Here is a 57,671-nt window from a genome sequence, read left to right on the forward strand (position 1 = left end):
CGGGACGGATGCAGCAGGTGGAGCAGACCTTCGGGGTGGGCAGGGTGAAGGCCAGGCAGCAGGTGCGGCGCTTGATGTCCAGGCCGCCCCCCTCCCGTTACCCAGACGCCGCGGAAATGATGTTTCGCAGACCCCTAGGGACGGATGCAGCAGGTGGAGCAGACCTTCGGGGTGGGCAGGGTGAAGGCCAGGCAGCAGGTGCGGCGCTTGATGTCCAGGCCGCCCCCCTCCCGCTCGCTGAGGTCGACGAGGTCGTCGGCGCCGAGCGCGGACAGCACGCGGTGCGCGGTGGACAGGACCGTGGGGGCAGGCGCGACATAGCCGCGGGAGATCGCGTAGGCGACGCCGGAGGCGACCGAGCCCCAGAGCGTCCGCCTGCCGAGCCGCGCCTGCTTGCGCACCTCGTCGAGCATCGGGTCCAGGTGCGCGTCGACGAGCGAGCGCCGCATGACGCCCAGCAGCTCGTCCTCGTCCTCGACGATGAGCAGCCCGTGGGTCTCGGTGGCGACGATCGGGTCGGTCGCGAGGACGGCGGTGACCGGGCGGCGCAGTGCGAGGGTCAGGAAGGGCTGCCGGTCGGAGAACCGGACCAGCACGTGGTCCGGGGTCATCAGCGGCACCCGCCGGGAGCCGGTGAAGCCGATCACCGCGGGCAGCGCGAGCCAGTACGAGTAGCACTTCCAGGCCAGGGCGGCGGCCGCGTGCGGCTGGGCGTCCCAGCGCGTGGCGGCGGCGGCGAGCCACTCGCGGACCCCGCCGGGGGTCAGCATCTCCCCGGCGCTACGCCAGCCGGGGGTGTGGGTGAGCAGCCCGGTCGACAGCCCCTGGAGTGATTCTTTTCCGTGCCTGAGCCCCATCTGGGCCAGGGTGGCCACGACCGGCGCGAGGGGATCGACAGCGGTCGGGCTGATCAAGGCGGTCACGTTGGGTCGCCGATCGAGCAGGGGAACACGCTGCGGTGACGCCGCGGAGCGGCGCTCGCCGACTGCGTGTGTGCGGTGCTCACCACCGGTGTGTACCCCCAGACGTGCATGCCAAGCGCTCACGATACAGCGATTAGGTAAGCCTAACCACTCTCTGATTGTCCGACATTCGATGTCACTTTGTGTGACTTCACGGAAGCGTGTTGCTGATCTGAGAACGTTGATCAACGCCGATGAGGTGGTGTTGTCAACCCTTTTGTCGGCAAATTGTCCGCTTGACCTGTTCGGCCGGTGACCCACGGGACACTGATCGGGCAGGGGCCGTCTCCCTGCGGGCTGGGCCGGACATGACAACGAGCGACTCTCCCGTGCAGCGGGCGTCAGAGGCGTTCGTCGCGGAGTTCGCGCGGTGGCGCCTCGACCGTGGCATGTCGAAGAAGCAGCTGGCCGCGGCGATGGGGTTCGACGCCTCCTACGTGAGCCACGTCGAGGCCCGCCGTCACCGTCCCACCGAGGACTTCGCCCGGCGCGCCGAGTCGATCCTGCAGAGCGGTGGGGTCATCTGGCAGCGGTACAAGGAATACGACGAGCTGCGCGCGACCGCCCGGAGCCGGGTCGGGCCGCCCGGGCGTGACCCGCCGGTGCCCGATCAGTGGCTGCCGCCGGGCACGGGGCTGGTCGTGGAGCGGGAGACCGCCCGGCTGTCCTATGTCGACGGCAAATACCGGTGCACGGTCCGCCGTGCGCTCTACAACGCCGGCACCGAGCCGGTCACGCGCTACCTGGTGCGGATCTCCGTGGACCGCTATCCGGACGATCCCGCGCGCTCCAACCGCCATCACCATGACCATCCTTTGTCATTGGACGAATTGCGGCTGGTCGCGTCGTGCGCCGGGGAGCCGATGGAATGGCGGGCGAAGACCGACCGCGACACCTTCAAGGAGTTGTGGCTGCTCTTCGAGAACTCCCAGGGGCGCTTCCCGTTGTATCCGGGTCAGCGGACCACCATCGCCTATTCCTGGCACATCGGCATCGACAAGTGGGGGCACTGGTTCGAAAGGGCCATCAGGCTGCCCACCCGCCAGCTGACCGTGGAGGTGGACTTCCCGGCGCACATGCGTCCGGTCGTCTGGGGTGTCCAGACGTCGCTCACCGCGGAAGAGGTCCCGTTGCGGACCCCGATCACGCAGGAGCTCGGGCCGGGCGACCGGGCGACGTTCTCGTGGCACACCGAGTCGGCGACCCTGCACGACTTCTACCGTCTGGAATGGCGCTTCAGAGGGATCAGGCCGGAAGGGGCGGTCGAGGAGCCGGACGGCTGGGACGACGCCGCCGACAGAATGAGGACGGGACCGGCCGACCATTCGTGAAACCTGCGGGTGACGTGATGTTCAGAATCGCGACGTTAGGATGACCCCCGTCCCGGTTCTCGAAGAGGAGTCGCCTTGGCGCTCGCGATCAGGTCGGATCCCGTCGTGCTTTTCGACCTCGACGGCACATTGATCGACAGTGAGCCGATCTGGGGTGCGGCGAATCGCGGACTCGCGCGTTCCCGGCGGATGGATGTCACCGAGGAGCTGCTGATCAGCCTCAGCGGGCTGGATTCGACGCTGGCGATGCGGCACATCCACGAGCAGCTGGGCTGGGTCGACCATGACATCGAGCGGGATGTGGCGTTCGTCCAGAGAGAGGTCCGCAAGGCCTACACCCTGGGCGTGCACTGGCTGCCGGGGGCCCGGCGGCTGCTCGCCGAGGTGCGCCGCGAAGGGTTCCGGGTCGGGCTGGTCACGTCGACCTATCGCGAGCTCGTCCAGATCGTGATCGACGAGGTCGGTGCGGACGCCTTCGACGTCGTCGTGTGCGGCGACGACGGGCATGCGCCGAAGCCGGATCCCGCGCCGTACCGCAGCGCGATCCGCCAGTTGGGGGTCACCCCGTCGGCCTGCGTCGCGGTCGAGGACTCGCCGCGCGGCGTCGCCAGCGCCGAGGCGGCGGGCTGCCGGGTGCTGAGGGTCTGCGGGGTGGTGCACGGCGACCTGGGGCGGACCCGCACCCAGGTGCGCTCGCTCACCGAGGTCGGCGCCGAAGACCTCCGCCTCCTGCTGCCGGTCGCCGCCCAGGTCGCGGTGGGCTAGCCAGCACTGGCGGCACCACCGCGGACCCGGGCCCTCGGAGCAACGCCCCCCGCTACGCCACGAAGATCGCCGGGCTGCCTGCCTCGACATGGTCCAGGCAGAGCACGCCGTTGAGGTGGTCGATCTCGTGCAGCACGTCGCGGGCCAGCCGGCCCTGGTCGAACGTCGCGACGGCCGGCTCGCCGGTGATCGTCCGGTAGCGGACGACCGCGGTGCGGGGGCGGCGCAGCACGCAGCGGAAGTCGAAGAAACTCAGGCAGCCCTCGCTGGTCTCCTCCCAGTCCTGCCGGTCGGCCGGCTCGACCGTGACCACCTGAGGGTTCACCAGCACCAGCTGCGGTGTCCCGGCGGCGCGGAAGACCGCCATCGAGCGCGGCTCGCCGACCTGCGGCGCCGCCAGGCCCATCGCGCCGGTGGTGAACTCGTGCTCCCGCTCCACCGCGTCGGCCACGCTCGTCAGCCGGTCGAGGATCCGCAGCGCCTCATCGCGATCGCCGGGAAAGCTGAAGGGCCTGGTGCCGGACGTGAGGATCGGGCTGCCGAGCTGGACGATGCCCAGTGCCGCCATCACCTCGCTGGCTCTGCGCCGGCCGGGGCGCAGGCTGTCCGTCGTGTCACGGCCGGAGGCCACGTCGCTGGTCATTTGCTCGCTCCTATGGTTGCCGAGAGGGCGGGTTGCCGAATCGCCACTCAAAGCGGGACCGGTCACCGAACCCCGGAATCCGCGGTTGACCATGATCAAATGGATCGGCCGTCATCCGGTCGTTCATCGATCTGCGAACCCATCGGCCCGAGGAGCCCTCCGGCGGCCGTGGTCTTGCCCCAGACGCGCGGCGGCAGGCGTTGCGGGAAGTCCGCGGCGGCTGGTCGGCAGGCGCGTCCGGCACCGGACCGGCGGATGGGACCGCTCGGCGTCGTGCGGGAAGGTGCCGACGTGGATCCGGAGCCCGGCAGGAGCGGCGGGCGACGCCCGAAGGGCCGGCGGATCAACCCCGCCGGCCCTGGGCCGTGCCTTCTGTGCCTTCTGTGCTTTCCGAGGGTCCTCGAGGTCCCCGCCGCCGGGCAGCACGTCGCCGACGAGCCCGCTCGGGGGAGAGACCTGACCCGTTTCCATCTTCGAGACGAACGTGTGGCTTCGGCCGATGCGCTGCCCCGGCGACTTCCGGGGGAACCCGCCCGGCCGGCGAGGCTTGCGCAGCTCAGCGTCGAAGGCCACGTGTGCGGCCGTGACGTCGGTGTCCACGCGGTCCGCACCGCGGGGAGCCCGGCTCGCACCCATCTACCTAGTGTGAATGACAGTGAACCGGGTGTGAACCCTTGCAGAGCCGGGCGGGAATATGCGACAGCGCGACGCTCCGGCCGGACGATCGAGAAAAAGGCTAGAGCTCGCCCGCGGCGGAGATGTAGGCCGACTCGACGTAGACGGTGATCCAGCGCGCCGGGCGGCGGTCGGCGACCAGGTCCAGCGCCGGGTCGAGGTTGAGGGCGCGGTAGGCGCGGCGCATCGCGTCGTCGTCGAGCACCTTCGCCTTGCCGTTGACGTGCAGGCCGATCGCGCCGCGGGCGAAGTCGACGAAGAGGAGACCGACCCGCGGGTCGCGCTCGATGTCGGTGATCGCCTCGGACAGGCTCGCGTCGTCGAACTCCGGCCACGCGAGCCTGTCCGCGGACAGGATGCGCACGAACCCGGCGCCGCCGGTGACGAAGGTGCAGTCGTGCCCGTCGTCCGGCTCGCCCGTCGCGACGAACAGCATCTCCTGGCGCCGGATGAAGTGCTGCATCCGGTCGTCGAGCTCGGTGGAGACTTCGCGGTTCAGATCGTGATCGGACAGGGTCGGCACGATGCACCTCCATGGGACGGTCGCCTGTGCCCCAGCCAAACACCGGCCGTGTGCGACGGCCGGACAGTCAGTGCGACACAGCCGGACGACCCGCCTGTCCAGTGCCCCCTCGCGGCGCGTCGAGTGGAAACAAGCGGCGAACACGAGACGTCGCACATTCAGTGCGATGCGTGGTCGGCCCTGGTAGCGACGCTGGCTCTCCTACGGCACCTACGTTTGACCGCGAAGGGCACCGATGAGCAATCTGTCGCGATTACTGAAGGAGAGTTGGACCCTCGTCGAGGAGCAGCAGGACAAGCTCGCCAGCTACTTCTACGCGCGCATGTTCCTCAACAACCCGCAGCTGAGGGACCTCTTCCCGGTCCAGATGGACGTGCAGCGCTCCCGGCTTCTCGGCGCGATCGTCACCGCCGTGCAGACCGTCGACGACCCCGACACGTTCGCGGAATACCTGCTGTCGCTCGGCCGGGACCACCGCAAGTTCCACGTCCAGCCCGAACACTACGACGACGTCGGCGAAGCGCTGATGGAGGCCCTGCGCACGTTCGCCGGCGACGAGTGGACCATCGAGTTCGACCAGGCCTGGCGCGACGCTTACGCGGTGATCGCCGCCAAGATGATCGCCGGCGCCGAGGCCGACTCCACGAACCCGCCCTACTGGCACGCCGAGGTGCTCTATCACGAGCGCCGCAACCAGGACATCGCCGTCATCACGTGCCGGCCGCTGCAGCCGCTGGAGTACCGCGCGGGGCAGTACATCAGCGTCGAATGCAAATACCAGCCGCGGCTGTGGCGCGTGTACTCCGCGGCCAACGCCCCCCGCAAGGACGGCTCCATCGACTTCCACGTCCGGGCCGTCGGCGCCGGCTGGGTGTCCTCGGCGCTGGTCAGGAGGGTCCAGCCGGGCGACATGATCCGGCTCGGCGCGCCGATGGGGTCGATGGTGCTGGACCGCCGCTCGACCCGTGACATCGTGTGCGTCGCCGGCGGCACCGGCCTCGCCCCGATCAAGGCGCTGATCGAGGAGATGACCCGGGCCAACCGGACCCGCTGGGTGCACGTCTTCTTCGGCGCCAGGAACCGCGACGACCTGTACGACCTGGCCTGCCTCAACCGGCTCGCGGCCCGCTACCCGTGGCTCTCGGTGGTGGCCGCCACCGCCGACGACCCCGAGTTCCCAGGGGAGCGCGGGAAGATCTCCGACGTGGTCGCCCGCTATGGCCCGTGGAACGACCACGACTTCTTCGTCTCCGGCTCGCCGCAGATGGTGCGTTCGACCCTGCGCACCCTCGCGGAGATGCAGGTCCCCGCAATTCGCATCAAATACGACGCCTTCGGGGACTCGTGATATCGGCGGGGGCGCCGTTCGTGCGGGCGGCGCCCCCGCCGCACTAGAGTTCTGCCCGTGATCGACAGGCGGCTCGTGCGCGTCGAGGTCCTGCTGCTGCTCGGCGTGTCGCTCGGCAGGTCCGCGATCCTGTCCGTCCTGGCGATCATCGACCGGCTCACCTACGTGAAGCCGCTCTCGGAGCAGACCGCCACCCTCAACCCGTCGATCACCCCCGACCGGCCCTGGCTCGATCTGGCGTATCAGCTGGTCTACACCGGTCTGGGCTTCGTCGCTCCATTGCTCGCGGTGTACCTGCTGCGCCGCGACCACCCGACCTGGCGCCTCGACGTGCGGCCGCCTTCCGACCTGGGCTATGGCGCCGGTCTGGCCGCGCTGATCGGCCTGCCGGGGCTCGCACTCGTCTGGGCCGCCAAAGAACTGGGCATCAGCGCGCAGATCGTGCCCGAGGCGCTCGGCACCCACTGGTGGTCGGTGCCGGTGCTGCTCCTTGCCGCACTGCAGAACGGCGTCCTCGAAGAGATCATCATGATCGCCTACCTCCTGACCCGCCTGCGGGACCTGGGGTGGAGCCCGTGGGTGGCGATCGTGACCAGCGCGGCGATCCGCGGGTCGTACCACCTCTACCAGGGCTTCGGCGGGTTCATCGGCAACTTCGTGATGGGCCTGGTCTTCGGCTGGTTCTATCAGCGGACGAAGCGGGTCATGCCGCTCATCGTCGCCCACACGATCCTGGACATCGTCTCCTTCGTGGGGTACGCGCTGCTCAAGGATCATTTGGCGTTCCTGAGATAGGGCAAATCGCCACAATTAGTCTGGCTGTGTGGGCCGAATCCTTCTCGCCGTCACCCTCGTCGCCTCATCCGTCTTCGCGGTGCCGGTCGCGGCCCACGCGAAATCGGACACGTCGCTCTACATCGTGCAGCTGGACGGCGACCCCGCCGGCCGGCAGGAGAGCGCCCGGGCGCCGATCCGGGACCGCCGCGCGGCCGTCCTGCGGCAGGCCGGCATCGGCAGGACCGCCGCCGAATACGAGTCGGCCTTCAACGGCTTCGCCGCCGCCCTGACCCCCGAGCAGAAGGCCCGCGTCGAGCGGACCCCCGGCGTGCGGCACGTCTGGGCGAACGAGAAGCGCACCGTCGACACGATCTCCACACCCGAATTCCTGGGCCTGGCCGGCCCGGCGGGCGCCTGGGCGAGCCGGTTCGGCGACCCGTCCCACGCCGGCGAAGGCATCATCATCGGCGTCATCGACACCGGCTTCTGGCCGGAGAACCCGAGCCTCGCCCCGCTCCCCGAGCCCCGCCCCGACCAGGCGGTCATCGACAAGAAGTGGGCCGCCGGCGGCGCCGACAAGTGCGACGAGGGCACCGGCACCGCCCAGCAGAAGATCACCTGCAACAACAAGGTCATCGGCGCCCGGTTCTACGACGGCAGCGGCTTCGGCGGCTGGGAGTCGGAGTTCCGCTCGCCGCGCGACTACGACGGACACGGCACCCACACCGCGACCACCGCCGCCGGCCTGCACGACATCCCCGCCACCATCAACGGCGACGCCGTCGGCAACGTCTCCGGCATGGCGCCCGCCGCCCGCATCGCCGTCTACAAGGCGCTGTGGCGGCAGGCCGACGGCGAGGGCTCCGGCGGCACCGCCGACCTGCTCGACGCCGTCGACGACGCGGTCAGCGACGGCGTCGACGTCATCAACTACTCCGTCTCCGGCTCCGAGTCGCTGATCGTCGACCCGATCGAGCTCGCCTTCTACAACGCGGCCGCGGCCGGCGTATTCATCGCCACCTCCGCAGGCAACAGCGGCCCCGACCCGTCGACCGTCGCGCACAACGCGCCCTGGGTGACCACCGTCGCCGCCAGCTCCCACGACCGCGGCGCCGACAAGTCGGTGACCCTCGGCAACGGCAGGACCTACCCGGGCGCCGGCCAGGGGCCCGCGGTGCCGTCCGCGCCCCTCGTCGACTCCGTCACCGCCGGCCTCAAGACCGCCGAGGCGGACAAGGTCGAGCTCTGCTACCCAGGTGCGCTCGACCCCGCGCTGGTCAAGGGCAAGATCGTGCTCTGCAAACGCGGCGTCAACCCGCGGACCGACAAGAGCATCGCCGTCCGCGACGCCGGTGGGGTCGGCATGATCCTCTACAACGCCGACGAGAACTCCCTCAACGCCGACTACCACGTCGTGCCCACCGTCCACGTCGACCACGTCGCCGGGGCCGCGATCAAGGCGTACGTGCTCACTTCGAAGCCGACGGCCGCGCTGTCCGCGGTGTCGAAAGTGGTGCCGCGCGCCCCCGCGATGGCCGCGTTCTCCTCCGCCGGGCCCGCCGTCGCCGGCGGCGGCGACCTCATCAAGCCCGACATCACCGCACCCGGCGTCGACATCGTCGCCGGCGTCTCCCCGGCCGGGCACCACGGCAACCTCTTCGACGGCGAATCCGGCACCTCGATGTCCAGCCCGCACATCGCCGGCATCGCCGCCCTGGTCCGCGCCGCCCATCCCACCTGGTCGCCGTCCGCGGTCCAGTCGGCGCTCATGACGACCGCGAGCGTCTTCGACAACAGCGACGGCATGATCCAGCGCGCCGGGAAGATCGCCAGTCCGCTCGACTACGGCGCCGGGCACGTCACCCCGGCCCGCGCCTTCGACCCCGGCCTCGTCTACGAGTCGGGCCCGCAGGACTGGGCCCGCTACGCGTGCGGCCTCGGCCAGCTCCAGCTGGTCAGCGACTGGTGCGCCACCGTCGGCGAGGCCGACCCCAGCGACCTCAACTACCCGTCGATCGCCGTCGCCGCGCTGCCGGGGACGCAGACGGTCACCCGTACCGTCACCAACGTCTCCGACCAGCCCAGCGTCTACGTCGCCTCGGTCACCCAGCCGCAGGGCCTCGCCGTCACCGTCAGCCCCAGCACCATGACCGTCGGCGCCGGCGAGACCGCCACGTTCAAGGTCACCATCAGGCGCACCGACGGCGCCTTCCGCACCTGGACCTTCGGCTCACTGACCTGGACCGACCTGCGCGGGCACGCCGTGCGCAGCCCCATCGGCGCCCGTCCCGTCGCGCTCGCCGGCCCCGGCGAGGTCACCGGCTCCGGTGCGGCCGGCAGCGCCACGATCGACCTCACCGGTGGGTACACCGGCAGCGTCACGACGAAGCTGTTCGGCCTCGCCGCCTCGACGGTCAACCAGCAGAACCTCGTCGGCAGCACGGCCGCCTTCGTGCCCTCCGCGCCCACCACCGGCCCCGCCGTCTTCAAGTTCACCACCACCGTCCCGCCGGGCACCGAGTTCGGCCGCCTGGCGACGTACGCGGCGGACCACGCCCCGGGCACCGACGTCGACCTCTACGTCTACCAGGACGGCGAGCTCGTGGGCCGCAGCGACGGCACCACTGCCGACGAGGAGGTCGCGCTCACGTCACTCGGGGTTTTCGAGGTGTACGTGGTGCGCTTCAACGCACCGGCCGCCGCCGACGGGCAACCGGTGAAGGCGCACACGTTCCTCGTCGGTTCCGCTCCGGCCGGGAACCTCACCGTGACGCCGCCGGTCGCTCCCGTGAAGCCCGACCAGAAGGTCACCTTCACCGCCGCCTGGAAGGGCCTCGACCCCGCGAAGCGCTACCTCGGCATGGTCGAGTTCGGCGACGGCACCACGGCCCGCGCCTGGACCACGATCGCCATCGGCAAGCAGCCCGCCGTGCCTCCGGCTCCTTCGGCTCCGGCCTCTGCCGCCTCGGCTTGGACGGCCCCGGCTCCCGCAGGCTCGGGCGTCGGGGCTCAGTCCTCCACGGCTCGGGTCAGCAGGCCTGACCTGCGGCGGTAGTAGCGGGTGGCACGCATCGCGATCGCCTCGGTCGACCTGGCCGCGGCGACCGCGCCGAGCACCGGCCCGATCCCGGGCACCGCCTTGCGCGCGACCTTGACACCCGCGGCCTGCAGCAGCCCGCCGCCGATCGTCCGCCCCAGCGGACCCGCGAGCCTGGCCACCCCGACCCCTGGCCCGGCCCGCCGCGACCGCTGCGCCTGCTCCGCCGTCATGATGGCGGCTTCTGCGGTGGCGACCTCGGCGTACACCCGCTGCAGCACCAGCAGTTCGGCCGCCCGCTGCCGGTCCAGCGGATCGTGCCCATGCGCCGCGGCGAGGTGCAGCACCAGCTTCGCGTGCAACCAGTTGACCCCGGCCGCCTCGATCAGCAACCCCAGCGACCCGGCCGCCCCCGCCGCGAACCCCTGCCTCCTGGCCCGCCGCACGAACTCCCGCGTGATCGCCCTGGACACCGCATCCCCGCCAGCCCCCGGATAGTTCACCGCATACCATTCGACCCGCTGCCGGGCCCCTTCCCCGAGCCGCGCGACAGCGGCCAGGGCGAGCAGCTCCGGCAGGTACGCGGGATTGATCCCCCGTCCCTGCGCCGCGGCCACCTCGACTTCCCCGAGGTCGGTCGGGTCGGCCTCGACCACCGCAACCGTCCCCTCGACAAGCGGCGCCTCCTGCACCACCTCGACGCGCGTCGCTGTGGTGGGTGCCGGCTCGGGCGTCACGACGTCGGGCTCCGGCTGAGCGATGAGGTTCGCCTGAGGTGTGGGGTTCGTCTGAGCGGGGGGCGTCGGGAAAAGGACCTCTTGGGTCGAGGTTGCCTTGACGGCCGCCTTCTTCGCGGCGGCAGCCTTCGTCGCCTGGGCCTTCTTCACCGGGGCGCTCTTCACGGGAGCAGCCTTCGCCGCCGGTTCGACCTCCACCGAGGGCTCGACGACCGGCGCGGCCGCCTTCTTCGCGGGTGCCTTCTTCGCTACCGCTTTCTTGGCTGCCTTCTTCGCGGGTGCGATCACCTCTGCGCGAGTCACCGCCTCCGCGGGAGTCACCGCCTCCGCGGGTGCGACCGCCTTCGGCGGCGCCACCGGCTCAACGGCGGCCGGTGGTGCGGGCTGCCGAGCCGCTGGAACCTTTTTCGCGGCCGCCTTCTTCGCCGGCGGGGGTGCCTCCACCGGCACGGCCTGCACTGGAGCCACCTTTTTCGCGGGCGGTGGCCCGGCGGGCGCTGCCTTCTTGGCGGGCGCGGGAGCGGGAGCCGGTGGCGGCGGCGGGGTGAAGGGGGTCACCGGCTTCGCCGCCGGGCGCGGGGAGCGGGGTTGCGGAGCCACCTGGCGGGGAGTCTCCAGGACCGGTGGCGGCGGCGGGGCGCCGAACGGGGTGGTCGCCGGGCGTGGTGAAGCCGCCGCCGGGGGTGGCGTGTCCGCGGCGGTCTCCTGCGGCGGAGGTTCGAAGCGCAGGGAGGTGTCACCGAGGACCCGAGGGCGGGAAGGGGTCTCGTCGGAAGCCGGAGGCTCGGTGGACTTGGGATCCTCTTCCATTCGCAAGAGCGTAATGCGCCTGCGGGTTTGGCACCTGTCGTGCGACCGGGCGACCGCCGGACGGGGGCGACGCGCCGGGGGTGTACCCACTTTGCCCGGCCCTTCGCTGTCCCTGTATCCTCGGACGGCGGCTCCTGGTGACGGGGGCTGTTGGAGGCTTCGCCTAGTTCGGTCTATGGCGCCGCACTGCTAATGCGGTTTGGGTCTTAAAGCCCATCCCGGGTTCGAATCCCGGAGCCTCCGCGCAAGACCCGCAAAACCTGGTGTGTACACTAGGCGAGCACCGAGCGCCCGTAGCTCAACGGATAGAGCATCTGACTACGGATCAGAAGGTTAGGGGTTCGAGTCCCTTCGGGCGCACTTGATCGACTGGCGTCTGGCCTGCGGAAACGCGGGCTGGGCGCCATCGTCGTTTGTCCGGTGTGGACGGTGGGTGTCACGTGGATGCGCCGTGGGTGCCGGCGGTTGCCCGGCCTGTTCGGCACGATTCGCTTCCTGACCTGGGCTTCGCCTTCAACTCGGGTGTGGCGGGTGCGGGGGCACCCGTTTTCGGTCCTCGGTCGGGTCGGTTCTTGCGGGCATTTGTCTTGATCTTCTTGCGGTTGCGGCGGGCCGCGGCGAGGACGAGCCGGGCGGTGTCGTCGGCGCATCGGCGTTGGTGCGGGTTTCTTTGGACCTGGGGGTGAGTGGGTCAGGCGGTGATGCGTGCGCTGTCGCCTGCGGTCGCGGCGAAGGAAGTTCCTGACACCATGCAAGCTTGGTCAGAGGCGAGGAAGACGACCAGCGGTGCGACGTCCTCGGGCTCGATCCAGGGCACACGGAGCGGGGACTTGGCGGCGAGGGCGTTCTTGGCGGCCTGCTCGTCGCGGGTGACATCGCCGCTGGGCTGCGCGCCGCCGTCGGACAGGGCTTGAGCGTAGCGGTCCTCGTGCCGGGTGAGTGCGGTGTTGACCAGGCCCGGAATGACGGCGTTGACAGTGATCCCGTGCGGGCCGAGTTCGAGCGCGGCCGACTTCATCAGACCGATGATGCCCCACTTGGAAGCAGAATACGCGGCCCCGTACTGGGTCCCGTGCTGTCCCTGGGTGGAGGACGTGACAATGATGCGCCCGCCGCCGCGCCGTACGAGACGCGGAGCGAAGACGCGCAGGGTGTTCGCGGTGCCGGTGAGGTTGACGTCGATCTGGTCGTGCCAGTCGGCGTCAGCCATCTCCAGGAGCGGCTTGAACGCCTGGATGCCGGCGTTGGCAAACACGATGTCGACCCCGCCCCACAGCTCCTCGATGGAGTCGGCTGCATCGCGGAGCGCGCCGATGTCACGCTGATCGACGACGTACGCCAGCCATCGCGCACCTCGCGAGGACACCAGACGCCCGGTCTCGGCGAGGTCCTCACGGCTGGCGGGTGCGAAGTCGAGGATGGGGCTGACGTGGGCGGCGATGTCGATGCCCGCGATGTCGGCGCCAGCGTTGGCCAAGGCGACTGCGGCAGCCCGTCCGATGCCGCGGGCGCTGCCAGTGACCACGGCGACACGCCCGGCCAGCGGCGCCGGATGGGTCGATGGAGGTGGCATGGGAGTAGTCGGGGTCCTCTCACTGCTGATGGTTCATGACATGGCGACTGGGCGGTGGACGACGCCGTCGTGCATGACGAAGTCGATGGTGCTGGTGGCGTTGATGTCGTCGAACGGGTTGCCGGGCAGGGCGATCAGGTCTGCGGTGGCGCCTGGCTGGATTCGGCCGAGGTCGGGCCGTTGCAGGAGGTCGGCGGCGGTGCTGGTGGCGGCACGCAGCGCCCGTAGCGGGGTGATGCCGGTGTGCACCATGGCGGGGAACTCTTTCCAGTTCTGGTGATGGGGGAACATGCCGGCGTCGGTACCGAAGGCGATCTGCACGTCGCTGGCGGCGACGTTGCGGGCGCTGTCACGCAGCTGGTCCGCATAGCGTCGGAACTTCTCCCGCTCGTCGGGGTCTTTGCCCTGCCAGTAGTCATCGTCGTCGAGGTGGTCCAGCGCGTCGGCGACCATGAACTGGGTGGGAACGAGAAACACCCCGCGCCGCTGCATCAACGACAGGGTCTCGGCAGAGGCGAGGTTGCCGTGCTCGACGGAGCGCACTCCGGCCCGCACCGCGCGGGCGACGCCTTCGTCGCCGTAGGCGTGCGGGGTGCACGGCACGCCCAGGTCGGTGGCGGCGGCCACCAGGGCGTCCATCTCGCGCTGGGTATAGGTGGCTTGCCCGGGGTCGTCGGTGGGTGTGCCGAACCCGCCGGTGGCACCGAACTTGATCCAGTCCGCGCCGGCGCGGATCTCCTCGCGCACGGCGCGGGTGACGGCGTCCGGCCCGTCGGCGACTACGCCGGTCTCGCGGCCGTACTCGGGTGCGAGCAGGGTGGAGATGTCACCGTGGGCGCCGCGGGCTGAGATCAGGTGCGGGGCCACGAGCATCCGCGGCCCGGCGATCAGGCCGTTGGCCAGGGCGTTGCGGAGGTAGATCGTGATCGGTTCAGCGGCGAAGGTGGCCAGGTCACGCACGGTGGTGAACCCGCGGTCGAGCAGATCCCGCAGCACCGGCAGGGCCCGCAGGGCGATGACCGTGGCCGGGTCGGCCACGAACGCGGTGAGCAGCGCCGACGGATCCACCGTGGTGTGGATGTGGCAGTCGATGAAGCCCGGCAGCAGCATGCGGTCGCCCAGGTCGACCACCTGCCCGACGCCACGCCCGGCCCGGTTGCTGACCTCGACGATGCGCCCGCCGCGAACCAGGATCTCGGTGTGGCCGGACGGTGTTTCAGCCAGCCCGTCCCAGCACCGCTCAGCTACCACCAGGGTGTCGGTCGAGGTGTTTGCGGTCATGGCCTCTCCATGGTTCGCGCGCTGGTGCGGTACTTCCCGCCCGCTCGCTGGGTATGCGGGCCGGTGTGACTTTTGAACTGCCGGTGTTGCTCGCCCTGGATCTGACCGGCACCTTCGCCTTCGGGCTCAACGGAGCGCTGACCGCGGTACGCGCCGCACGGCTCGACATGGTCGGCGTCGTCGCCCTCGGCATGATCACCGCACTGGGTGGCGGCATCATCCGCGATGTCCTCATCGGCTCCATACCACCTGCCGCCTTCCGCGACTGGCGCTACTTCATCCTTGCCGCCTCCGGCGGGCTGATCGCGTTCGCCCTCAGCAGGTGGCTGCATCGGCTGGAAACGCCGATCTTGGTGCTCGACGCGATCGGGTTGAGCACGTTCGCGGTCATCGGCACGACCAAGGCACTGGCATTCGGACTCGGGGCTGTACCCGCCGTCCTGCTGGGGGTGGTCACCGGGGTCGGCGGGGGCACGATCCGCGACACTCTGGTGCGGCGGATCCCGTCGGTGCTGCACAGCGACCTGTACGCCATTCCCGCCCTCGTCGGCGCCGCAATCACTGCCGCCACCGTCCGGGCAGGCGTCTACGGCCTGCCGGCCGCGCTGGGAGCCGTGGTGGTGTGTTTCCTGATCCGCATGATCGGCGTGCGCTACGACCTCAACGCACCCCAACCACCCGGGGGCTCCGGCCGTCGGGGCTCGCCCCGCGACGATGCCTAGTGTGCTTTTGCTTCCGGACATGAGCCAATGCCCAGACCGAGCCGTGGGCACTGACCTGCGGATATGCGCCGCACGGTTCCAGTACGGGGCCTTGCGAAACGGCACAGGTGCGGCACTACCCGGTGGATTACTGGTCGCGGGTGAACAGCAGTCCACCGGGTAGTGCCCGCGGTCGGGCTCGGCGCGCGGCCGACGTGATCGCCGGGGGGTGATGAGCGCGTAGGGGGCTTGCGAAAACGACTCGCCGGTCGGAATAGAATTCAGGGGGTCAGGGGTTCGAATCCCTTCGGGCTTACGGCAGAAGAGGCCCCCCACCGCAGGTGGGGGGCCTCTGCCATTGAGTTGGGTGACGGAAGAGTGGGCGATCGTGGCGAGTGAGACAGACAACGACTGGGTCGACCGGTTCGCGGACGAGGTCATCGCGGCATCGGAGCGCCGGGCGCCGGGTAAGCCCGTGGTCTGCGCGTCGGGGCTGAGCCCGTCGGGTCCGGTCCACCTCGGCAACCTTCGCGAGGTGATGACGCCGCACCTGGTCGCGGACGAGATCCGGCGGCGCGGGCACGACGTGGTGCACATCATCTCGTGGGACGACTTCGACCGGTTCCGGAAGGTGCCGGCTGACATCGACCCGTCGTGGGCGCAGCACATCGGCAAGCCGCTCAGTGCCGTGCCCGCGCCGGAGGGCAGCTCGCACGCCAACTGGGCCGAGCACTTCAAGGCCGCGATGATCGCGTCGCTGGCGGAGCTCGGTGTGGAATACCGCGGCATCAGCCAGACCGAGATGTACACCTCCGGCGCCTACCGTGAGCAGATCCTGCTCGCCATGCGCGAGCGCGCCAAGATCGATGCCGTCCTCGACCGGTACCGGACGAAGAAGAAGGCAGCCAAGGAGGTCAGCGCGGAAGAGGCCGAGGCCGCGGAGGGCTCCGGCGCCGCGAGCGAGGACGACGGCACCGCCGCGACCGGCTACTACCCGTACAAGCCCTACTGCGGCGGCTGCGGCACCGACCTCACCACCGTCGTGGCCTACGACGACGACACGACCGAGCTGACCTACACCTGCGTCTGCGGCTTCACCGAGACCGTGCTGCTGTCGGAGTTCAACCGCGGCAAGCTGGTGTGGAAGGTCGACTGGCCGATGCGCTGGGCGTTCGAGGGAGTGATCTTCGAGCCGTCCGGCGTCGACCACTCGTCGCCCGGGTCGTCGTTCCAGGTCGGCGGGCAGATCGTGACCGAGGTGTTCGACGGCGAGCAGCCGATCGGCCCGATGTATGCGTTCGTCGGCATCAGCGGCATGGCGAAGATGAGCAGCTCGCGCGGCGCCGTGCCGACCCCGGCCGACGCGCTGGAGATCATGGAGGCGCCGCTGCTGCGGTGGCTGTACGCCCGGCGCCGGCCCAACCAGTCGTTCCAGGTCGCGTTCGACCAGGAGATCCAGCGCATCTACGACGAGTGGGACACCCTGGAGAAGCGGTTCGCCGCCGGCACCGCCGTGCCCGCCGACCGTTCGGCCTACCTGCGGGCGTCGCGGACGGCGACCGTCGAGCTGCCCCGCACGCCGCGGACGGTGCCGTTCCGGACACTCGCCTCGATCGTCGACATCACCACCGGTCAGGCGGAGCAGACCCTGCGCATCCTGCGGGACCTCGACGCCGAGCAGCCGATCACCTCACTGGACGAGGTCCGGCCGCGGCTCGACCGGGCGCAGCACTGGGTGAACACGCAGGTGCCCGCCGAGTCGCGGACGAAGGTGCGCGACGAGCCGGACAAGACCCTGCTCGACTCGCTGACCGACGACCAGCGCGAGTCGCTGCGCCTGCTGCTCGCCGGCCTGGATGACCACTGGTCGCTCGATCGCCTGACGACGCTGCTGTACGGCGTGCCGAAGGTCATGGCGGGCCTGCCGCTGGACACCAAGCCGACGGCGGAGCTGAAGGTCGCCCAGCGCAACTTCTTCGCCCTGCTGTATCACCTGCTCGTCGGCCGCGACACCGGCCCGCGCCTGCCCACCCTGCTCCTCGCAGTCGGCGCCGACCGCGTCCGGGCCCTGCTCTCCTGAGGCGAAGGCTCCTGCAACGAAGCTGCTGTTGGCGCGCCGGTCCCCGCGCGTCACAGCAGCGCCGGGATCGCGGAGAAGGCGCGGCCGTCGCGCCGCCCTGCACCTGGACGGTGCGGGCACCCGGGTGGGCGGTGGCCCTTGGCGCCGTCACGAACACGGCACGCGAACATTGGGCCGCGACCGCCGGCTCAGGGAAGCCTGCGGTCAGTTGCCGTTCATCGAGGCGCCCATGCCGTTGCCGGTGGTGAGGAACGTCGTGGCGGGCAGGGTGCCGGAAGCGGGGCGGGGGCCCTGGGCGGCCGCCGGGTCGGTCGAGCGGAACATCGACCTGGTCCAGGTGCCTTCGTCCCAGGTGTTGCGGCTGGTCTGCAGGGCGGTGTTGGCGCTGACCGCGGTGGGGTTGTCGATCGCCACGGAGCTGCGGAGGGTGGCGGGGGCGGTGGCGACGGCGAAGCCCGTGGCGCCGTTGCGGTAGGCGGTGTTGTTGGTGAACTGGAGGGCGGCGTTGTTGCCGCTGTCGGCGAAGCCGTGGTGGATGTTGTCCCAGGCGGCGTTGTGGCGCAGCTTGTGCGCGGCCGCGGCGGGTGGGCTGCCGCCGCCGAGGGTGAAGCCGTTGCCGTTGCTCTGCCAGTCGCGGACGCTCCATCGGTTGACGCCGTTGCCGTAGGCCCAGTTGTATTCGAGGGTCACGGGGCTGTGGAAGTCGCCGAGGTCGAAGCCGTCGTCGGCGTTGTCGAAGGCGCGGCAGCCGCGCACGACGTTGCCGTCGCCGGTGCCGAACTTGATGCCCAGGCCGATGCCGGTCTGACCCCGGTCGGCGGGGTTGCGGTTGCGGTAGAAGTCGCTGTCGAGGACCTGGTTGTCGACGGTGCCGTCGTCGCGCAGGGTGAGCCCCGACTCGACGTTGTCGTGCACCGACAGGCGCCGGAAGACATTGTGTTTGCAGGCGAGGCAGACGTACGCGTGACTGCGCGAACCCTTGATCTCCAGCCCCTGCACGGTCCAGTGGTCCGCCTGCTGGGTGACGGCCCACTTGTCGGCGGGGATGCGGGACGCGTCGATGACGGGCAGCTCGTCGCGGTAGTTGGTGAGCGTGATCCGCTGCTCGGCGGTGCCGCTGGTGGTGATGGTGACCGGATCCACCGGACGGTAGGTCCCGCCCCGCAGGGCGATGGTCTGCCCTGGTCGTACCACCGCCGCCGCCTTGGAGAGGGTCGCGAACGGTCGATCGACGGAGCCGTCGCCGGTGTCGGCGCCGGAGGGGGACACGACGATGGTGCCGGCGACGGCGCTCTGGACCGGCGGCGTGGTGGTCGACGTCACGGGTGCCGCGGGAGAGGCCGGCGCGAAGGGTGCCGCCGGCGCCGCCTGTCCCGGCGACGAGGGCGGATCCGGGGTCTCGTGGACCGCGAACGCGAAACCCCCACCCGCCACCACGGCGACGGTCGCGACCGCGGCGGTCTTGTGCTGGAACGCCTGCAGCAGCGACGTGGACGGGGCGAGCAGCGGCGACTTCAGCGCGACCCGGGCCGCCGCCGCGAGCGCCGCCGCGGGCAGGGCGACCAGGCCGATGCCGAGCAGCAGCCGCTCCGGCGCGATGAGCCCGCTGCGATGGCCGCCGCAGGCCGCGCAGTCGCGCACGTGCCGGGCCAGCCGCTTGCGCCACAGCGGCCGGGCGACGCCGTCCCAGCCGTGGGCGACCGTTTCGAGGCCGGCGCACCGCGGCGTTTCCCGCAGCGATCGTACGATCGTGCGAGCCACCTCGAGCTGCGCCTTCATGCGCTGGAGCCGGACGGCGGCGTGCGGCTGGCCGATGCCGAGCGCGGTCGCCAGCTCCGTGCGGGTCAGGTCGCCGGCGGCCTCGTGCCACCACAGGGCGAGCAGGTGCCGGTCGCCGTCGTCGAGCCAGCGGGTCGCCTCGACCAGCTCGCGGCGCTGGCCGGTGAGGACCAGCTCGGTGACGGTGCGCTCGGCGAAGTCCGCGGCCGGGTCCGGCACGTCGGGCAGCGCACTGCGCGGCGGCGCGCCACGGGCGGCCTTCCTCAGGTGGAGCTGGATCTCGCGGTACGCGATGGCGACGACCCACGAGCGGAAGCGCTCCGGCTCACGCAGCCCACGGATGCCGCGCACGACCCGCTCCATCGTCTCCTGCACGAGGTCGTCCACGTCGGCGTGGCCGTTCAGGGCGCGCCCGATCACGTTGTACAGCAGCGGCAGATGCGAGGCGGTCAGCTCGTGCAGCGCGTCCCGGTCGCCGGACTTCGCGGCCACGACGAGTGCGGCCGTGCGGCTGGTGAGATTGACAGTTGTCTCCGTCACCGCGGGTCTCCCGTGCCTCGTGTGAGCGCTCTCATCGGCGTGCCGCATGGTGCCACGCCGTCTGATACGTGTAAAGGGAGCACCCTCGTACACCCGCCGCCGCCTCGAACGGCGAGCGCAAGTTTCATCGGGGGAAACGGCGATGGGCCGGAGCTCGAGAGCTCCGGCCCACCGTGGTGGTGCTGTGCGGGTGTTACGCGACCGGGTAGTCCGCCAGGTAGATCGGCGAGCCGATCATGCTGGTGTCGGCCGGGTTGCCCACGCCGTTGACGACGTGGTCGATGACGCCGGCGCTCAGGTTGACCGTCATGATGTGGTGCAGCTTGACGCCGGGGGTGTTCGGGACCTCGAAGCCGTTCTCGGTGTGGATCGTCGGGTTGTTCTGGTTGAACACGTAGACGCCCGCGCCGTAGAGGTTGTGCTGCTTGACCTTGTTGTTGACCTTGTAACCGGCGTAGCCCTCGACGGTGCCGTTCATCCAGTCGGCCTGCGTCGGCGGGTCGTAGGGCAGCTCGTTCTGGTACAGGACCGTCGTGCCGCGCTCGCCGTTCCAGACGGTGTTGTACTTCTGGAAGTGCTCGACGAAGAGGCCGGTCGCGGTCACGTTGTCGCCGTTGATGACGGCGCCGTAGCGGCCGGTGTTGGTGACCCAGCGCTGGTTGTCGCCGTTGACGCCGCCGGTGAAGCCCTCGACGCCGTGGTCGCCGCGCCACACCCAGGTGTGGTCGATGAGCACGTTGTCGCTGTTGACCTCGAGCGCGGTGTCGGTCTTGCCGATGTGCGGGCCGCCGACGCGGAAGTACACGTCGGACAGCGTGGTCGGGTTCTTCGGGTCGCTGATGCGCAGCCAGTTGTGCTCGCGGCCGACGCGCAGCAGGACGTCGGACTCCTTGAGGCCGGCGTCGATGGTGACACCGGCGACGACGATGCCGGGGACGTCGGCGATCTCCAGCGGGGTCGCGCCGTTGACCGCGGTCAGGGTGGCGTGGCCGATGCCGAGGACCACCTGGTTGGGCCAGCGGACCTGGATGCTGTTGGCGATGTCGTACACGCCGGGGGTCAGCAGCAGGTGCTTGCCGGCGAGCAGGGCCAGGTTGATCTTCGCGACCGAGTCACCGGGCTTGGCGACGTAGAAGTCCGACAGCGGGATGTTGCGGCCCGCGGTCTGCGCGTTCGCCCAGGTGACGCCGCTGGTGTTCTTCGCGGCGGACGGCACGCGGACCTGGTACTTGCCCTTGCTGTCCACGAAGAGGTACGGCTTCTCGCGGCTGACCGGGGTCTGCGCGAGGGTGGTGTAGGGCGGGTTCGGGAACGCCGAGTCGTCCGGGGCGCCGACGACGCCCGAGAAGACCTGGTTCCATACGCCGTTGGACCAGTTGTCGACCTGGCTGTTGCGGGTCAGCCACTGCTGCTGCGAGCCGTTGACGATCGTCCCGGCCTTCGAGTCGGCGATGAAGCCGCCGCTGGCGTACTGCGGGCCGGCGGTGCAGTAGTCCATCAGCGACAGGTTGCCGCCGGTGACGTTGAGGCGCCGCAGCGAGACGGCCTGCGACACGGCCCAGAAGTTGGCCGAGCCGCGGCAGCCGTCCTGGCCCTTGCCGTTGACGTTGATCGACAGGTTGGACAGCGTGCGCCAGAAGTTGACCAGCGCGAGGCAGTTGCTGGTGCCGCCGTTCTCGAGGCAGCGGTTGTACACCTCGACCTTGCCGTTGATGACGACGTCGTTGGGGGACGCGCCCAGACCGGCGATCTCGGTGTAGTACCCGACCTTGAACTGCAGCGGCTGGTCGGCCGTGCCGTACGTGCCGGGCTTGAAGTAGTAGGCGTAGCGGGCGGTGCCCATCTCGTTGTCGACCTGCTTGGCGTAGGTCGCGTCGAGCTTCGCCTGGATCTCGCTGACCGGCGTGCTCGGGTCGAACACGGTGACGTTGGGGCCCAGGTCCTGCGAGCCGCCCTGCGACGGGTGAGCGCCGGCCGCCGTCCCCATCGTGGCGGTGGCGGTCGTCAGCGCAACGCCGAGCACGAATGCCCTGCCGATGTTGCGACGGCTGTACCACCGCCTCACGGAATGCTCGGACTGGATCGTCATAGGGGTGCGTCCTCTCGATCGTGCGGGCGGGTGAGGTACACGGTGATGGGGTGTAGGAGGAGCTCGCGGTCCTCGCCGGGCGCCGCGTGAGAGCGCTCTCTCCAGCGTGTTGTTTCTACCGTGTAAATCGGCCGTGCGCTACGTTCTCGCGCCCCCGATTTCGCCGAAACGGCGCTCCGGACCCGCGAAATACGGACGTTTCCGTGCGATCCATCCGGCGGTACTTCGGCGGCCGCGGCTGTGAAAGCGCTCCAACGCACCGGGTGAGGCGGAGGGTGATTCTTCAGTTCACCCTGGTAGGACGGGATCGGTCGGCGCTGATGGCCGTTACGTTCGCTGCATGTCTCCGGTCCTGGTCCGCCCTTATGTGCGCGTCATCGCGCACCACCAGATACCGCCACCCACGCACCTGAACAACACGCCCGTCGTGGCGCGGCCCGAGCCGCCGGAATACCACCCGCGGCATTCCTGGATGACCTTCGTGAATCCGGCATCACCGCCTGGGCCACGGTCGCGCCGCGGCGTGTCGCCGTCGCGGCGGAGCGCGTCGGCCCTGCGTCGCGGGGTGTCCCCGTCCCGGCGTGGGGCCGCGCTGTCGCGTCGCGAGGCCGCGCTGTCGCGTCGCGAGGCCGCGCTGTCGCGTCGCGGGGTGTCCCCGTCGCGGCGCCGGGTGCAGTTCCGGCGGGGGGCCCGGTCGCGGCACTATCCGGCATTCGCCTGGACGGTGCTGGTCCTGACGCTGTCCATGACGGGTGCCGCGCTGGTCGCCGGCGACCGGGCCGCCACGTCCGCGCCGTCCGGCGACCCGGTCGTCGCCGCTGAGGCGGGTCGCCTGCAGACCGCCCTGGTGCCGGCGCCGGGCGAGGCCGGTCTCGCGCCGGGCTCGGCGCCGGCCGCCGCCGCGTCCGTGGTGGTCTCCGGTCCGCTGGTCGGCCCTTCCGGTCTCTGCCTGGACGCCCGCGCCGGGGTGCAGCTGCGCCGCTGCACCGGCGGGGAGAGCCAGGCCTGGACCGCTCCGGCCGACGGCACCCTGCGCACCGCCGGCCGCTGCCTGCAGCCGGTCGCCGGCCGGCTCAGCCTGGTCCGCTGCACCGGCGCCGCCGCGCAGCAGTGGGACACGGCCGGCGGCACGCTGGTCGCCCGCGCGTCGAAGCAGTGCCTGACCGGCCGCGGCGACTGGCTGGTCCTGACCCGCTGCGGGGGCGGCACCAGCCAGCGCTGGCAGCTGCCCTAGGCCTCTCCCTCGGCGGGCGGCGCCCCTCAGGGCACGGTGTAGCCGTCCACCGGCGCGGGATCGCTCGCCGGTCGCTGCTCCCCGGGCGTCCACGAGTCCCAGGTCTGGTGGAGCGGTCGCTGCGGCGCGAGGAAGCGTGCGGTGCGCGGGTCGGCCAGCCCGGCGAACCCGCCGAGCGTCGCCACCATGCCGATCACGACGGCCGCGATCAGCAGCCCGCCGGTCCAGAAGGCGTCGGTCACGCCCTACCCACGGCCAGCAGCCCGCCGATGGTGCCGATCCACTCCGGCGGGCCGATCCACACGTCGAAGTCCCGGTTGCGCAGCAGCGACATGTGCGCGAGGTACAGCAGCAGCGCCACCACCGTGCCGGTGCCACAGAGCCAGACCAGCGCGCTGCGCCCCGCGTCCCTGCGCGCGAGGACCAGCACCGAGCCGGTCAGCAGCCCGGCCATCAGCAGGATCGCGGGCACCATGAAGACGAGCGCGTCGGCGGTGAGCGTCGTATAGAGATGCCGGACGACGTGCGCGTCACGGATCCCGACGTACGAGGCGTAGAGCAGGATCGACAGGCCGATGACGGCCAGCCCGACCAGGGTCGGTCCGACGACGACCGCGGTGCGCGGCGAACGTGGCATCCGCGCACGGTACAAGCAGCGAAGAAGATCGTCACGCCGTCGGACCTGGTTGCCCGGCGAAACGCTGCTGAGCTGGGAAGACGCGGACGGCAACGCGGTGGATCGGCCGGATCGCGGCGCCTGGGGCGAACGTCCTCACTAGCACGTCCAGGGCCGTCGCCACCTGTCAAAAGGCCTTATTACCCAATTTGCTCCGAAAAGTACAGGACCGCCATACATTGCTAGGAGATGGCGCGTCGGCACCGTAGCTGGCGCCTCGCAACGGGGGGTTGGACGCAATGATTCAAGTGAGCAAACCGCGCGACCGCCGGGCAGGGCCCAGACGCGGCCTGCTCGGCACGGCGGCGGTTTTGACAATGACCGCGGGCTCCCTGTTGGTCGCCCAGCAGCCCGCCTCGGCGGCGGTCCTGGGCAGTCTTACCGCGGTTTCCGCGGCGGGCGCGGAGTCGCTGACCGTGACCGTGACCCCGGACGTCCCCGCGGCGACCGACGTCACCCCGGCCCCGGCGTACATCGTCAGCGCCGACGGTCCGGACGCCGGCTCGACGGCCGACCAGACCTGCAACGTCGCCGCGGTCGCCGGTGGCTCGTGCGTGCTCACAGGCCTGGTCGCCGGCACGACGTACACCGTCACCGTCGACCCGCAGGGCGCCACGGCCGTCGCCGACGCGACCGCGACCGGTGTCACCGTGCCGGTGCTGAGCCCGCCCACCATCGGCACCCCGCTCGCCACCGGCGTGAGCGGCGAGGTCAACGTGGTGTGGACGGGTGTGGCGAACACGCTCGCCACCATCGCCAACTACACCGCGACGGCCTACCTCGGTGGCGCCCCGACGGGCAAGACCTGCACGAGCACGACCAACGCGCTCAGCAACAGCTGCAAGATCAGCGGCCTGACCAACGGCACGCAGTACACGTTCAAGGTCGTCGCCAACGGCGCGAACTCGATCCCCAACTCGGCCGCCAGCAGCGCCTCGGCCGCCGTGGCGCCCGCCGTGACGCCGGGTGCGCCGACCGCCGTGACCGCGCGTGCGACCGGCACCACGACCGCGACGGTGTCGTGGACCGCGCCGACCGCTGCCGACGGTCAGGCGTTCACCTACACGGTGGACGACAAGAACCCTGACGGCACCGCCGCCAGCGCCACGTGCACCCCGGTGGGTTCGACCACCACCGCCACGTGCACCGGCCTGACGCTCAACGCCGGCATCTACTTCACGGTCACGGCCACGAGCAGCGGCCTCACCTCGGACCCCGCGCAGTCATCGCTGATCATCCCGACCACGCCGCCGAACGCGGTGACCGGTGTGACCGGCGCTGTGGGCGACAAGCAGATCGAGGTCAGCTGGACCGCTCCGGTCGGTGGCCCGACGGTCGCCAGCTACAAGGTGACGGCGCTGCAGGGTGGCGTCGCGACCGAGCAGACCTGCACCTCGCCCAGCACCGCGACGAAGTGCACGGTCACCGGCCTGACGAACGGCACCGCGTACACCTTCTCCGTGGTGGCCATCGGTCTGGCCGGCTACGGCCCGGACTCGACCCCGGCCGTGTCCAGCGCCGTGACCCCGATCGAGGCGCCGAAGCCGACCGCCCCGGTCGTCACGCCGCCGGCCGACGAGGACGTCACCGCGACCTCGGCGACCATCTCCTGGACGCCCGCGGCCAACCCGACCACGCCGGTCCTGTACTTCGTCGCGACGGCAGTCGCGAAGACCCCGGCCGCCGCCGCTGCGGACGACGAGCTCAGCTGCACCACCACCGGTAACAGCTGCAAGATCACGGGGCTGAAGGCCAACACCGAGTACGACGTCACGGTCATGGCCCACGCCGCCAACTCGGTCAGCGTCGCCGCGACCACGTCCATCACCACCGACGCCGGCGCTCCCGGCACCGACGGTGCGATGAAGGGCCCGATCGTCAACAACCACGACGGTCTGGCGCAGATCTTCGCCCGTGGCGGCGACAACAACCTCTACACCAGCGTCCAGGCCGCCAACGGCACCTGGGGTGCCTGGACCAACCTGAGCGGCCTCATCTACAGCGAGCCGGTCGCGGTGAAGAACGCCAACGGCTGGCTCACGGTCTACGCCATCGGTGGCGACCACTCGATCTGGTACCGGCTGCAGAAGGCCGACGGATCGTTCAACTGGTGGACCCGCCTCGGCAGCGAGCGCTACGCCTCGAAGATCGAGACCGCGGTGAACGCCAACGGCACCGTCGCGGTGTTCGTCAAGGGCACGGACGGCAACCTGTACTCGAACTGGCAGACCGACGCCGCCGACCCGAGCCAGTGGAGCGGCTGGACCAACCTCAGCGGCCTGATCTACAGCGAACCCACCGCATTCACCCGGGCGGACGGGATCATGGAGGTCTTCGCCGTCGGCGGCGACGGCCAGGTCTGGCACCGCGTCCAGTCCGCGCCGAACTCCGGCACCTGGAACTGGTGGTCGCACGTCTCCTGAACCACCGTAACCACGAGTAGCGGCGAACGCCCCGGGGCCCTCCCCCGGGGCGTTCGTCTGTCCGCAACCCGGCATGATCGGACCATGCGCGTCACGACCCTCGGGGAGCTGGCCGTCGACGGCCGGCCCGTGAAGGGCGCGCGGCTGGCCGCGGTGGTGCGCTCCCTCGTCGACGCGCGCGGCAGGGCGGTCTCCGTCGGCGCGCTGGTCGACGCCGTCTGGGACGCGGACCCGCCGGACGACGCGCCCGGCGCGGTGCAGGCACTGGTGTCCCGCGCCCGGCGGCTGGGGCTGCCCGTGGCCGCGGCTCCCGGCGGATACCTGCTGCCCGCCGACGCGGTCGAGGTCGACGCCGTCGTCGCGAGGACACTGCTGGACCGCGGGCGCCGGGCGCTCGACGGCGGCGACCACGAGCAGGCGCGCGAAGCGGCCCGGCAGGCCCGGGCGCTCTTCCCCGAGGTGCCCGACGCCGCCACGAACCTGCTCGCGGACGTCGCCGCGCTCGCCGCGGAGGCCGCGCTCGGCGCCGGCCGGACCGCCGACGAGACCGACCTGCGCCGCCTGGTCGCGCACCGGCCGCCGCACGAGCCGTCGGCGGTCCTGCTGGTGCGGGTCCTCGCCGCGCAGGGCCGCGACGCCGAGGCCCTCGACGTGGTCGAGCGGCTGCGCGCCGCGCTCGCCGACGACTACGGCGCCGACCTGTCCGCGCCGGTCGCGGCCGTCCACGTCGCGCTGCTGCGAGGCGAGCTCACCCCGCGGCCCGAGCCGAGGACCACGCTGCCGGCGGGCTGGCGACGGGCGATGACCGCCCTGGTCGGCCGGGAGGGGGACGTGACGGCCGTCCGTGCCGCCCTCGGCGCCGCACCCCTCGTCACCGTCGTCGCCACGGGCGGGGCCGGCAAGACGCGGCTCGCCGCCGAGGTCGCCCGCCGGGCCGTGGCCGACGGGCGGGCCGTCCACGTCGTCGAGCTCGCCGGCCTGCGCACCTCCGCGGAGGTGGTCCCCGCGGTGCTGGCCGCGGTCGGTGCCGCGGACCCCGGTGCGGCCCGGGCGGAGTGGCGGGGGCTCGGCGCCGACGAGCGGCTCCGGCTGGCCGTGCCGGACCTGCACGGGCTCGTCGTGCTCGACAACTGCGAACACGTCCTGGAGGGCGCGGCCGACGCGGTCGCGGAGCTGTTCGCGGCGCCGGACCTCGCCGTGCTCGCCACCAGCCGGGCGCCGCTGAGCCTGCCCGGCGAGGTCGTGCACCGGCTCGGGACGCTGCCCGACGCCGCCGCGCTCGGCCTCCTCGACGCCCGGATCCGGGCCGGCGGGGCGACCCCGGGCGACCCGGCGCGCGCCCTGGAGCTGTGCCACCGGCTCGACAACCTGCCGCTCGCGCTGGAGCTCGCCGCGGCCCGGCTGCGGCACATGCCGATCGACGACGTCCTGGCCGGCCTCGCCGACCGGTTCGGGCTGCTCGACGACGCGCTGCGCGGCCTGCCGGACCGGCACGCGAGCCTGTGGGCGATGGTCGACTGGAGCCGCGAGCTGCTCGGCGACCCCGACCGGGAGCTGCTGGAGCGGCTGGCGGTGATCCCGGCGCCGTTCACCGCCGCGCTCGCCGGGGCCGTCGCCGGCGGCCGGGACGTCCGCCGCGGGCTGGCGACGCTGGTCGAGCAGTCGCTGCTGTCCCTGGCCGCCGGTGAGGACGGCGCACCGCGGTACCGCATGCTGGAGACGGTCCGCGAATACGGCGAGGTCCGGCTCGACGGCGCGGGCACCCGCGACGCGGCGATGGCCGGCCTGGTGCGCTGGGCGGCGGAGCTGTCCGCGCGGCTCGGCGCGGACTTCCGCGGCCCGGGCCAGCTGCCCGCCTTCCGCCAGGCCGCCGCCGAACAGGACAACCTGGTCGCGGCCCTGCGGTGGGCGCTGCAGCGCGAGGACGACGGCGCGACCGTCGACGTCATGACGGCGCTCGCGCACCTGTGGACGGTCCGCGGCCTGCACCAGGAGGTCGTCGTCTGGGCGCTGCGGGTGTTCCGGGCCGCGGACCCGGCGGCCCGGCGGCGCTCGGCGCTGCGGCGCGCGGGCCCGGCCGTCGACGCCGAACGCGCCACCTGGCTGTGCCTGTTCACCGGGCTCAACGCGTTCGTCGACGACTCGTCCCGCATTTTCGCGCTGGTACTGCACACGCTGCGATCCCTCACGGCCCGGCGTGCCGAGGTGTCCGCACGGGCGTGGACGCTCGCTTCGGCGCTGCGGGCGCTCGGCTCACCGGACCTCGCCGCTGCCGTGGACGCCGCGGGAAGGCTGGTCGCCGACTCCGACCCGTACGTGCAGGGCTTCGGGCTCTTCTTCCGGGCCATCATCAACGAGAACCGCGGCGCGCTCGCCGAGTCCGTCGCCGACGCGACGCGCGCCTACCGGCGGTTCGAGGAGGTCGGCGACCACTGGGGGATGGGGGCGGCCGCGCAGAGCATCGGCACCCGCGGCGGCCCCGGCGCGCACGAGTGGCTGCGGCACAGCGAGCGGCACATGGACCTGCTCGGCGCCGAGCTCGACCTGGGCGCGATCCGGGTGATGCTGGACGCGCGGGCGGCGTTCGAGGGCGACGACACCGCGGTCGGCCGGCTCCGGGCGGTGACCCGCTCGCCGGACGCGCAGGACGCGGACATCGGCCTGGCGCACCTCGTGCTCGGCCAGCTCGCGCTGTCCCGCGGCGACCAGGACGTGGCGGCGGCGCACGCGGCGCGGGTCCTGGCCGTCGTCGAAGGAACCACCGTCGGGGTGGCGCAGGCGCGGGTGCTGTACCGCAGCGCCGTCGCCGTCATGTTCCTGCGGATCGGGGCCGTGGACCGGGCCGCCCAGCTGCTGCTGCAGGCGCGCGACGAGGCGCTGACCGCCTACGACATCCCGGTCATCGGTGCCTGGGCCCTGGCCGGCGGAGCGCTCGCCGCGCACCGTGGCGACCCGGCGGCCGGCGAGCTGTGGACGATCGGGCTGCGCATCGGCGGCAACGCCGAGCACCTGTTCCCCGACGGCAGCGGGGCCCTCGCGCCGGTCGCGGACAGCTGGAAATGGCACGAGCGGCCGGTGACCGAAGCCACCGACCGCGTTCGCGCGCTCATGTCAGACCTTCTTGCGGTAGGCGGCGAGCGCTAGTGGCATGAACACCACCACGAAGCCGGCACACCAGGCGAGGGTCCACCACACGTGGTTGCCGACGGGCGTGCCGAGGAACAGCCCGCGCATCGACTCGACCAGGTGCGTCAGCGGGTTGACCTTCACGAACCCCTGCATCCAGCCCGGCAGCGTCATCGTGCCGACGAACACGTTGGAGGCGAACGTCAGCGGCATCATCACCAGGAAGCCGATGCCCTGCACCGCGCCGGACGTGCGCACGAGCATGCCGACGAAGACCAGCGCCCAGCTCAGGCACAGCCCGAACAGCACCGCGAGCAGCGCGCCGGCCACCGCGTGCAGCGGGTTCGCGTGGATGCGGAAGCCCATCAGGTACGCGAAGCCGAACGTCGAGATGGTGACGATGACGTACCGGACGACATCGCCGAGCACCGCGCCGATGAGCGGTGCCGAGCGGGCGATCGGCAGCGACCGGAACCGGTCGAAGATGCCCTTCTCCAGGTCGCTGTTGAGGTTGACGCCGATCGAGATGGCCCCCATCGCGACCGTCTGGGCGAGGATGCCCGGCATCAGGAACTGCAGGTACTGGTGCGTGCCGCCGGCGACCGCGCCACCGAAGATGTAGACGAAGATGAGCAGGAACAGCGCCGGCTGCACCGTGACGTCGATCAACGCCTCCGGGGTCCGCCACGTCTTGATCAGGCTGCGTTTCGTGAGCTCCAGCGAGTGGCGTACGAGCCGCAGCGGCTTGAACTGGCTCTTGAGCTGTGGCTGGACGGCGATGGTGGTCACACCGTCACCTCCTGTTCTTTGCGGCCCGTCAGGGTGAAGAAGACCTCGTCGAGGCTCGGCAGGTGCATGGAGAGCTCGGTGACGGCGATCCCCGCCGTGGCGAGCCGGGCGACGGCCTCGGTGAGCGCCTCGTCGCCGCTGACCGGCACCGACAGGACGCCCTTGCGGGTCTCCTCGGCGGCCTTCTGGTTCGTCGCGACGGAGGCGAGGATCAGCCCGGTCTTCTCCAGGTCGGCCGGGTCGGCCGGGCGGACCTCGAGGGTCTGCCCGCCGACGATCCGCTTGAGCCGGTCCGGGGTGTCGTTCGCGATGACCCGGCCGTGGTCGATGACGGTGATCTCGTCGGCGAGCGCCTCGGCCTCCTCCAGGTACTGCGTGGTCAGCAGCACCGTCGAGCCGTCCCGCACGAGGGTCCGCACGACGCCCCACATGTCATCGCGCTTCGACGGGTCCAGCCCGGTCGTCGGCTCGTCCAGGAAGATCACGTCCGGCCGCCCCACCAGGCTCGCGGCCAGGTCGAGCCGCCGGCGCATGCCACCGGAGTAGGTCTTCGCGGGCCGGTCCGCGGCCTCGGTCAGGTCGAACCAGTCGAGCAGCTCCCTGGCGCGCTCCTTCGCGTCCCGCTTGCGCAGGTCGAGCAGCGTGCCGAAGAGCACCAGGTTCTGCCGGCCGGTCAGGTCCTCGTCGACACTGGCGTACTGACCGGTCAGCCCGATCCGGGACCGGACCTTCTCGGCGTCGCGGACCACGTCGAAGCCCGCGATACGGGCCTGCCCGGCGTCCGGCCGCAGCAGCGTCGACAGGATGCGCACGGCGGTCGTCTTGCCGGCGCCGTTGGGGCCGAGCACGCCGTGCACGGTGCCCCTGGGGACCTTGAGGTCGACGCCCTGCAGCGCCCTCGTCTCCCCGAATCGTTTGACGAGGCCCTCGGCCTCGACCATCAGATCTGTCATGCGACCACCGTGCGCGCCCCCGCTGACACGGCACCGACACGGCGCCGACACGGCGCCGCTCACTACGCTTGCCCGCATGTATGTGCCCGCGCATTTCGCCGCCCCGTCCGACGCCGCCGTCCACGAGCTGCTGTCCAACGCCGGCGCGAGCGATCTGGTCACATGGGACGGCCAGGGCATGGTGGCCACCACGCTGCCGCTGCTGTTCTCCGCGCCCGGCTCCCTGCTCGGGCACGTGGCGCGCAACAACACCCAGTGGCGGCACACCGCCGGCGAGGCGCTCGTCATCGTCCGCGGCCCCGACGCGTACGTGTCGCCGTCGTCCTACGCCACGAAACGCGAACACGGCCGGGTCGTGCCGACCTGGAACTACATCACCGCCCACGTCTACGGCACGCTCGTCGCCCACGACGACCCCGCGTGGACCGAGGACCTCGTGCGCCGCCTCACCGACCGCCACGAGTCGGCCCGCCCGGCCCCATGGTCCGTCGACGACGCGCCCCGCCCCTTCATCGAGGGCCAGCTCCGCGCCATCGTCGGCATCGAGCTCGCGATCACCCGCATCGAGGCGAAGTGGAAACTCAGCCAGAACCGCAGCGCCGAAGACATCTCCGGCGTCAGCGCCTCCCTGCGCACCGGCACCGCCGCCGAACGCGCCGTCGCCGCCGCGATGGACCCCTTCCTGACGGTCCCCCCGGAACACCCGTGACGCCGAGCTGACCTCGGTCGAGGCCGGGCCAAGCGGCAGAGTCCGGATCGGACGAGTGCACATGCTCTTTTGCGCGGCACGCACGCGGAACCGAGTCCGCCGCGCGAGATCGAATGCAGGACCGGCTCTGGACCGGATACCGCCCGCGACCCCGACCGGATACAGCCCACGACGATCCGTCGGCCGCGACCGGATGCCACCGCGACCGAGTGCCGACCCCGGTCGAACGCTGGCCCCCACTTGATGATCCGGAAGAGTTTGTGCTGCTCTGGAGCCTGTTGCGAAATGGCCGTCTCACGTTCCGTGCTGAGAAAAACACGGCTGTGCGAGCCGGTCGCGGCCGATCGGTAGCCGTCGAGGGTCGCGACGACCGTCGACGAGACAGTTTTCCGCCAAAACGCAACAGGCTCTCTGGCGACATAAAGTCTTCACAGATCATGAGAAAGTGGCCAGTGTCGACGGCGCGAATGCGCGGAGCCGAGCCGCATGCAGGCTAAGAGGCGGGCAGGTGGCAGACGGCCTCGATGTTGTTGCCGTCCGGGTCGCGGAGGAAGGCGCCGAAATAGTCGGGGTGGTATTCAGGGAAGACGCGCGGGGCGTGCAGCACCTCGGCGCCGAGTGCGACGCCCGCATCGTGGAACGCGACCACCGTCGCACGGTCCGGGGCGGAGAACGCGACATGCACCTCGCGCTGGACGACGTCGGCGGTCATCGGGCCGAGCCAGAAGTCGGGCTTGGCGGCGCCGTAGCCGCAGACGCCGGGGAACTCCATCATGCGCTTCGCGCCGAGCGGAGCGAGGACGGCGTCATAGAAGGCCTTGCTGGCGGTCAGGTCGGCGACCTGGATCCCAAGATGGTCGAGCATGCCTCCATTTTATGAACCCGACCGACATTTTCCGCCGGGGCTCAGCCGATGCGCTCGACCACGTTGCCGTCGCTGTCGCGGATGAGGGACTGGCGGACGTCCACGATCAGGCCGGGGGCCTCCGGCACGGGGGACACGCCGGACAGGGGGACCAGGACGCCGGTCAGGTGGTCCAGCGCCTCGTCGGTGAGGACGATGCGAAGGATGTGGGAGTCGTTGCCGGCGCCGAGGCCGTAACTGCCCGACGAGAACTCGACGCTGCTGTCGGGTCCGTCGACGACGAAGGTGCGGCCGAAGCGGAGACGGCCGCGCAGGATCGCGGCGATGCGCTCGACCGCGTGGGCGCCGACGATCAGGCGATACCCGTCGCCGTCAGGAAGCCAGGCGAACTCGGCGACCGCCAGGCTGCCGGTCGAGGAGCCGTCGCGGCGGCGGCCGGCGGCGACCTTGTCGGCGAAGTCGCGGATCCCGGTGAACGACTTGCGGCGCAGGTCGGTGACGAACAGCGGCGCGTATGCCGCGGCGAGCTTGAGCACCGCTTCCACGCTCCACGTCTGGGTCGCCGCGTGCTCGTCCAGCGTCAGGCCGAACACCTGCAGGAACCGCACCCTGCCGAAGGGCGTGTCGATGGTGCCGAGCTCAGGGTCCTCGACGAACGCGACGGCGCGGATCAGCGTCTGGTACCCCAGCGCGATCGGCCCGTTGAGGTCCACCTGAAGGTTGGCCGCGAAACCGTTGCCGCTGCTGAAGTTGTACCTGGCAAGGTTCTGCAGGAAGTTGGCGGCCCAGACGGGCGGCTCGGTCTCACCCGGTGAACGCCGCACCCGGAACGTGAACTCGTAACCCCAGCCGGACCACTCCGCGTCAGGATTGGGCGCCGAATAGAGCTCGCTCATGCCGTAGCTGACGATGTGCCAGTGCGGGACAGGCGTCTCACGGGCGTAGAAGCTGATCCCGTCGAGCGGATCCGCGCCGCCGAGTGACCATTTCCGCAGCGTGGCGTAGTGCTTGGGCTCGACGCCGGGGTAGAGGCGTTCGAGCGCGGCGTCGATGGCGTCCCAGCCAGGTGCGTCGGAGGTCACCAGCCGACCTAACCACAGTTCGGAAATCCTTCAACCCTTGCTGGGACTAGGGTTGGGGCATGGGTCGTACCATCGCGACGAACACAGACGTGGATCGCTCCGCACTGATCGAGTTCCTTTCCAGCAGGCACCGGGCGCTGGTCATCACCACCCGGGCCGACGGCCGGCCGCAGGCCTCACCGGTCACCAGCGGTGTCGACGCCGAGGGGCGGATCGTCATCTCGACGTATCCGGAGCGCGCGAAGATCCGCAACGCCCGCCGCGACAGCCGGGTCTCGGTCGTCGTGCTCTCCGACGAGTGGAACGGGCCCTGGGTCCAGGTCGACGGGGTTGCCGAGGTGCTGGATCTGCCCGAGGCGTTGGAGCCGCTGGTGGAGTACTTCCGCTGCATCTCCGGCGAGCACTCCGACTGGGACGAATACCGTGAAGCGATGCGCCAGCAGGGCAAGTCCCTGCTGCGCGTCACCATCGAGTCGTGGGGCCCGATCGCAACGGGCGGCTTCCCCGCGCGGCTGGCCTAGTCAGACGGCGTGCGTGTCGACGGCGGTGAGGCCGTCGGCGAGGACGGTGAGCGCCTCTTCGGGGCGGCGCATCGCGGTCAGCAGGTCGGCCAGGTCGAGCGAGAGCTGGGCAAGCTCCCGCCGCGGCCCGGTCCTGCGATGGATGGCGATCGCTGCGCGCAGATGCCCCTCAGCCGCACCGAGATCGCCGGCGTCCTGACTCAGCAGCGCATGTACGCGATGCGCACGCCCCCGCCGGACCTCAACCGCCGTCGCCCCACCGCCACCGAGCCCGCCGGCAGCGTCGCCCGTCGAAAAGCCGGCGTGAGCGTCGCCCGTCGAAGAGCCGGCGGGGCCGCCAGCCCGGACGTCAAAGCCGGCCTGGACGTCGAAACCGGCCTGGACGTCAAAGTCGGCCTGGACGTCAAAACCGGCGGGACCGCCGGCCCGGATGTCGGAGTCGGCGGGAGCGTCGGACCGGCCGTCGATCAGCTGGAGCAGGGCGCGCGCCGTCGACGGGTCGCCCAGCGCACGGTGTACCTCCGCCAGGTCCACCAACGCGTCCAGCGCGGCGGGCCCCGCTGACCGCCCCCGCGCCGCCGTCAGATCCGTCAACGCCCCCGCGAGGTCACCGCCCGAAAGCCGCGCCCGCGCCCGGATCCGGTACGCCCCCGCGATCTCGTCCGCCAGCCACGCCTCCAGCCGAGCCGAGGAAGCCGCCGCCAGCGCCGCCCGCGCCTCCGGCAGATGGCTCGACGCGGCCAGTACGCGAGCCGTCGCCACCTGCGCGGCGACCACCCCGCCGGCAGCCCCGGCCAGCGCCAGCGCCGTCTCCGCGGCCGGCGTCGCGTCCTCGCCCAGGTCGTGCTGACACAGCGCCAGCAGCGCGTGGACCGCCAGCATCGCAGCGGGATCCGGCAGCCCGGCCCGCTGCAGCTCGTCGCGGAACCCGGTCAGCAGATACGCCGCATACCCCGGGTCCCCCTGCAGCCGGGCGCACAGGGCGAGCCCGGCGACGGCCGGCGCCCGCAGGTGGGCAAGCGTCGACGGAATGAGCCGGCGGGCACGGTCGAAGCAGACAACGGCGTCGTCGGGCGCGCCGGCCGCCAGCCGCAGGCGGCCCAGCACGACCTCCGCCGTCGCGCGCCGGACGCTGTGCTCGGCGGGGTCGGCGGCGCGTTGCTCGAACCAGAGCGGGGGCCGCACCTCCTCCAGCAGGTCGATCTCGATGGACAGGGCGTCGCCGGGATGGCGGCCGGTGGTGAGCTGCGTGACGTCGACGGACAGTCGGGCGGCGAAGTGGGCGAGGGCGTCGCTGGAGGGGACGCGGTGACCGTTTTCGACGGACGAGACATAGGCGGCGGTGTAGTTGGGCTCGGCGAGGTCGCGCTGCGTCAGCCCTTTGCCGGTGCGCAGGGCCAGGATCCTGCCCCCGACGTCAGCAGCCGTCATGGGGAGCCCGCCTCGGGCAGCCGCGCGGCGGCGAGAAGGCCTCGCCGGAAGCTCTCCGCCGCGCCCTCGACGTTACCCCCGGCCCGCCGCTGCTCGCCCAACAAGCGGCTCGTCGTCACGAGTTCGGCAACGAGCCCTGACTCCGCGTAACGATCGGCTGCCCTGCTGAGCAGCTGATCGGCGTCTGATGAACCGGGAGTCCGGGCCCCGGCGATCCTGCCGAGGATGCGGTCCGCCTCAGCCATGCATTCCTGATGGCGGGTGCGGTGACAGATGCCGGCGGCCTCCGTCGCGAGCCGCTCCGCCTCGTCCAGCTCGCCGTCGAGCCGCAGGGCCTCGGCGAGTTCGAGGGTCGCCCCGGCGAGGTCCTGCACCGCGCCGACCTCGAGCAGGATCGTCCGGGCCTGCTCGAAGCGGTCGGCGGCCTCGCGGACCCGCCCGACGCGCCGTAGCACGTACCCGTGCGCCCACTGGCAGATGCCGATCTCCCGGGTGAGCCCGAGCGAGGTGTAGATGGCGAGGGCCTCGCCGAGGAGCCGCTCGGTGTCGGCGAGATCGTGGTCGCGCCGCAGCTGGGCGACGGTGACGCTGAACTGTGCGAGCCACTCGCGGTTGCGCACCCGGGGCAGGAGCGGCAGGGCCTCCCGTTCGAGACGGCGGGCGCGCTCCCGCCAGTCGAGCTCCAGGAACGTGTACACCAGCGCGCTCGTCAACCGGACCAGCGCGTCGGGATCGGGGTCCGGCGCGGCGCGGACGGCGCGCAACTCGGTCTCCAGCAGCGCGATGGCGTCGCCGGTGGCGCCGGCGATCTGCAGGCAGTAGGCCTCCCGCGCGACCACGGCGGCCCGCAGGGTGACCTCGTCGTCCCCGAGCAGGGTTTTCGCCGTCCTGTACTGCTCGATCGCCGCACCCACGTCGCCGGTGTGCAGGGCGACGTCCCCGGCCAGGTGGACGGCCCGGCACTGCAGCTCGGGCAGCGCGTACCGCCGGGCCCGCAGCGCCACGGAGGACGCCTTCTCCGCCGCCTCGGCCGTCCGGCCGCGGGACAGCTCGCGGCGCGCCTCGGCGAGCACGTCGGACAGTGTGCCGGCGGCGTCCGCGGGCCGGCCGTGCCGCAGGTCGCCGGGGTCGACGCCGAGCGCGCCCGCGATGTGGGCGAGCGTCTCATCCGCCGGGACGCGGACGCCCGCCTCGATCGCGGCCAGGAAGGCGCGGGTGTACCGCGGCTCCGCCAGGTCCCGCTGCGTCAGCCCGCGGTCGAGGCGCAGCCGCTTGATCCGCGCGCCGAGCGGCTCGTCGTCCGTCACCGCGTCACCTTCCCACATCAACACGACGACCCCGCCGCAGGGCGGAACGTGGGCGCCGAACACCGTCTACGCGACCGGCGCGACCGTCACCTACGGCGGCCGGTCCTACCGCTGCCTGCAAGGACACACCTCGCAGGTCGGCTGGGAGCCGCCGAACGTCCCGGCGCTGTGGTCATGACAACGGCCTAGTTCGCGGGTATGGGGAGGAGCGGGCCCGACAGCGTTGTCGGGCCCGCTCCGCGGTCCTGCAGTTTCGTGCGCACCTCACCCGCCTTCGGATGCGCGAGCACGTCCAACGTCCGTAACGACCGCGTCCACGCGGCCCGCGCCTTGTCCCACCGTCCCGTGGCGGCCCAGGTGTCACCGAGCCGGATCGACGCGTCGGCCTCGTTGAAGCGGTCGCCCTGCTCGGCGTACCGCAGCAGCGCGTCCTGATAGCGCTCGATCGCCTGGTCGTGCTCGCCGAGCCGGTGGTGGATGTAGCCCAGGCTGTCCAGCGTCGCCGCGACCCCGGGCGCGTCGCCGAGCGCCCGCTGCAGCTCAAGGGCCTCCTCGCAGCACTCCAGGGCCAGATCGTGATGCCCGAGCCGGGCGTGGTGCCAGCCCACCGAGTTGAGCGCCCTGGCCTGGCCGACCGGGTCGTCCGCCAGCCGGAAGAGCTCCAGCGCCAGCTCGTCGTGCGTGACCGCCTCCGCGAATCTGTCCTGCGTCTCCAGCAGCCACGCCAGCGCATGCACACAGCGCGCCGCCCCGGCGTGGTCGGCCAGCTCGACGAACAGTTCGAACGCCACCCGCAGATGCCGCCGCGCCTCCTCGTGCCGTCCGCTGCGGATGCACCCGCCGGACAGGCTGCGGTGCGCCAGCGCCAGCGCCGCCCGGTCCCCGAGCCGCTCGGCCGCACCGACGGCGGCCCGCTGCGTGGAGATCCAGTCACCCCAGTGCCCACCCCGGTCGAGATGGTCGGCCATCGCCCACGCCAGCCGCCAAGCCTCCCGGTCGAGCCCGCCGGCCACCGCGAGCTGCACGGTCGCGATCAGCGCCGGCCGCTGCTCCTCGAACCACGCCACCGCCCACGCCCAGTGCTCCGGTGTCGGCTGCGGCTTGGTGAGCCGCTGCCCGGCGGTGTTCCGCGACGGGTTGAGGGCCGTCGCCGCGCCCGTCGCCGCCTCGACGTAATACGCGACGAGGCGCCCCCGCGCGGCGACCCGCTCCGCCGCGGGCTCCACGGCACGGGCGAGGTCCGACGCATACGCACACAGCAGGTCGTGCATCCCGAACCTCCCCGGCCGCGCCTCGATCACCAGCTGCGCCCGCACGAGCTCTGCCATCAACGGCCGCACCTCGTCCGGCGGCAGGTCCGCGAGCGCCGCCGCGGCCGCGATCCCCAGCTGCGGGCTGGGATGCAGCCCGATCAGCCTGAAGAGGCGTTGCGTCTGTTCATCGAGGCGTTGGTACGACCAGGAGAACACCGTCTCGACGTCGGCCCTCGGATCGTCGGACCGCAACGCGTCGAGCCGGCTGTGCGCCCCGGTGAGATCCGCGGCGATCGCGGCGAGACTGAAGTCCGGATGCAGCGCCGCCCGCGCCGCGACGACGGACAATGCCAGCGGCAACCGCGCGCAGGCCGCGACGATCGCCCCGACCGCCTCCGGCTCCCGGTCCGTCCGCTCGGTGCCGATCCGCCCGGCGAGCAGCGTCCTCGCGTCGTCGGCGTCGAGCAGGTCGAGCGTCACCGGGTGCGCCCCGTCGGCACTCACCAGATCCGTGAGCTCCGCCCTGCTCGTGACCAGCGCCAGTGCCGCCCCGGTCCCCGGCAGCAACGGCCTGACCTGCGCCGCCGTCGAGGCGTTGTCCAGCACGATCAGCATCCTCTTGTCGCGCACGAGTTGCCGGTACCGCCGGGCCCGCGCCCCCGCTTCGGCCGGCACCTGCGCGGGAGGTACACCCAGCAACCCCAACGCGACGCCGAGCGCGTCGAACGGACTGACCGGATCGCGGCTGCTCGACCCGCGCAGATCCAGGAACAGCTGCCCGTCGGGGAACTGCCCGGCGACCCGATGTGCCCAGTGCACGGCGAGCGCCGTCTTGCCCACCCCCGCGGTCCCCGACACCACGATCGGCCGCCGGCGCCGGGCGAGCAGCTCGTCGAGGTGGTCGAGCTGCCCCTTCCGCCCGGCGAACATCCCCAGATCCGCCGGCAACTGCCGCGGCGGGTCCCCACCCTGCTCCGTCTCCGCCGGCTCCTTGTCCCGTGCGCTGTCCCGCGTGCTGTCCCCGCGCAGGTCCTTGTCGCGGCGTGGCTCTTCTCCCCGCGCCGCCGCCCGCAGCTCCTCGACCCGATCGCGCGCCGCGGCGAGGGCCCGCTGCTCGCCAGGGTCCGCCCCGAGCAGCCGCACGAAGTCGTCGAACCGGTCCGTCGGCGGCAACACCCGCCCGGCGAGGTATTCCCCGACGATCCCGTGCGACCACCCGGTCCGCGCCGCGATCCGCCTGTACGTCAGCCGCGGATGCCCCTCCCGCCCGGACTGCCGCAGCCGCAGATCCCGCAAGAGCCGAGCAAGCTGCTCCATGGTGCCGACCGCCACCGCGTCCTCGCGCATGTCGTCCACTACTGCGATTCCTAACGTCCCGCCCGTGCCGCGAATGCCAGTGTCCCCCGCGCCCGCAACCACCCACCCCTGCAATCACCCGGAAGTGCCACACTCGCGCACGTCGATCTCGGCGAACCGGACGAAGCCACCACACAACCCGGACGTTCACCCCCGTCGGTCTCGAGGCGGGCGGAGTTTTCCATGATCCGGAAGAGTTTGTGCTGCTCTGGAGCCTGTTGCGAAATGGCCGTCTCACGTTCCGTGCTGAGAAAAACACGGCTGTGCGAGCCGGTCGCGGCCGATCGGTAGCCGTCGAGGGTCGCGACGACCGTCGACGAGACAGTTTTCCGCCAAAACGCAACAGGCTCTCTGGCGACACAAAGTCTTCCGGATCATGGAAAACAGGTCAGCGGCGGGGCGGGGTCACTGGAGGCGGCGGATCTCCCGGGGCAGGCCGCGCATCCAGGCTCGCAGCAGCGGAGTGACCGTGCGGGCCAGCGGGCTGGGCGGGGCGTCGTCGATGGGGGAGGTGAGGTGGTCGCCGGCGAAGACGAACGGGTCGATGAGCGGGGTCGGGCGGTGGCGGTCGTGGGAGTCGCTGCGCTCCAGGGCGTCCTCGACCAGGGTGCGGAAGTCGGCGGGTGCGACATCTTCACGGATGGCGCGGATGGCCTCGTGGAGGTGGCGGCGGACGCCGGACTGCTGCTCGTGGGCGGGGGAGCCGACGCCGACGAGGAACGTCAGGTAGGTGCGGGTGAGGCGGCCGTCGGAGCGGTCGAGATAGCACTCGACGGAGCGGGTCCAGCCAGCGCGGGAGACGGAGAAGCCGAGGCCGACCGTGGTGCCGTCGGCGGCGAGGAGGCGGTGGCAGCCGCTGGCACGCTGGGGGCCGGCGAGCTCGGGGGACCACACCGGGCGGCGGGCCCCGGCGGCGACCATGCGCTCGACGGCGGCGGCCGCGGCGGCGCCGACCCGGCCGCCGGCGATGCTGCCCAGGCCGAGGACCACGGCGGGGGCCATCGGGGTGGTGGCGCGCTCGAAGCTGGGCAGGACGTCGGAGAGCAGGACGGCCTCGAGGGTGCCGCCGGCGGTGACGTGGGCCATGGGGTCGCCGATGGTGAGGGCGGCCATGGACACGAAGGCGGCGCCGGCGAACTCGGCGTCGGTGGGGTCGTCGTCGGGGACGAGCGCCGCCGGGCCGCCGAGGATGCGCCGCAGGAGGGGGTCGACGTCGCCGACGACCGCGGCGAACAGGCCCGGTGGGCCGGCCGCGGTCGAAGGCGAGCGCCGGTGCGGCGTGCGGCGGTGGACAGACTGCTGGCGGTGCCTGCGCTTGTGGCTACGACCACGACTCCCCGGACCCATGCCTGCAGTCTGCACCCACCCCCCGACAAAAAATCGGCGTACACACCGTCAATACGTGCCCGGACCAGCGGAAAGAAGAATCATGAAAGGCGGATCAGCAGCTCCGCCAGGTCGGCCGGGCGGCTGAACATGGCCCAGTGCCCGGTGGGGAGTTCGTGGACGCGGTAGTCACTGCGGTCCAGGCCGGCGAAGAAGGGATGGTCGCTGTCGATCATCTGGCGGACGAGCTCCAACGGAAAGGTCGTGCAGATCAGCTCGGTCGGCGGCTGCGAGGCGGACGAGAGCCGCAGCGGCGACAACGCGCTGGCCAGGGGATGCGGCACCGCGCGCCGGAGCAGGGCGGGGATCAGGCCGGCGAACTGCACCGGGTCGTCGGCCGGGTCGAACGACGGCGGCGGGATGAAGACGCCGTCGGTGTCGCCGGGCGGTGACACGTCGGCCTGCGCGACGCCGTCGGGCAGGGGACCACTGTCCACATAGATCACGCGCGCGACCTTGACCCGATCGGCCGCACCGCGGACCGGCAGCCCGCCGTAGCTGTGCCCGACCAGTACCACATCCGCGGCGTCACCAACGGCGGCCGTCACCTGCGAGATGTGCGTGTCGAGGGTGGCGCCGGCGGAGAGGTCGAGGTCCAGGGCGGTCACGTCGTGGCCGGCGGCCCGCAGCGGCGCGGCGACCGCGTCCCAGGCCCAACCGCCGAGCCACATACCGGGAACCAGGATGAAGTGCGTCATGCCACGACCGTAGAACCAAAACAGGGCGGATCCCGCCCTGATAAAAAGAGCACATGTCGACGGGCAAAGTCCTCGCGCTGCTGGAGCTGCTCCAGGCGCAGCCCGGCCTGACCGGCCCGGAGCTCGCCCGCAGGCTGGAGGTCGACGGCCGCACCGTCCGCAGGTACGCCACCACGCTCGTCGACCTCGGCGTGCCCGTACAGGCGGACCGCGGCCGATACGGCGGCTACCGGCTGATGCCCGGCTACAAGCTGCCGCCCCTGATGCTGACCGACGACGAGGCCGTGTCGGTGGTGTTCGGCCTGCTCACCGCCGCTCGGCAAGGCATGCCGGCGCCGGCGGCGCTCGCGAAGGTCGAGCGGGTCCTGCCGGCCAGACTGCGCGAGCGGGTCCGGGCGGTCCGCGAGACGCTCGGCTTCACCAGCCTGGAGAAGACAGCGGTGATGCCGCCGGCCGGGCACCTGCTCACGCTCGGCGAGGCCACCCGCGCGCATCGGCGGGTCCGGGTCACCTACCGGTCGTGGAAGGCCGAGGACACGGAGCGGGAGTTCGACCCGTACGGCGTCGTCGTCCACAACGGACGGTGGTACACCGCCGGCCACGACCACCGCAGTGGCGAGCTCCGCACGCTGCGGATCGACCGGATCCAGAGCATCACGGGCCTGGACGCGCACTTCGAGCCGCCAGAGGATTTCGACCCCGTCGAACACATCCTCCGCGGCCTCGCGGCGACACCCTTCCAGCATGAGGTCGAGGTCGTGTTCCGGGCCGAGCTCGCCGAGGTCGCCCGACGCGTCCCGCCGGCGGTCGGCACCCTCGCCGTGCACCCCGGCGGGGTCCTGCTCACGTGCCGCGCCGAGCGGCTCGACGGGATGGCGCGGATGCTGGCCGGGCTCGGCTGGGACTTCACGATCGAGCGCCCCGACGCGCTGCGGGAGGAGGTGACGGCGCTGGCGCGAAGGCTGGAACGCAACGTCAGTCGTGGTTGAGGGTCGTGCTCAGCACCACGGTCGCGACCAACGAGCCGATCGTGAGCCAGACCAGCCGCCACGTGTACCGGTGGCCGAAGTTGAGCGTCCACCCCGAGCCCTGCCGCTTCGGCACGAACATCGCCGGGTCGTCCGGGTTGACGTAGAAGCCGCCGCGCCACGCGCGTGGATCGGCGCTCATCCCGCGTCCGTCGCCGCCGTCGCGACGCTTCGGAGCCGGGACCGCGACGATCGCTAGAGCGAGGACGGCGACCATGAAGGCGATCGCGAGGAGCTCGGCCAGGGCTGCGTGGTTCACCATTCGAGCGTGCCACCGCTTGTCACGGTTCTTCAAGTGGAACGTGTCAGAAGGTGCGCCCGCTGCACGTCGTTGCCGGAGAGATCGGCCGCCCGGCGGAACGCCTCCCGCGCCTCCTGCTCCCGGCCGAGCCGCCGCAGCAGCTCGCCGCGGACGACGTGGAACACGTGGTAGCCGGGCAGATCGAGGGCGTCGACGAGGTCCAGCGCGGCGGCCGGACCGGACACCTCGGCCACGGCCACCGCCCGGTTGAGCGCCACGACGGGTGACGGAGCAAGGTGCAGGAGCTGGTCGTACAGGCGGAGCACCTGCGGCCAGTCGGTGCTGGGTCCATCGGTGTGGACGGCGTTGATCGCGGCCTGCAGCTGATAGACGCCGGGCCGGTCGAGGGTGAGGCACTGCCTGACGAGCAGATGGCCCTCGGCGACAAGGCCGGCGTCCCACCGGCTACGGTCCTGGTCGCGCAGCAGGACGAGCTCGCCGCCGGGACCGGTCCGGGCCGGCCGCCGCGCCTCGATGAGCAGCATCAGTGCGAGCAGGCCGTTGACCTCGGGCTCGGCGGGCATCAGGCCGTGCAGCAGGCGGCCGAGCCGGATCGCCTCCGCGCACAGGTCGGCGCGGATCAGCTGTTCTCCGGAGCTCGCGGTGTACCCCTCGTTGAAGATCAGATAGATGACCGCGAGGACGGGCCGCAGTCGTTCGTGGAGCCGTTCGTCCGGTGGCACCCGGTAGGGGATCCCGGCGTCGCGGATCTTCTGTTTGGCCCGCACGACCCTTTGCGCGATGGTCTTCTCCGGTACGAGCAACGCGTGCGCGATCTCCGCGGTGCTGAGCCCGCCGAGCAGCCGGAGTGTCAGCGGCACCTGAGCGTTGATCGACAGTGCCGGATGGCAGCAGGTGAAGATCAGCCGGAGGAGGTCTGGCCCGTCCTCACCGGGAGCGTGCAGCAGCGCCGCCTCCCGGTGCCGGTCCTCGCGCTTGGCCTCGCGGCGCAGCCGGTCGACGGCGCGGTTGCGGGCGGTGGTGATGATCCAGCCGGCAGGGCTCGGCGGCGGACCCTGCGCGGCCCAGTGGGTGACCGCCGCGGCGAACGCCTCCTGCACCGCCTCCTCGGCGAGGTCGATGTCGCCGAGCATCCTGACCAGGACGGCGACCGCGCGCCCGTACTCCTGCCGGAACGCCGACTCCACGGGTGTCATCGAAACGGCCGTACCTCGATCGGCAGCCGCGTGGCGCGCATCGCCCTGCCCGCCCATTCGAGGGCCTGGTCGAGGTCCTCGACCGCGATGACGCAGATGCCGCCGAGGTGCTCCTTGCCCTCGGCGAACGGGCCGTCACTGACGAGCCCGGGCCGCATCGTGGTCGCGGTCGAGGGCGGCAGCAGCCCGCCGGAGAACACCCAGACGCCCGCGTCACGCATCGCCTGGTCGAAGGCGGCGACGTCCGCGGCGATGACGGCCATCTCGTCCGGCGACGGCGGCTCGCCCTCGCTCGGTTCGATCACGCTGAGCAGGTACCGCGTCATGGTCACCTTTCTACCCGAGGGTCCACGTATCCTTTTCTGCGGCATCTTCACGGAAGGGGTTTCACGTGAGCAGCGAAACGCTGGAGTTTCAGGCCGAGACGCGGCAGCTTCTGCAATTGATGGTCCACTCGATCTACTCGAACAAGGACATCTTCCTGCGGGAACTGATCTCCAATGCATCCGATGCTCTGGACAAGCTTCGCATCGAGTCGCTGATCGACAAGGATCTGGAGGCCGACACCTCCGACCTGCACATCACGCTCGCTGTCTCGGCCGAGGACCGGACGCTGACCGTCCGGGACAACGGGATCGGGATGTCCCGCGACGACGTCGTCCAGCTCATCGGCACGATCGCGAAGTCGGGCACGGCCGAGATGCTGCGCAAGATGCGCGAGTCGAAGGACGCCGCCGCGAAGCAGGAGCTGATCGGGCAGTTCGGCGTCGGGTTCTACTCGACGTTCATGGTCGCCGACAAGGTCACGCTGGTGACCCGGCGGGCCGGCGAGACCGGCGGCACCCGCTGGGAGTCCACCGGCGAGGGCACGTATGAGATCGAGGCCGTGCAGGACGTGCCGCAGGGCACCTCCGTGACGCTGCACCTCAAGCCCGAGGACACCGACGACCAGCTGCACGACTACGCCGCGGACCACAAGATCCGCGAGATCGTCAAGCGCTACTCCGACTTCATCGCGTGGCCCATCCGCGTGGAGGGCAAGGACGAGCCGCTCAACTCGATGAAGGCGCTCTGGGCACGGCCCCGCAACGAAGTCAGCGACGAGGAGTACCACGAGTTCTACAAGCACGTCTCGCACGACTGGACCGACCCGCTCGAGACGATCCACATGAAGGCCGAGGGCGCGTTCGAATACGAGGCCCTGCTCTTCATCCCGTCGCGGGCACCGTTCGACCTGTTCAGCCGCGACGGCAAGCACGGCGTGCAGCTGTACGTGAAGCGCGTCTTCATCATGGACGACTGTGCGGCGCTGACCCCGCAGTACCTGCGATTCGTCAAAGGCGTCGTCGACGCGCACGACCTGTCGCTCAACATCTCCCGCGAGATCCTGCAGCAGGACCGGCAGATCCAGGTGGTACGGCGGCGGCTCGTCAAGAAGGTGCTGTCGACGCTGACGGAGCTGCGGGAGTCCGAGAAGTACAGCACCTTCTGGGCCGAGTTCGGCCGGGCGCTCAAGGAAGGCCTGATCGACGACACCGACAACCGTGACACCCTGCTCGACCTGCTCCTCCTGCCGTCGACGGCGTCCGGCGAGCTGACCTCGCTGCGCGACTACGTGTCGCGGATGAAGGAGGACCAGAAGGACATCTACTTCATGACCGGCGAGTCGCGCGCGATGGTCGAGCACTCGCCGCACATGGAGGCCTTCCTCGCCAAGGGCTACGAGGTGCTGATCCTCACCGACCCCGTCGACGAGGTGTGGGTCGAGCGGATCACCGAGTTCGACGGCCACCCGCTGCAGTCGATCGCCAAGGGCCAGGTCGACCTCGGCGTCTCGGAGACGCCCGCCGAGCAGCGGGAGGAGTTCGCGCCGCTGCTCACCTGGCTCGGCGAGCAGCTCGAGAGCGACGTGAAGGAGGTCCGGCTCTCCTCGCGGCTCACCACGTCGGCGGCGTGCATCGTCGGCGACGAGCACGACATCACGCCGACGCTGGAGAAGATGTACCGCGCGATGGGCCAGGAGATGCCGCACACCAAGCGGATCCTGGAGCTGAACCCGTCGCATCCGCTGGTGACGGGCCTGCGTTCGGCGCTCGCGGCCGGCGCTTCCGATCTCACGGAGACCGCGGAGCTGCTCTACGGGGTCGCGCTGCTCGCGGAGGGCGGGGAGCTGAAGGACCCGGCCCACTTCACCCGCCTGGTCGCCGACCGCCTGGCACGGACGTTGTGACGGAGGGGTATCGAATTCTGTAGATGGCGTTGCCGCGTTCAGGTGTCCCTGAGCTGCCTGAACGCGGCCGTCGGAAATTTTGTCGTACCGATGCTGTAGAACTACCGGCGTCAAGGATCATCCGACGCTGGAGGTCATGGCTGTGGACCCTGTGGATGCCGAGCGGCGCTCGGTAATGCCCATCATCCCGCCGGTGAAGCCCCGCAAGCTGGCCAAGGTGCCGTTCGTCGAGCTGGCCGACGGGCGGTTGCAGGGGGTCGTGTCGAGCGGCTCCGACGTGGAGCGGGTCTATGTCTCCTCGATCGGGGCCGGCAGCCACGGGCTGAGCTGCAGCACCAACAACAACCGGCCCTGCGGCGGGCTGCGCGGCTCCTATCCGTGCAAGCACCTGCAAGCGCTGCTCGACGAGGCGGTGCTGCAATATGGCGCCGACCGGGTCACCCGCTATCTGCGCATCGAGGTCGAGCCGGGCGTGAGCCCGGCCGCCGGGCTCCGCGCGCACCATGAGCCGTCCCCGGCGGCGACCGTGTTCAGCAGTTTCCTGCGGCACCTCGCCTATCTGGAGCTGCCCGACACCACGCTGCCCGTGCCCGAGCTGCACTGGTTCCCGTCGGTCGGGGTGGCCCGCTGATGCTTCCCACCCAGCTCAGCGCGCTCCTCGCCGATCCCGCTGCCGGGGTCTGTGAGGCACTGGACCTCGTCTCCTGCGTCGACCAGGGTCTTGTCGACGGACTGGCCCGCGTCGCACCGTCGGCGTTCGACGGACTCGCCGACGCGTTCTCCGGCAGCCCGCTGCGCGACCGGGTCGCCGAGGCCGTCGACAAGATCGCGGCCGGGTCGATCTCCGACGAGCACCTGCTCGCGCTGGCCGGGGCCCGGTCGGCGCTGTTCGGTGCCGTCCACGACGCCCTGCTGAGCCAGGCCGACACGGCACTCGGCCGCACCCGGCTGCCGTGGCCCGGTCGCGTGGGGGACGCCGCCACCGCCGGCAACCTGCTGGCGGGCAGCCGGTCCTGGCTGCGCGAGCTCGCCATCACCGGCTGGCGCGGCGTCGACCACGACCTGGTCACCGCCGCCGGGCAGATCATCGCCGCGGCCCTTGCCGAGCCGCGGTTGCGGCGCCTCGCGACCCTGCTCGACGGGCTCGCCGCCGAGCTGCGCGCGTGCAGCCCGATCGCGACGATGGACCGGCCGCCGGTCCGCCGCTGGGGCGACCTGTGGAGCCGCGCGATGCTCCTCACCCAGGACGGCGGGCGGACCACCCCGTCCGAGCCGGTCACCGGCCGCCTGCTGCTGCTCGGCGCCGACGTCCACGAGCACGCCACCGCCGTGCAGGTCCAGATCCACGGCATCCTCGAAACGCCGGGCACCGCCCCGCGGCTGGTGCGCACCAGCGTCGCCGCACCGAAGGTCGACACCATCGTCGGCCCCGCCGTGTGGCGGCTGTTCGCGGCGCATCCGGTGCTGCTCGGCGCCCTCGCGGAGCGGCTCGCCCTCGACGTCACCGACATGCCGCTGCTCGACAGCGGCGACCTCGTCTGGAGCGACGCGCGGGCCAAGGCCGGCCCGCCGGCGGACCCCTTCGCCACCGCCCGGGTCCTGCTGCCCACCGCCGCCGCACCCGCGGTGCCGCCGCTGGAGCGCCACCCGGCCCGCCTTGCCGAGCCCGTCCTCGTCGAGGGCTACAAGGCCACCGACGGCGCGTTCACGATCGGCGAGGCGACGATCGCCGTCGACACCACCCGGCTGCCGTCGTGTGGCCCGCTGACCCCCCAGCTCGTCACCGCCTCGCAGGCCTGCATCGGTCTGCTCCGCTGGGACGCGGGCGCCTGGTCGCTGCAACCGGTCGCGGTCCTCACCACGGCCAAACGCCAGCCCGTGGCCGTGCACACCACCGACTGGGCCCTCGGCCCCACCGACCCGAAGGTGGTCAAGGCGGCCGCGGCCGCGGGCGACGCGGTCGCCGTCCTGCGTGAGCGGGCCGGAAGGTTGCTGCGCAAATGAGCGACGAAAACCGCCGCCAGGTCCTCTACTGGCGCATGCTGGCCCGCGTTTTCGAGGCCGACGAGCAGCACGCCCTGGAGTCGGCGAGCCTTGCCATCGTCGAGGACATCGGCCTGCCCGCAGCCCTGCTCGACCCGGGCGTCTCGGTCGACAACCTCGTCCAGCGCCACCCCGGCCTCGCCACCGCCTTCGACGGCCTCCTGACCCCCACGGACCACGCCCACCCGACCCCCGACACGGACAGCCACGGCACCGGCAACAGCGGCAACGGCGTTGCCGACGGCGGCACCGGCGGCAGTGGCGGGGCTCCTGAGGGCGGTCTCCCCATCGGTGGTGGCGGACCTGCCGGCGGCGGACCTGCCGCTGGCGGGCTTCCCGGCGGCGTCCCGCCGAGCGGTGTCGCCGGTGGTAACGGTCGGAGTGACGAGGTGCGGCGGGCGGCGCTGGTGTCGAAGCTGCTCATCAATGTGTTCGCCACCGGCAGCGGCAACGTGAGTGCCACCCAGCTGGCCAACTGGCAGGCTGACGCGGGATGGTTCGAGCGGGCGCTCGGGATGGAGCCGGGTGAGCTGCGGGGCAGGCCCAACTCGGGCGGGCTCGCCGGGGCGCTCGGTGGCCTCGAGGGTGACCTGGTCAAGCGGATGCACCTGCGGGAAGTGCTCGCCAACCCGGCCCTCGCCAAGCAGCTCACCCCGAGCATGTCGCTCATCGAGCAGCTGCTGCGTGACAAGGACAACCTGTCTGGCGTCGCGCTCGCCAATGCGAAGGCGCTGATCCGCAGGTTCGTGGACGAGGTCGCCGAGGTGCTGCGCACGCAGGTGCAGCAGAGCAGCGCCGGGGTCATCGACCGGTCGGTGCCGCCGAAGCGGGTCTATCGCAACCTCGACCTCGAGCGCACCATCTGGAAGAACCTGACCAACTGGAGCCCTGAGGACGAGCGGCTCTATGTGGACCGGCTCTTCTACAAGCAGACCGCGAAGCGCACCACGCCGGCGCGGCTCATCGTGGTGGTCGACCAGTCGGGCTCGATGGTCAACGCGATGGTGAACTGCACCATCCTCGCCTCGATCTTCGCCGGGCTGCCGAAGGTGGATGTACATCTCATCGCGTATGACACGCGGGCGCTGGACCTGACGCCGTGGGTGCACGACCCGTTCGAGGTGCTGCTGCGCACGCGGCTCGGGGGCGGCACCGACGGCACGGTCGCCATGGCGCTCGCGCAGCCGAAGGTCGCCGACCCGCGCAACACGGTCGTCGTGTGGATCTCGGACTTCTACGAGTCGCAGTCGCAGCCGTTGTTCGACTCGATGCAGGCGATGCACCGCTCGGGGGTCAGGTTCATCCCGGTCGGCTCGGTCAGCAGCGGCGGCCAGCAGAGCGTCAACCCGTGGTTCCGCCAGCGGTTCAAGGATCTCGGTGCGCCGGTGCTGTCCGGCCACATCCGCAAGCTCGTCACCGAACTCAAGAACTTCCTCGCATAGGAGACCGACATGACCGACGACATGCTGCGCGCCCCCGCCGAGGTCAAGTACGCCGAGGAGCTCGACTGGCTCGAGTCGATCGACGACGGGCCGAAGCCGTTCTCGTGGCGGCTCAGCCCCAAGATGGTCCGCCTGTTCGTGCTGGGCTCGGAGAGGGCCGACGGCCTGGACCGGGTGGTGCCGCAGAAGTGGTTCGGCGACCGCAGTTTCGTCGAGCGCAGCATCGTGACGCTCGCCTCCGACCGCGGTCTGCTGCTCATCGGCGATCCCGGCACGGGCAAGAGCTGGCTCGCCGAGCTGCTGTCCGCCGCCGTCTCCCGCAACTCGACGCTCGTCGTGCAGGGCACCGCGGGCACCACCGAGGACCACATCAAGTATTCGTGGAACGTCTCAATGGTCATCGCGAAGGGCCAGTCCCGGGCGTCGATGATCCCGTCGCCGATCATGACGGCGATGGAGCGCGGCGTCATCGGCCGGTTCGAGGAGCTGACCCGCTCGACCAGCGACGTGCAGGACGCGCTGATCTCGATCCTGTCCGAGAAGTACGTGTCGATCCCCGAGCTCGACGACGACAACATCGTGTTCGCGCAGCCCGGCTTCTCGATCATCGCGACGGCCAACAGCCGCGACCGCGGCGTCAACGACCTGTCGTCGGCGCTGAAGCGGCGGTTCAACTTCGTGCGCATCCCGGTCGTGACCAACAAGCGCAGCGAGGCGGAGATCGTCCGGTTCCGCACGACCGAGCTGCTGCGGCGGCACCGCATCGAGCTCGACGTGCCGCCCAACCTGCTCGACATCCTGCTGCAGAGCTTCGCGGACCTGCGCACCGCGGCGGCGTCGGCGACCAGCGACGACGAGAAGCTCGAGTCGGCGCTGTCGACCGCCGAGCAGATCGGCGTGCTGGAGGACGCGATCCTGCACAGCACGTTCTTCGGCGACAGGACCCTTCGCGCCCAGACACTCGCCGGTTCGCTTGTCGGCTCGCTCGCCCGGCGTACCCCCGAAGACCTCGCGATCCTGAACAAGTACTGGCACGGCGTGGTCGAGCCGCGCAGCAAGCAGGACGGTGGGGAGTGGCCGGCCTTCCTCGAGGGCGGCCGCGAGGCGATCGCCACCTTGTCATGAGTGAGCCGTTCGGGGCGCTGCGGCAGCAGCTCGTCGAGGCGGCGACCGCGTTCGCCGGCTCGCCGGGTGCCGTGCCCGACATCCTCGCCGGGATCGTCGACGACGTCGACCGGGCGCTGCGCGAGGAGCTGGAGATCTTCCCGGTCTGCCACCACTCGCCGGCGTCCGCCCTCGCCATGGTCCGCAGGCTGCGCGAGAAGCAGCCCAAGGTGATCTACCTGGAGCTGTGCGAGGACCTCACCCCGCTGCTGACGGAGCTGCGCAACTGCCGGCTGCCGGTGGCGCTGCAGGCGTTCGCGTCCGAGCTGGACACGTTCCCCAAGGACTGGGGGCCGCTCAGCGTCATCGCGCCCATCACGGAGGCGTCGGCCGAGTATCAGGCCATCGCGTACGCGCTGGACACGCCCGGCGTCGAGCTCGTGCTCGTCGACCGCTCCACCGACCACGTCTTCCAGTGGCAGCCGCGCACAGACAACGCCGCGGCCGAGGGCGAGCCGGCGGACGCCGACGCGGCGGACGAGGACGACGCAGGGGAGCTGCACGGCGACGCGGTCGGCATCGAGATCGGCGACCTTCGGCCGCGCTTCGCCGAGCTCGAGGCGCACCTGCTGCACCACGGCAAGGTGCGGCACTGGTCGGAGTGGTGGGACCAGTATGTCGAGCAGCCGCTCGTCGAGGCCGACTACGCGACGTATCGGCAGGTCATGGTGCTCATCGGCAGCCTCTTCCGGCGGCTGGCGCCCAGCAGCGCCGAGCGGGTCACCGTCGACGAGGACCGTGAGCGCTACATGTGGACCCGCATGCGGGAGCACCTCGCCACGTCCGGCGTCGACCGGGCTGACTGCCTGTATGTGTGCGGCGCCTTCCACGCCGCGAGCAGGGTCGAGCAGTTCGGCACCGGGCCGGACGCGGCGCCGTTCGTGATCACCCCGCGCACCGCGACGAAGTGGCTCTACGGTCTGATCCCGTCCAGCCACTCCGCCATCGAGGGCCAGTTCGGGCTCGCCTCGGGCTCGGTGTCGATCGCCGCGGCGACGTGGGCGAAGGCGGTCAGCCGGTCCAAGCTCGCCACCTTCCAGCTCGAAGGCCAGCGGGGCAGCCGGAAGCGGGCCGCGCAACCGGCTGCGGCGGTGGCCGGGGCCGGCCCGGTCGCCGACCAGCTGACCCAGTTCCTGGCCAGCCCGCCCGACCTGCACGGGTTCGACGAGGAGGAGCTGCTCGGCTGGTGCGTCGACATCGTCCGGCTGGCCCGCCGCAACGGCTACCTGGCCAGCACCGCGGACGCGATCGCCGTCTTCGAGACCTCGATCCTGCTCGCCGGGATGCGCAACCGGGCCCGGCCCACGCCGTACGACTTCCAGGACGCGGCGGTCACCTGCATCGAGAAGGACGTGACGCCGGGCAGGCGGGACGTGCGCCGGCTCTGCGAGATCCTGCTCGGCGGCGACCGCGTCGGCCAGGTCGGCTATGACGCCCTGCCGCCGCTGGCCCGCGACGTCTACGACCGGCTCACCCCGATCGGTCTCGACCTGCGCAAGAGCACGGTCCAGCGGGCATTGCTCGACCTGAACGGCCGGCTCGAGCTCGTGCCCTGCTCGCATCTGCTGTGGATGCTGCGGTATCTGCTACCCGACGGCGCCGTCCGGCCGATCATGGGCTCGCGGCGGCTCGGCGAGCACTCCATCCAGGAGAGCTGGGATCTTGCGATCGGCAGGCACCAGCGGTACATCATCGAGCTCGGCTATGAGGGTGTCACCGTCGAGCAGGTCGTGGAGCGCAGGCTCCGGCGGTCCGTCTACGCACCCGACGCGACCGCGGCCGTCGCTCTGCGCGCGGTCGAGGACTCGATCCTGTTCCTCGGCAGCCGCAGGTTCACCGACGAGCTCGGCGCGCGGGCGGTCGAGCTGCTCGCCGGCGAGCGCACCGTCGACGACGCGCCCGACGTCCTGCGCCGCATCCGCCGGCTCCTCGCGCACTACCGCGCCACCGAGCCGGAGCTGCCCGCGTGGTGCGGCTCGTTCGTCACCGCCGGCTATGCGCACTACTGCACCCTGCTGCCGACGGCGTTCGTGGACGACGAGACCGGCGTACGGCAGGTCGGCGCGATGCTCGGCTTCCTCTTCACCATGGAGGGCCTGGCGCTGTCGCTGGGCTGCGACCGGGCCCAGCTCGAGCTCGCCGTCCGGCAGTCGCACCCCGAGTCGCCGGCGAAGGTCGCGCTGCTGTGGGCCGCGCAGCACCAGCTCGGCCTGCTGCCGCTGGCGGACCTGCGGGCCAGGTGTGCCGAGCTGCTGCGCAATCCGCTCGTCGTGCCGACGTTCCCGCAGTACCTGAGCGGCTTCGTCCAAGCGCTGGAGCCGGTGCCGAAGCTGGCCGCGTTCGTGGTCGAGGTGATGTCGGACGCGTTCGCCCACCTGCCCGACCCGGTTCTGCTGCCGTGGCTCCCGACGCTCATCACGACGCTGCGCGACCAGGCGGGAGAGCTGGTCCCGCTGCTGATCCGCGAGGCGGGCCGCACCTTCCCCGCCACCCTGCCGGCCGTCGACGCCTGGGTCCCGCCATGGGCCGCCGGCGCAGGAGGAGCGGGCGCACCGGCCGGCCGCGGTGGCGCGGGAGCCAGGTCCGGAGGCGTGAGTGGCTCAGGCGCCGGGTCCGGAGGCCTGAGTCGCGCGGGCGCCGGGTCGGGCGGCTTGGGCGGAGCGGCCGGTGGGTTCGCCGGCGTGGGCGGTGGCGTTGCCGGGGAAGGGGACGGGTCCGAGTGGTGGGCTGCGGCGGTGCCGGTCATGCGGCTCCTGGCCGGGCACCCCTCGACCTGCGACGGAGTGACCGAGCTGCTGGGAATCGCCGGCGATGGTGTGGCGGGCCCTGGCTGGCTCGACCTCGATGTGCCTGTGGCGCCCGCCGGCTCCGGGCAGTCCACGGTGCGGAGCCTGCTCGCAGGCCACCCTGAGACGGCGGAAGCCCTGGAGGCGCTGCTGGCGGTGGGATAGGCGGCGCGGGGCCAGGTGTTCCGCATGGGGGTCGGATCCTTCATGCGGAGCACCGCCGGGGGCGTCGCCGTGGCCAGGCGGCGCCGAGGTCGCGGCGGTGGAGACCAGGCTGTGCCGAGGTCGCGGCGGCGGGGTCAGGCGGTCTCCAGGTAGCGGCGGGCGGTGGTGAAGCGGCCGGCGGCGAGGTCGGCTTCGGGAAGCCAGAAGGAGACGTTGACGACCTCGCCCCAGGCGGTGCCCGGCTCGGCTTCGAGCTGCAGCAGTGGGCGGAGGCCGGGCAGGTGCAGGAACGCGTCGCGCTGCCAGCCGAGGACCTGGTGGCGGGGTGGCCGGCCGGCGGCGTCCTCGGCGAGCTCGCGGGCGTTCATCGCGCCGACCGGATCGGTGGTGAAGACGTCGTGGAGGGCGGGGGCGTCGTACGGCGGGACCGAGGCGACCCGGTCGGCGGCGAGGTGCAGGGGCGGGACGACCTGCACGCCGGGCGGGGCCGGGCGCGGGGGCAGGCCGGCGGGGACGTGCAGGACGCGGCAGCCGCTGTCGGGCGACTCGCCGGTGGTGAAGGACTCCTCGTGGAAGAAGAGCAACTCACCGGTACGCGGCAGGGTCCACGTCTCGGGCAGCAGGTCGGCGAGGTCGGCGCAGTCGAGGCGGGCGAGCAGGGCCATGGGGCTGCCGCCGTATGAGGGCCAGTCGGTCCCGTCGGGCAGCCCGGGCAGCCCGCCGTAGCGGTGCGACCGTGTGGCGGCCGCCGCCGGGATCACGGTGAGCGCGGCCGCCGGCTCGATCAGGGACTCGAACAGGTGCATGCGTGATCCTCGACAAGACACAGATAACGACCCAGACAACGACGCAGACAGAGACACAGACAGAGACACAGGCGGAGACAGCGGCGGAGGCAGAGACACAGACAAGGGCGACAGCGAAAAAAGCAGAGGTGGCATCGGGACTTTAGCGTGGGAGGCATGGAGCCCTCGGCGATTGTGGTGAGCGTCGTCGTCTGTTTCGGGGCGGCCGTCGCGCTGATCATCGTCGCGGTGGTGGTGTCGGCGCGCCGGGAGCGGGCGCGGCGGGACGCGCTGCGGCTCTGGGCGAAGCACAACGGCTGGCAGGTGGTGGACAAGCCGCAGGTCGACTGGGGCCGGCGGATGCCGGGCAGGAACCGGCGGGGCGTGTCGCTCGCGCTGTTCGGCACGGTCGGCGGGCACCCGGTGAGCATCGCGGACTACTCGTATACGACGTCGTCGACCTCGACGGACGCCAACGGGGCGACGCAGACGACCACGACCACCCATCACCACGTCGCGGTGGTGGTGCGGTTACGGATGCCGCGGCCGACGGTGGCCGTGCACCGGCGGGGTGGCGGGTCGAAGCTGTGGCGGTCGCTGTTCGGCGACAAGGCGACCGCGATCGGCTATGAGGCCTTCGACAGCGCGTACCGGGTGAACGCGAGCGACCCGAGCCTGGTCAGAGCGGTGATCGGCGGCCCGCTGGTCGCGGAGCACGTCGCCGGGCGGCTGCCGGACTGGAGCGTCGAGGGCAACGAGCTGCTGACCTTCCACCAGGGCCGGATCGGCGCGCCGGAGCGGATCCCCGCGCAGGTCGGCCCCCTGCTGCGGGTCGCCGACCTCCTGGAACAGCACGCGAGCACTTAAGCCGAGTGGAACAGCACGCGAGCACTTAGTCGAGTGGAACAGCACGCGAGCAGTTAAGCCGAGTCGTAGCGGGCCTGCGCGGCGGAGATCGCGGGCATCTCGGCCTCCACGAGGTCGATCAGCTCCATCAGCTTGGTGGCCACCCTGCGGCCCGGGTCGGTGAGGCTGTATTCGACGCGGGGCGGGATCGTGCTCTGCACCGTGCGCACGACCAGGCCGTCGCGCTCCAGGGCGTGCAGCGTCTGCGACAGCATCTTCTCGCTCACGCCGTCGACACGGCGGCGCAGCTCATTGAACCGGTGGGTGCCGTCCAGCAGCGCGGCCATCGACAGGATGCCCCAGCGCCCCGCCACGGTGTCCATGACCGGGCGCGACGTGCAGTTCCTGGCGAAGACGTCGAAGATCAGCCCCTCGTACGACATGAGACAACGGTAACTCAAGGTTTGCACTTTCTAGAAGTTAGTGCTTACTGTGAGAGAGTAACCAGGACGAGGGAGTTCTCATGACCATCACCGTCACCGGCGCCACCGGCCACCTGGGCCGCCTGGTCGTCGACGGGCTCCAGCAGCACGGCATCACCGCGGTCGCCGCGGTCCGCGACACCACGAAGGCCACCACGAAAAGCGTGCACGCCGACTACGACCGGCCGGAGACGCTCGTGCCGGCGTTCGAGGGCACCGACAAGCTGCTGCTCATCTCGGGCAACGAGGCCGGCAGGCGGGTCGAGCAGCACCGGGCCGTCGTCGACGCCGCCGTCAAGGCCGGGGTCGGTCACATCGTCTACACGAGCATCACCAGTGCCGACGCGTCGACCAACCCGCTCGCACCCGAGCACAAGGCGACGGAGGACCTCATCGTCGCGTCGGGACTGCCGTACACCTTCCTGCGCAACAACTGGTATTTCGAGAACTACACGGGCGGCCTGCCGGCCGCGCTGGAGCACGGGGTGATCCTCGGCGCCGCCGGTGAGGGCCGGGTCGCCGCCGCGACCCGCGAGGACTTCGCCGCCGGTGCGGTGGCGGTGCTCACCGGTGAGGGGCACGCCGGGAAGATCTACGAGGTCGGCGGCGACTCGACCATGTCGCTGGCGGACCTGGCCGCCGAGGTGACCGCACAGTCGGGCACGAAGGTCGCCTACCAGGACCTTCCCGCGGACGACTACGCGCAGGCCCTGATCGGGTTCGGGCTGCCCGAGGGGTTCGCGCGCCTGCTCGCCGCGGCCGACGTGTCGATCGCGCAGGGCAGCCTCGACGTCGTCACCGGTGACCTGTCCCGGCTGATCGGGCGCCCGACCACCACCCTCGCCGAGGTCATCGCCAGGGCGCTCAAGCAGTAGAGAGCGCCGGAAACAGCTGATACGAGCATCCACGAGCGCGACCGACGGTGTCCTCCGGCCGGTGGACACCGACCGGTCGCGCTTTGCGGCACCCCTCATGCCGCCGCTCACGAGGTCGATGGCAGCACGTCGCGGTCACCGACCTTGAGGAGCACGGATGCGCCCTGGACCAAGAAAGATCGTCCGCACGGCCTTCGGCCTGCTGATGGCGGCGGGCGGCACGCTGGTCGCGGTGACGCCGGCGGCAGCGGCCGCGACCACCCCCACCGTGCTGCCGCACGCCGTCGGCGGGTTCGCGGCGCCGACCACCCGAGTCGACGCGAAGTCGAAGATCGGCGCGGCCGCCGCGCTTCCGGACAGCGCGACGCTGAAGGCCAACCTGCCGGCCGTCGGCGACCAGGGCCAGATCGGCTCGTGCGTGGCCTGGACCATCGCCCACTCGCTCATGGGCTACTACGCGAAGCGCGACGGCGCCGTCGGTGCCCCGTACGCGCCGCTGTACCTCTACATGCGCACGGTGCAGAAGGGTGGCGCGCCGAACGCGGGTCTGGTGGCGGAGAAGGCGCTCACGGAGGCCACCACCAACGGCGTCGACACGCAGGACGACTACGTCCAGGGCACCAGCAACTACTCGGTCCCGCCGACCGCCGCGGAGATCGAGAACGCCAGGAACTACAAGGTCTCCAAGTGGACGACACTGTGGACCGGCGCCAACCAGGGCGTCGCCGGGCAGATCGCGGTGGAGACGGCGATCGCCGCCGGTTCGCCGGTCGCGATCGGCATGCCGGTCTTCAAGGACTTCATGTACCTGACCGGCAGCAGCCTCTACAAGACGACCTCCGGCAGCAACCTCGGCGGCCACATGGTCACGGCGTACGCGTACGACGCCGAGGGCGTGTGGATCCGT

The 57,671-nt window shown here is 71.4% G+C and carries 45 protein-coding genes, 2 tRNA genes and 2 pseudogenes (1 of these 49 cut by a window edge); 25 read left to right on the plus strand and 24 right to left on the minus strand.

Features of this window, described 5'->3' with window-relative positions; all coding sequences use genetic code 11:
* Window positions 1-134: 134 nt before the first annotated feature.
* Window positions 135-923 (minus strand): hypothetical protein, encoded by a 789-nt coding sequence (locus tag ABZS58_RS09325; protein WP_354779350.1) that lies wholly within the window; start codon window positions 921-923, stop codon window positions 135-137.
* Between the two features lie 347 nt (window positions 924-1,270).
* On the opposite strand from ABZS58_RS09325, the pseudogene ABZS58_RS09330 reads away from it, so the two are divergent.
* A pseudogene (locus tag ABZS58_RS09330) lies at window positions 1,271-2,272 on the plus strand (helix-turn-helix transcriptional regulator); the annotation flags it as partial.
* A gap of 96 nt (window positions 2,273-2,368) precedes the next feature.
* Window positions 2,369-3,058 carry an HAD family phosphatase gene (locus tag ABZS58_RS09335; protein ID WP_354779352.1) on the plus strand — a complete coding sequence of 230 codons (690 nt, stop codon included), beginning with the start codon at window positions 2,369-2,371 and terminating at the stop codon, window positions 3,056-3,058.
* Window positions 3,059-3,110: 52 nt separating this feature from the next.
* On the opposite strand, the gene ABZS58_RS09340 is transcribed toward ABZS58_RS09335, so the two are convergent.
* On the minus strand, window positions 3,111-3,701 hold the full coding sequence (locus ABZS58_RS09340; RefSeq protein WP_354779354.1) for a peptide deformylase: 591 nt from the start codon (window positions 3,699-3,701) through the stop codon (window positions 3,111-3,113).
* Between the two features lie 736 nt (window positions 3,702-4,437).
* The gene (locus tag ABZS58_RS09345) at window positions 4,438-4,899 is read right to left on the minus strand and encodes a pyridoxamine 5'-phosphate oxidase family protein (RefSeq protein ID WP_354779356.1); all 462 of its coding nucleotides are present in this window, start codon (window positions 4,897-4,899) and stop codon (window positions 4,438-4,440) included.
* Between the two features lie 235 nt (window positions 4,900-5,134).
* Here ABZS58_RS09345 and ABZS58_RS09350 point away from each other — a divergent pair, with 235 nt between their 5' ends.
* Genes ABZS58_RS09350 through ABZS58_RS09360 form a run of 3 tightly spaced genes read left to right on the plus strand, consistent with a single transcriptional unit; the run spans window position 5,135 to window position 10,079 of the window.
* Window positions 5,135-6,247, plus strand: a complete 1,113-nt coding sequence (locus ABZS58_RS09350) for a globin domain-containing protein (RefSeq protein WP_354779358.1) — start codon at window positions 5,135-5,137, stop codon at window positions 6,245-6,247.
* Window positions 6,248-6,304: 57 nt separating this feature from the next.
* Window positions 6,305-7,042 carry a CPBP family intramembrane glutamic endopeptidase gene (locus ABZS58_RS09355; protein ID WP_354779360.1) on the plus strand — a complete coding sequence of 246 codons (738 nt, stop codon included), beginning with the start codon at window positions 6,305-6,307 and terminating at the stop codon, window positions 7,040-7,042.
* 28 nt (window positions 7,043-7,070) lie between these two features.
* Window positions 7,071-10,079, plus strand: coding sequence for a S8 family peptidase (locus ABZS58_RS09360; RefSeq protein WP_354779362.1), 3,009 nt, complete (start codon window positions 7,071-7,073; stop codon window positions 10,077-10,079).
* Here the strand turns inward: ABZS58_RS09360 and ABZS58_RS09365 are convergent.
* On the minus strand, window positions 10,034-11,608 hold the full coding sequence (locus tag ABZS58_RS09365) for a hypothetical protein (RefSeq protein WP_354779364.1): 1,575 nt from the start codon (window positions 11,606-11,608) through the stop codon (window positions 10,034-10,036). The two genes, ABZS58_RS09360 and ABZS58_RS09365, sit on opposite strands and share 46 nt — an antisense overlap.
* 152 nt (window positions 11,609-11,760) lie before the next feature.
* Between ABZS58_RS09365 and ABZS58_RS09370 the strand changes: the two genes are divergently transcribed.
* Both ABZS58_RS09370 and ABZS58_RS09375 read left to right on the plus strand, forming a co-directional pair.
* Window positions 11,761-11,851, plus strand: a tRNA-Ser gene (locus ABZS58_RS09370).
* A gap of 44 nt (window positions 11,852-11,895) precedes the next feature.
* A tRNA-Arg gene (locus ABZS58_RS09375) sits at window positions 11,896-11,968 on the plus strand.
* A 331-nt stretch (window positions 11,969-12,299) separates the two neighbouring features.
* On the opposite strand, the gene ABZS58_RS09380 is transcribed toward ABZS58_RS09375, so the two are convergent.
* Both ABZS58_RS09380 and ABZS58_RS09385 read right to left on the minus strand, forming a co-directional pair.
* Window positions 12,300-13,133, minus strand: a complete 834-nt coding sequence (locus ABZS58_RS09380; protein ID WP_354779366.1) for an SDR family NAD(P)-dependent oxidoreductase — start codon at window positions 13,131-13,133, stop codon at window positions 12,300-12,302.
* An 81-nt stretch (window positions 13,134-13,214) separates the two neighbouring features.
* A complete protein-coding gene (locus ABZS58_RS09385) occupies window positions 13,215-14,462 on the minus strand; it encodes an amidohydrolase family protein (protein ID WP_354779368.1) in 1,248 nt (415 codons plus the stop codon).
* Window positions 14,463-14,515: 53 nt separating this feature from the next.
* Between ABZS58_RS09385 and ABZS58_RS09390 the strand changes: the two genes are divergently transcribed.
* Both ABZS58_RS09390 and lysS read left to right on the plus strand, forming a co-directional pair.
* Window positions 14,516-15,184: a TRIC cation channel family protein gene (locus tag ABZS58_RS09390; RefSeq protein WP_354779370.1), complete on the plus strand. Its 669-nt coding sequence runs from the start codon at window positions 14,516-14,518 to the stop codon at window positions 15,182-15,184.
* Between the two features lie 367 nt (window positions 15,185-15,551).
* A complete protein-coding gene (lysS, locus tag ABZS58_RS09395; RefSeq protein ID WP_354779372.1) occupies window positions 15,552-17,243 on the plus strand; it encodes a lysine--tRNA ligase in 1,692 nt (563 codons plus the stop codon).
* A gap of 204 nt (window positions 17,244-17,447) precedes the next feature.
* On the opposite strand, the gene ABZS58_RS09400 is transcribed toward lysS, so the two are convergent.
* Both ABZS58_RS09400 and ABZS58_RS09405 read right to left on the minus strand, forming a co-directional pair.
* On the minus strand, window positions 17,448-19,562 hold the full coding sequence (locus tag ABZS58_RS09400) for a sigma-70 family RNA polymerase sigma factor (protein WP_354779374.1): 2,115 nt from the start codon (window positions 19,560-19,562) through the stop codon (window positions 17,448-17,450).
* Between the two features lie 193 nt (window positions 19,563-19,755).
* On the minus strand, window positions 19,756-21,627 hold the full coding sequence (locus tag ABZS58_RS09405; protein WP_354779703.1) for an adenylyl cyclase: 1,872 nt from the start codon (window positions 21,625-21,627) through the stop codon (window positions 19,756-19,758).
* Window positions 21,628-21,991: 364 nt separating this feature from the next.
* Between ABZS58_RS09405 and ABZS58_RS09410 the strand changes: the two genes are divergently transcribed.
* Window positions 21,992-22,885, plus strand: a complete 894-nt coding sequence (locus tag ABZS58_RS09410; RefSeq protein WP_354779376.1) for a ricin-type beta-trefoil lectin domain protein — start codon at window positions 21,992-21,994, stop codon at window positions 22,883-22,885.
* Between the two features lie 26 nt (window positions 22,886-22,911).
* On the opposite strand, the gene ABZS58_RS09415 is transcribed toward ABZS58_RS09410, so the two are convergent.
* The gene (locus ABZS58_RS09415) at window positions 22,912-23,127 is read right to left on the minus strand and encodes a hypothetical protein (protein ID WP_354779378.1); all 216 of its coding nucleotides are present in this window, start codon (window positions 23,125-23,127) and stop codon (window positions 22,912-22,914) included.
* Window positions 23,124-23,522: a hypothetical protein gene (locus tag ABZS58_RS09420; protein ID WP_354779380.1), complete on the minus strand. Its 399-nt coding sequence runs from the start codon at window positions 23,520-23,522 to the stop codon at window positions 23,124-23,126. Before ABZS58_RS09420 ends, ABZS58_RS09415 begins: the two co-directional genes overlap by 4 nt.
* 356 nt (window positions 23,523-23,878) lie before the next feature.
* On the opposite strand from ABZS58_RS09420, the gene ABZS58_RS09425 reads away from it, so the two are divergent.
* Entirely contained in the window at window positions 23,879-25,984 is a 2,106-nt protein-coding gene (locus ABZS58_RS09425; RefSeq protein ID WP_354779382.1) for a fibronectin type III domain-containing protein, read from the plus strand.
* Between the two features lie 84 nt (window positions 25,985-26,068).
* Window positions 26,069-29,128, plus strand: coding sequence for a BTAD domain-containing putative transcriptional regulator (locus ABZS58_RS09430; protein ID WP_354779384.1), 3,060 nt, complete (start codon window positions 26,069-26,071; stop codon window positions 29,126-29,128).
* On the opposite strand, the gene ABZS58_RS09435 is transcribed toward ABZS58_RS09430, so the two are convergent.
* Window positions 29,096-29,899 (minus strand): ABC transporter permease, encoded by an 804-nt coding sequence (locus ABZS58_RS09435; protein WP_354779386.1) that lies wholly within the window; start codon window positions 29,897-29,899, stop codon window positions 29,096-29,098. The two genes, ABZS58_RS09430 and ABZS58_RS09435, sit on opposite strands and share 33 nt — an antisense overlap.
* The gene (locus ABZS58_RS09440; RefSeq protein WP_354779388.1) at window positions 29,896-30,852 is read right to left on the minus strand and encodes an ATP-binding cassette domain-containing protein; all 957 of its coding nucleotides are present in this window, start codon (window positions 30,850-30,852) and stop codon (window positions 29,896-29,898) included. Before ABZS58_RS09440 ends, ABZS58_RS09435 begins: the two co-directional genes overlap by 4 nt.
* A 76-nt stretch (window positions 30,853-30,928) precedes the next feature.
* On the opposite strand from ABZS58_RS09440, the gene ABZS58_RS09445 reads away from it, so the two are divergent.
* Window positions 30,929-31,561 carry an FMN-binding negative transcriptional regulator gene (locus tag ABZS58_RS09445; RefSeq protein ID WP_354779390.1) on the plus strand — a complete coding sequence of 211 codons (633 nt, stop codon included), beginning with the start codon at window positions 30,929-30,931 and terminating at the stop codon, window positions 31,559-31,561.
* 493 nt (window positions 31,562-32,054) lie between these two features.
* On the opposite strand, the gene ABZS58_RS09450 is transcribed toward ABZS58_RS09445, so the two are convergent.
* The gene (locus ABZS58_RS09450; RefSeq protein ID WP_354779392.1) at window positions 32,055-32,426 is read right to left on the minus strand and encodes a VOC family protein; all 372 of its coding nucleotides are present in this window, start codon (window positions 32,424-32,426) and stop codon (window positions 32,055-32,057) included.
* Window positions 32,427-32,467: 41 nt separating this feature from the next.
* Complete coding sequence (locus ABZS58_RS09455; protein ID WP_354779394.1) at window positions 32,468-33,508, minus strand: suppressor of fused domain protein; 1,041 nt, start codon at window positions 33,506-33,508, stop codon at window positions 32,468-32,470.
* Window positions 33,509-33,567: 59 nt separating this feature from the next.
* On the opposite strand from ABZS58_RS09455, the gene ABZS58_RS09460 reads away from it, so the two are divergent.
* Entirely contained in the window at window positions 33,568-34,029 is a 462-nt protein-coding gene (locus ABZS58_RS09460; protein WP_354779396.1) for a PPOX class F420-dependent oxidoreductase, read from the plus strand.
* Here the strand turns inward: ABZS58_RS09460 and ABZS58_RS09465 are convergent, their stop codons facing one another.
* Both ABZS58_RS09465 and ABZS58_RS09470 read right to left on the minus strand, forming a co-directional pair.
* Window positions 34,030-35,460, minus strand: a complete 1,431-nt coding sequence (locus tag ABZS58_RS09465) for a helix-turn-helix transcriptional regulator (protein WP_354779398.1) — start codon at window positions 35,458-35,460, stop codon at window positions 34,030-34,032.
* The gene (locus ABZS58_RS09470) at window positions 35,457-36,767 is read right to left on the minus strand and encodes a helix-turn-helix transcriptional regulator (RefSeq protein WP_354779400.1); all 1,311 of its coding nucleotides are present in this window, start codon (window positions 36,765-36,767) and stop codon (window positions 35,457-35,459) included. The genes ABZS58_RS09465 and ABZS58_RS09470 overlap by 4 nt, the downstream gene beginning before the upstream one ends.
* Between ABZS58_RS09470 and ABZS58_RS09475 the strand changes: the two genes are divergently transcribed.
* A complete protein-coding gene (locus tag ABZS58_RS09475) occupies window positions 36,733-36,945 on the plus strand; it encodes a carbohydrate-binding protein (protein ID WP_354779402.1) in 213 nt (70 codons plus the stop codon). The genes ABZS58_RS09470 and ABZS58_RS09475 overlap by 35 nt on opposite strands.
* A 7-nt stretch (window positions 36,946-36,952) precedes the next feature.
* Here ABZS58_RS09475 and ABZS58_RS09480 read toward each other — a convergent pair whose 3' ends face one another.
* From ABZS58_RS09480 to ABZS58_RS09490, 3 genes are all read right to left on the minus strand, one after another.
* Window positions 36,953-39,367, minus strand: coding sequence for a tetratricopeptide repeat protein (locus ABZS58_RS09480; RefSeq protein WP_354779404.1), 2,415 nt, complete (start codon window positions 39,365-39,367; stop codon window positions 36,953-36,955).
* Between the two features lie 414 nt (window positions 39,368-39,781).
* Entirely contained in the window at window positions 39,782-40,723 is a 942-nt protein-coding gene (locus tag ABZS58_RS09485) for a hypothetical protein (protein WP_354779406.1), read from the minus strand.
* Between the two features lie 80 nt (window positions 40,724-40,803).
* Entirely contained in the window at window positions 40,804-41,460 is a 657-nt protein-coding gene (locus ABZS58_RS09490; RefSeq protein WP_354779408.1) for an alpha/beta fold hydrolase, read from the minus strand.
* A 53-nt stretch (window positions 41,461-41,513) separates the two neighbouring features.
* On the opposite strand from ABZS58_RS09490, the gene ABZS58_RS09495 reads away from it, so the two are divergent.
* Entirely contained in the window at window positions 41,514-42,449 is a 936-nt protein-coding gene (locus ABZS58_RS09495) for a YafY family protein (protein WP_354779410.1), read from the plus strand.
* On the opposite strand, the gene ABZS58_RS09500 is transcribed toward ABZS58_RS09495, so the two are convergent.
* The 3 genes from ABZS58_RS09500 to ABZS58_RS09510 are packed head-to-tail and all read right to left on the minus strand — an operon-like array spanning window position 42,436 to window position 44,272.
* Window positions 42,436-42,750 (minus strand): DUF5808 domain-containing protein, encoded by a 315-nt coding sequence (locus ABZS58_RS09500; protein ID WP_354779412.1) that lies wholly within the window; start codon window positions 42,748-42,750, stop codon window positions 42,436-42,438. The genes ABZS58_RS09495 and ABZS58_RS09500 overlap by 14 nt on opposite strands.
* 29 nt (window positions 42,751-42,779) lie before the next feature.
* A complete protein-coding gene (locus ABZS58_RS09505) occupies window positions 42,780-43,946 on the minus strand; it encodes an RNA polymerase sigma factor (protein WP_354779414.1) in 1,167 nt (388 codons plus the stop codon).
* Window positions 43,943-44,272, minus strand: a complete 330-nt coding sequence (locus ABZS58_RS09510; RefSeq protein WP_354779416.1) for a YciI family protein — start codon at window positions 44,270-44,272, stop codon at window positions 43,943-43,945. Before ABZS58_RS09510 ends, ABZS58_RS09505 begins: the two co-directional genes overlap by 4 nt.
* Before the next feature lie 65 nt (window positions 44,273-44,337).
* Here ABZS58_RS09510 and htpG point away from each other — a divergent pair, with 65 nt between their 5' ends.
* The 6 genes and pseudogenes from htpG to ABZS58_RS09540 all read left to right on the plus strand — a co-directional run.
* Entirely contained in the window at window positions 44,338-46,176 is a 1,839-nt protein-coding gene (htpG, locus tag ABZS58_RS09515; RefSeq protein ID WP_354779418.1) for a molecular chaperone HtpG, read from the plus strand.
* Window positions 46,177-46,312: 136 nt separating this feature from the next.
* The gene (locus tag ABZS58_RS09520; protein WP_354779420.1) at window positions 46,313-46,807 is read left to right on the plus strand and encodes a hypothetical protein; all 495 of its coding nucleotides are present in this window, start codon (window positions 46,313-46,315) and stop codon (window positions 46,805-46,807) included.
* Window positions 46,807-48,180: a hypothetical protein gene (locus ABZS58_RS09525; protein ID WP_354779422.1), complete on the plus strand. Its 1,374-nt coding sequence runs from the start codon at window positions 46,807-46,809 to the stop codon at window positions 48,178-48,180. The genes ABZS58_RS09520 and ABZS58_RS09525 overlap by 1 nt, the downstream gene beginning before the upstream one ends.
* Complete coding sequence (locus ABZS58_RS09530; protein ID WP_354779424.1) at window positions 48,177-49,661, plus strand: VWA domain-containing protein; 1,485 nt, start codon at window positions 48,177-48,179, stop codon at window positions 49,659-49,661. Before ABZS58_RS09525 ends, ABZS58_RS09530 begins: the two co-directional genes overlap by 4 nt.
* Before the next feature lie 9 nt (window positions 49,662-49,670).
* Window positions 49,671-50,786 (plus strand): AAA family ATPase, encoded by a 1,116-nt coding sequence (locus tag ABZS58_RS09535; protein WP_354779426.1) that lies wholly within the window; start codon window positions 49,671-49,673, stop codon window positions 50,784-50,786.
* A pseudogene (locus ABZS58_RS09540) lies at window positions 50,783-53,353 on the plus strand (DUF5682 family protein); the annotation flags it as partial. The gene ABZS58_RS09535 and the pseudogene ABZS58_RS09540, both read left to right, overlap by 4 nt.
* Before the next feature lie 557 nt (window positions 53,354-53,910).
* Here the strand turns inward: ABZS58_RS09540 and ABZS58_RS09545 are convergent.
* Window positions 53,911-54,582 (minus strand): DUF1963 domain-containing protein, encoded by a 672-nt coding sequence (locus ABZS58_RS09545; RefSeq protein ID WP_354779428.1) that lies wholly within the window; start codon window positions 54,580-54,582, stop codon window positions 53,911-53,913.
* A 156-nt stretch (window positions 54,583-54,738) separates the two neighbouring features.
* On the opposite strand from ABZS58_RS09545, the gene ABZS58_RS09550 reads away from it, so the two are divergent.
* The gene (locus tag ABZS58_RS09550; protein ID WP_354779430.1) at window positions 54,739-55,428 is read left to right on the plus strand and encodes a hypothetical protein; all 690 of its coding nucleotides are present in this window, start codon (window positions 54,739-54,741) and stop codon (window positions 55,426-55,428) included.
* A 53-nt stretch (window positions 55,429-55,481) separates the two neighbouring features.
* Here the strand turns inward: ABZS58_RS09550 and ABZS58_RS09555 are convergent, their stop codons facing one another.
* A complete protein-coding gene (locus tag ABZS58_RS09555; RefSeq protein ID WP_354779432.1) occupies window positions 55,482-55,850 on the minus strand; it encodes a helix-turn-helix domain-containing protein in 369 nt (122 codons plus the stop codon).
* Between the two features lie 80 nt (window positions 55,851-55,930).
* On the opposite strand from ABZS58_RS09555, the gene ABZS58_RS09560 reads away from it, so the two are divergent.
* Both ABZS58_RS09560 and ABZS58_RS09565 read left to right on the plus strand, forming a co-directional pair.
* The gene (locus ABZS58_RS09560) at window positions 55,931-56,764 is read left to right on the plus strand and encodes an SDR family oxidoreductase (RefSeq protein ID WP_354779434.1); all 834 of its coding nucleotides are present in this window, start codon (window positions 55,931-55,933) and stop codon (window positions 56,762-56,764) included.
* 157 nt (window positions 56,765-56,921) lie between these two features.
* Window positions 56,922-57,671: the start of an IPT/TIG domain-containing protein gene (locus tag ABZS58_RS09565; protein WP_354779436.1), read on the plus strand. The gene runs 1,176 nt beyond the window's last position; 750 of the gene's 1,926 nt are visible here — the first part of the coding sequence; the start codon lies at window positions 56,922-56,924; its stop codon lies beyond the right edge, outside the window.

This window comes from Dactylosporangium sp. NPDC005555 (assembly GCF_040605635.1).
Taxonomy (GTDB): domain Bacteria; phylum Actinomycetota; class Actinomycetes; order Mycobacteriales; family Micromonosporaceae; genus Dactylosporangium.

Excerpts from the sequence above, each read along its gene's own strand:
- ABZS58_RS09445 (WP_354779390.1), top strand. The coding sequence starts at position 30,929 with ATGTATGTGCCCGCGCATTTCGCCGCCCCGTCCGACGCCGCCGTCCAC.
- ABZS58_RS09485 (WP_354779406.1), bottom strand. The coding sequence starts at position 40,723 with ATGGGTCCGGGGAGTCGTGGTCGTAGCCACAAGCGCAGGCACCGCCAG.
- ABZS58_RS09390 (WP_354779370.1), top strand. The coding sequence starts at position 14,516 with ATGCGGGCCGGTGTGACTTTTGAACTGCCGGTGTTGCTCGCCCTGGAT.
- ABZS58_RS09505 (WP_354779414.1), bottom strand. The coding sequence starts at position 43,946 with ATGACACCCGTGGAGTCGGCGTTCCGGCAGGAGTACGGGCGCGCGGTC.
- ABZS58_RS09555 (WP_354779432.1), bottom strand. The coding sequence starts at position 55,850 with ATGTCGTACGAGGGGCTGATCTTCGACGTCTTCGCCAGGAACTGCACG.
- ABZS58_RS09340 (WP_354779354.1), bottom strand. The coding sequence starts at position 3,701 with ATGACCAGCGACGTGGCCTCCGGCCGTGACACGACGGACAGCCTGCGC.
- ABZS58_RS09465 (WP_354779398.1), bottom strand. The coding sequence starts at position 35,460 with ATGACGGCTGCTGACGTCGGGGGCAGGATCCTGGCCCTGCGCACCGGC.
- ABZS58_RS09560 (WP_354779434.1), top strand. The coding sequence starts at position 55,931 with ATGACCATCACCGTCACCGGCGCCACCGGCCACCTGGGCCGCCTGGTC.
- ABZS58_RS09545 (WP_354779428.1), bottom strand. The coding sequence starts at position 54,582 with ATGCACCTGTTCGAGTCCCTGATCGAGCCGGCGGCCGCGCTCACCGTG.
- ABZS58_RS09525 (WP_354779422.1), top strand. The coding sequence starts at position 46,807 with ATGCTTCCCACCCAGCTCAGCGCGCTCCTCGCCGATCCCGCTGCCGGG.
- ABZS58_RS09460 (WP_354779396.1), top strand. The coding sequence starts at position 33,568 with ATGGGTCGTACCATCGCGACGAACACAGACGTGGATCGCTCCGCACTG.
- ABZS58_RS09385 (WP_354779368.1), bottom strand. The coding sequence starts at position 14,462 with ATGACCGCAAACACCTCGACCGACACCCTGGTGGTAGCTGAGCGGTGC.
- ABZS58_RS09420 (WP_354779380.1), bottom strand. The coding sequence starts at position 23,522 with ATGCCACGTTCGCCGCGCACCGCGGTCGTCGTCGGACCGACCCTGGTC.
- ABZS58_RS09520 (WP_354779420.1), top strand. The coding sequence starts at position 46,313 with ATGGCTGTGGACCCTGTGGATGCCGAGCGGCGCTCGGTAATGCCCATC.
- ABZS58_RS09510 (WP_354779416.1), bottom strand. The coding sequence starts at position 44,272 with ATGACGCGGTACCTGCTCAGCGTGATCGAACCGAGCGAGGGCGAGCCG.
- ABZS58_RS09450 (WP_354779392.1), bottom strand. The coding sequence starts at position 32,426 with ATGCTCGACCATCTTGGGATCCAGGTCGCCGACCTGACCGCCAGCAAG.
- ABZS58_RS09550 (WP_354779430.1), top strand. The coding sequence starts at position 54,739 with ATGGAGCCCTCGGCGATTGTGGTGAGCGTCGTCGTCTGTTTCGGGGCG.
- ABZS58_RS09365 (WP_354779364.1), bottom strand. The coding sequence starts at position 11,608 with ATGGAAGAGGATCCCAAGTCCACCGAGCCTCCGGCTTCCGACGAGACC.
- ABZS58_RS09530 (WP_354779424.1), top strand. The coding sequence starts at position 48,177 with ATGAGCGACGAAAACCGCCGCCAGGTCCTCTACTGGCGCATGCTGGCC.
- ABZS58_RS09410 (WP_354779376.1), top strand. The coding sequence starts at position 21,992 with ATGTCTCCGGTCCTGGTCCGCCCTTATGTGCGCGTCATCGCGCACCAC.
- ABZS58_RS09425 (WP_354779382.1), top strand. The coding sequence starts at position 23,879 with ATGACCGCGGGCTCCCTGTTGGTCGCCCAGCAGCCCGCCTCGGCGGCG.
- ABZS58_RS09500 (WP_354779412.1), bottom strand. The coding sequence starts at position 42,750 with ATGGTGAACCACGCAGCCCTGGCCGAGCTCCTCGCGATCGCCTTCATG.
- ABZS58_RS09495 (WP_354779410.1), top strand. The coding sequence starts at position 41,514 with ATGTCGACGGGCAAAGTCCTCGCGCTGCTGGAGCTGCTCCAGGCGCAG.
- ABZS58_RS09350 (WP_354779358.1), top strand. The coding sequence starts at position 5,135 with ATGAGCAATCTGTCGCGATTACTGAAGGAGAGTTGGACCCTCGTCGAG.
- ABZS58_RS09430 (WP_354779384.1), top strand. The coding sequence starts at position 26,069 with ATGCGCGTCACGACCCTCGGGGAGCTGGCCGTCGACGGCCGGCCCGTG.
- ABZS58_RS09535 (WP_354779426.1), top strand. The coding sequence starts at position 49,671 with ATGACCGACGACATGCTGCGCGCCCCCGCCGAGGTCAAGTACGCCGAG.
- ABZS58_RS09480 (WP_354779404.1), bottom strand. The coding sequence starts at position 39,367 with ATGCGCGAGGACGCGGTGGCGGTCGGCACCATGGAGCAGCTTGCTCGG.
- ABZS58_RS09490 (WP_354779408.1), bottom strand. The coding sequence starts at position 41,460 with ATGACGCACTTCATCCTGGTTCCCGGTATGTGGCTCGGCGGTTGGGCC.
- ABZS58_RS09440 (WP_354779388.1), bottom strand. The coding sequence starts at position 30,852 with ATGACAGATCTGATGGTCGAGGCCGAGGGCCTCGTCAAACGATTCGGG.